This is a genomic window from Geobacillus sp. B4113_201601 (assembly GCF_001587475.1).
In the GTDB taxonomy this organism is placed as follows: domain Bacteria; phylum Bacillota; class Bacilli; order Bacillales; family Anoxybacillaceae; genus Geobacillus; species Geobacillus icigianus.
The window spans coordinates 1-55,942 of sequence record NZ_LQYX01000004.1 but is presented as its reverse complement, the minus strand read 5'-3'; the positions used below and the strand labels follow the sequence as shown (position 1 = coordinate 55,942).

General features: G+C 51.3%; 55 protein-coding genes, 3 tRNA genes and 5 pseudogenes. 47 read left to right on the top strand and 16 right to left on the bottom strand.

Features of this window, described 5'->3' with window-relative positions; all coding sequences use genetic code 11:
- Positions 1 to 101: 101 nt before the first annotated feature.
- From B4113_RS00920 to B4113_RS00875, 9 genes and pseudogenes are all read left to right on the top strand, one after another.
- Complete coding sequence (locus B4113_RS00920; protein WP_033844920.1) at positions 102 to 665, top strand: thioredoxin family protein; 564 nt, start codon at positions 102 to 104, stop codon at positions 663 to 665.
- Between the two features lie 258 nt (positions 666 to 923).
- Positions 924 to 1,313 (top strand): gamma-glutamylcyclotransferase, encoded by a 390-nt coding sequence (locus tag B4113_RS00915; RefSeq protein WP_033843897.1) that lies wholly within the window; start codon positions 924 to 926, stop codon positions 1,311 to 1,313.
- A gap of 225 nt (positions 1,314 to 1,538) precedes the next feature.
- Positions 1,539 to 2,897 carry a type I glutamate--ammonia ligase gene (gene glnA / locus B4113_RS00910; protein WP_033843896.1) on the top strand — a complete coding sequence of 453 codons (1,359 nt, stop codon included), beginning with the start codon at positions 1,539 to 1,541 and terminating at the stop codon, positions 2,895 to 2,897.
- Between the two features lie 467 nt (positions 2,898 to 3,364).
- Complete coding sequence (locus tag B4113_RS00905; protein ID WP_033843895.1) at positions 3,365 to 4,249, top strand: sulfite exporter TauE/SafE family protein; 885 nt, start codon at positions 3,365 to 3,367, stop codon at positions 4,247 to 4,249.
- A gap of 5 nt (positions 4,250 to 4,254) precedes the next feature.
- Positions 4,255 to 4,584 (top strand): annotated as a pseudogene (locus B4113_RS00900) (MBL fold metallo-hydrolase); the annotation flags it as partial.
- 519 nt (positions 4,585 to 5,103) lie between these two features.
- A complete protein-coding gene (locus B4113_RS00890) occupies positions 5,104 to 5,409 on the top strand; it encodes a transporter suffix domain-containing protein (protein WP_033022624.1) in 306 nt (101 codons plus the stop codon).
- A gap of 15 nt (positions 5,410 to 5,424) precedes the next feature.
- Positions 5,425 to 6,216, top strand: coding sequence for an SGNH/GDSL hydrolase family protein (locus B4113_RS00885; RefSeq protein ID WP_033843890.1), 792 nt, complete (start codon positions 5,425 to 5,427; stop codon positions 6,214 to 6,216).
- Positions 6,216 to 7,130 (top strand): ABC transporter ATP-binding protein, encoded by a 915-nt coding sequence (locus B4113_RS00880; protein ID WP_061912098.1) that lies wholly within the window; start codon positions 6,216 to 6,218, stop codon positions 7,128 to 7,130. Before B4113_RS00885 ends, B4113_RS00880 begins: the two co-directional genes overlap by 1 nt.
- On the top strand, positions 7,123 to 8,103 hold the full coding sequence (locus tag B4113_RS00875) for an ABC transporter permease (RefSeq protein ID WP_033843887.1): 981 nt from the start codon (positions 7,123 to 7,125) through the stop codon (positions 8,101 to 8,103). Before B4113_RS00880 ends, B4113_RS00875 begins: the two co-directional genes overlap by 8 nt.
- A gap of 144 nt (positions 8,104 to 8,247) precedes the next feature.
- On the opposite strand, the gene B4113_RS00870 is transcribed toward B4113_RS00875, so the two are convergent.
- Both B4113_RS00870 and B4113_RS00865 read right to left on the bottom strand, forming a co-directional pair.
- Positions 8,248 to 8,718 (bottom strand): hypothetical protein, encoded by a 471-nt coding sequence (locus B4113_RS00870; RefSeq protein WP_033843886.1) that lies wholly within the window; start codon positions 8,716 to 8,718, stop codon positions 8,248 to 8,250.
- Between the two features lie 14 nt (positions 8,719 to 8,732).
- Positions 8,733 to 9,497 (bottom strand): hypothetical protein, encoded by a 765-nt coding sequence (locus tag B4113_RS00865; RefSeq protein ID WP_033843884.1) that lies wholly within the window; start codon positions 9,495 to 9,497, stop codon positions 8,733 to 8,735.
- A gap of 263 nt (positions 9,498 to 9,760) precedes the next feature.
- Between B4113_RS00865 and B4113_RS00860 the strand changes: the two genes are divergently transcribed.
- The 4 genes from B4113_RS00860 (at position 9,761) to nfsA (ending at position 11,041) form a co-directional block, all read left to right on the top strand.
- Positions 9,761 to 9,834: transfer RNA gene (locus tag B4113_RS00860), tRNA-Pro, on the top strand.
- Positions 9,835 to 9,843: 9 nt separating this feature from the next.
- A tRNA-Ala gene (locus B4113_RS00855) sits at positions 9,844 to 9,916 on the top strand.
- Positions 9,917 to 9,925: 9 nt separating this feature from the next.
- A tRNA-Ser gene (locus tag B4113_RS00850) sits at positions 9,926 to 10,018 on the top strand.
- A 273-nt stretch (positions 10,019 to 10,291) separates the two neighbouring features.
- Entirely contained in the window at positions 10,292 to 11,041 is a 750-nt protein-coding gene (nfsA, locus tag B4113_RS00845; RefSeq protein WP_031409645.1) for an oxygen-insensitive NADPH nitroreductase, read from the top strand.
- Between the two features lie 371 nt (positions 11,042 to 11,412).
- On the opposite strand, the gene B4113_RS00840 is transcribed toward nfsA, so the two are convergent.
- Positions 11,413 to 12,003, bottom strand: coding sequence for a TetR/AcrR family transcriptional regulator (locus B4113_RS00840; protein ID WP_061912097.1), 591 nt, complete (start codon positions 12,001 to 12,003; stop codon positions 11,413 to 11,415).
- An 86-nt stretch (positions 12,004 to 12,089) separates the two neighbouring features.
- Between B4113_RS00840 and B4113_RS00835 the strand changes: the two genes are divergently transcribed.
- The 7 genes and pseudogenes from B4113_RS00835 to B4113_RS00805 form a co-directional block, all read left to right on the top strand.
- The gene (locus B4113_RS00835) at positions 12,090 to 12,653 is read left to right on the top strand and encodes a hypothetical protein (RefSeq protein ID WP_061912096.1); all 564 of its coding nucleotides are present in this window, start codon (positions 12,090 to 12,092) and stop codon (positions 12,651 to 12,653) included.
- A gap of 539 nt (positions 12,654 to 13,192) precedes the next feature.
- A pseudogene (locus B4113_RS20220) lies at positions 13,193 to 13,483 on the top strand (acyl-CoA dehydrogenase family protein); the annotation flags it as partial.
- Between the two features lie 35 nt (positions 13,484 to 13,518).
- Positions 13,519 to 14,283: a 3-oxoacyl-ACP reductase FabG gene (gene fabG, locus B4113_RS00825; protein ID WP_061912094.1), complete on the top strand. Its 765-nt coding sequence runs from the start codon at positions 13,519 to 13,521 to the stop codon at positions 14,281 to 14,283.
- Between the two features lie 18 nt (positions 14,284 to 14,301).
- Positions 14,302 to 14,751 (top strand): MaoC family dehydratase N-terminal domain-containing protein, encoded by a 450-nt coding sequence (locus B4113_RS00820; protein WP_061912093.1) that lies wholly within the window; start codon positions 14,302 to 14,304, stop codon positions 14,749 to 14,751.
- Complete coding sequence (locus B4113_RS00815) at positions 14,748 to 15,152, top strand: MaoC family dehydratase (protein ID WP_061912092.1); 405 nt, start codon at positions 14,748 to 14,750, stop codon at positions 15,150 to 15,152. The genes B4113_RS00820 and B4113_RS00815 overlap by 4 nt, the downstream gene beginning before the upstream one ends.
- A 95-nt stretch (positions 15,153 to 15,247) precedes the next feature.
- Positions 15,248 to 15,874 (top strand): ATP-binding cassette domain-containing protein, encoded by a 627-nt coding sequence (locus B4113_RS00810; RefSeq protein WP_235597935.1) that lies wholly within the window; start codon positions 15,248 to 15,250, stop codon positions 15,872 to 15,874.
- 34 nt (positions 15,875 to 15,908) lie between these two features.
- Positions 15,909 to 16,193 (top strand): annotated as a pseudogene (locus tag B4113_RS00805) (ethanolamine utilization protein EutJ); the annotation flags it as partial.
- 181 nt (positions 16,194 to 16,374) lie between these two features.
- Here B4113_RS00805 and B4113_RS00800 read toward each other — a convergent pair.
- Positions 16,375 to 16,818 (bottom strand): OsmC family protein, encoded by a 444-nt coding sequence (locus B4113_RS00800; RefSeq protein WP_061912090.1) that lies wholly within the window; start codon positions 16,816 to 16,818, stop codon positions 16,375 to 16,377.
- 293 nt (positions 16,819 to 17,111) lie between these two features.
- Between B4113_RS00800 and B4113_RS00795 the strand changes: the two genes are divergently transcribed.
- Entirely contained in the window at positions 17,112 to 18,113 is a 1,002-nt protein-coding gene (locus B4113_RS00795; protein ID WP_061912089.1) for a multidrug resistance efflux transporter family protein, read from the top strand.
- Positions 18,110 to 18,367, top strand: a complete 258-nt coding sequence (locus B4113_RS00790) for a hypothetical protein (RefSeq protein WP_061912088.1) — start codon at positions 18,110 to 18,112, stop codon at positions 18,365 to 18,367. Before B4113_RS00795 ends, B4113_RS00790 begins: the two co-directional genes overlap by 4 nt.
- A 107-nt stretch (positions 18,368 to 18,474) precedes the next feature.
- On the opposite strand, the gene B4113_RS00785 is transcribed toward B4113_RS00790, so the two are convergent.
- On the bottom strand, positions 18,475 to 18,978 hold the full coding sequence (locus tag B4113_RS00785; RefSeq protein ID WP_061912087.1) for a QueT transporter family protein: 504 nt from the start codon (positions 18,976 to 18,978) through the stop codon (positions 18,475 to 18,477).
- 72 nt (positions 18,979 to 19,050) lie between these two features.
- Here B4113_RS00785 and chrA point away from each other — a divergent pair.
- From chrA to B4113_RS00760, 6 genes and pseudogenes are all read left to right on the top strand, one after another.
- A pseudogene (gene chrA, locus B4113_RS00780) lies at positions 19,051 to 20,252 on the top strand (chromate efflux transporter).
- 304 nt (positions 20,253 to 20,556) lie between these two features.
- Positions 20,557 to 20,991, top strand: a complete 435-nt coding sequence (locus tag B4113_RS00775; protein WP_061912086.1) for a DMT family transporter — start codon at positions 20,557 to 20,559, stop codon at positions 20,989 to 20,991.
- 93 nt (positions 20,992 to 21,084) lie between these two features.
- Positions 21,085 to 23,214 carry a YhgE/Pip domain-containing protein gene (locus B4113_RS00770; RefSeq protein ID WP_061912085.1) on the top strand — a complete coding sequence of 710 codons (2,130 nt, stop codon included), beginning with the start codon at positions 21,085 to 21,087 and terminating at the stop codon, positions 23,212 to 23,214.
- A gap of 156 nt (positions 23,215 to 23,370) precedes the next feature.
- On the top strand, positions 23,371 to 23,535 hold the full coding sequence (locus B4113_RS19995; protein WP_201028598.1) for a hypothetical protein: 165 nt from the start codon (positions 23,371 to 23,373) through the stop codon (positions 23,533 to 23,535).
- 14 nt (positions 23,536 to 23,549) lie between these two features.
- On the top strand, positions 23,550 to 24,668 hold the full coding sequence (locus tag B4113_RS00765; RefSeq protein ID WP_061912104.1) for a nitric oxide synthase oxygenase: 1,119 nt from the start codon (positions 23,550 to 23,552) through the stop codon (positions 24,666 to 24,668).
- Entirely contained in the window at positions 24,665 to 25,450 is a 786-nt protein-coding gene (locus B4113_RS00760) for an ABC transporter ATP-binding protein (RefSeq protein ID WP_061912084.1), read from the top strand. Before B4113_RS00765 ends, B4113_RS00760 begins: the two co-directional genes overlap by 4 nt.
- Positions 25,451 to 25,732: 282 nt before the next feature.
- Here the strand turns inward: B4113_RS00760 and B4113_RS00755 are convergent, their stop codons facing one another.
- From B4113_RS00755 to B4113_RS00745, 3 genes are all read right to left on the bottom strand, one after another.
- The gene (locus B4113_RS00755) at positions 25,733 to 26,578 is read right to left on the bottom strand and encodes a serine/threonine-protein kinase (protein WP_061912083.1); all 846 of its coding nucleotides are present in this window, start codon (positions 26,576 to 26,578) and stop codon (positions 25,733 to 25,735) included.
- Positions 26,578 to 26,775: a hypothetical protein gene (locus B4113_RS00750; protein ID WP_033022588.1), complete on the bottom strand. Its 198-nt coding sequence runs from the start codon at positions 26,773 to 26,775 to the stop codon at positions 26,578 to 26,580. Before B4113_RS00750 ends, B4113_RS00755 begins: the two co-directional genes overlap by 1 nt.
- Before the next feature lie 269 nt (positions 26,776 to 27,044).
- Positions 27,045 to 29,135, bottom strand: a complete 2,091-nt coding sequence (locus tag B4113_RS00745) for a DNA topoisomerase III (RefSeq protein ID WP_061912082.1) — start codon at positions 29,133 to 29,135, stop codon at positions 27,045 to 27,047.
- 198 nt (positions 29,136 to 29,333) lie between these two features.
- Here B4113_RS00745 and B4113_RS00740 point away from each other — a divergent pair, with 198 nt between their 5' ends.
- Genes B4113_RS00740 through B4113_RS00730 form a run of 4 tightly spaced genes read left to right on the top strand, consistent with a single transcriptional unit; the run spans position 29,334 to position 32,244 of the window.
- A complete protein-coding gene (locus tag B4113_RS00740; RefSeq protein WP_033843879.1) occupies positions 29,334 to 30,707 on the top strand; it encodes a cell wall metabolism sensor histidine kinase WalK in 1,374 nt (457 codons plus the stop codon).
- A 2-nt stretch (positions 30,708 to 30,709) separates the two neighbouring features.
- Positions 30,710 to 31,390: a response regulator transcription factor gene (locus B4113_RS00735; protein WP_033844918.1), complete on the top strand. Its 681-nt coding sequence runs from the start codon at positions 30,710 to 30,712 to the stop codon at positions 31,388 to 31,390.
- Positions 31,391 to 31,421: 31 nt separating this feature from the next.
- Positions 31,422 to 31,628 carry a hypothetical protein gene (locus B4113_RS19990; protein WP_172418429.1) on the top strand — a complete coding sequence of 69 codons (207 nt, stop codon included), beginning with the start codon at positions 31,422 to 31,424 and terminating at the stop codon, positions 31,626 to 31,628.
- Between the two features lie 49 nt (positions 31,629 to 31,677).
- A complete protein-coding gene (locus B4113_RS00730; RefSeq protein ID WP_033843878.1) occupies positions 31,678 to 32,244 on the top strand; it encodes a YdhK family protein in 567 nt (188 codons plus the stop codon).
- A gap of 480 nt (positions 32,245 to 32,724) precedes the next feature.
- Here B4113_RS00730 and B4113_RS00725 read toward each other — a convergent pair whose 3' ends face one another.
- Positions 32,725 to 34,098 carry an amino acid permease gene (locus B4113_RS00725; protein WP_061912081.1) on the bottom strand — a complete coding sequence of 458 codons (1,374 nt, stop codon included), beginning with the start codon at positions 34,096 to 34,098 and terminating at the stop codon, positions 32,725 to 32,727.
- 214 nt (positions 34,099 to 34,312) lie between these two features.
- On the opposite strand from B4113_RS00725, the gene B4113_RS00720 reads away from it, so the two are divergent.
- From B4113_RS00720 to B4113_RS20905, 3 genes are all read left to right on the top strand, one after another.
- A complete protein-coding gene (locus B4113_RS00720) occupies positions 34,313 to 34,795 on the top strand; it encodes a PH domain-containing protein (protein ID WP_061912080.1) in 483 nt (160 codons plus the stop codon).
- The gene (locus tag B4113_RS00715) at positions 34,785 to 36,233 is read left to right on the top strand and encodes a PH domain-containing protein (RefSeq protein ID WP_061912079.1); all 1,449 of its coding nucleotides are present in this window, start codon (positions 34,785 to 34,787) and stop codon (positions 36,231 to 36,233) included. The genes B4113_RS00720 and B4113_RS00715 overlap by 11 nt, the downstream gene beginning before the upstream one ends.
- A 369-nt stretch (positions 36,234 to 36,602) precedes the next feature.
- Positions 36,603 to 36,728, top strand: coding sequence for a hypothetical protein (locus tag B4113_RS20905; RefSeq protein WP_255358688.1), 126 nt, complete (start codon positions 36,603 to 36,605; stop codon positions 36,726 to 36,728).
- 52 nt (positions 36,729 to 36,780) lie between these two features.
- On the opposite strand, the gene B4113_RS00710 is transcribed toward B4113_RS20905, so the two are convergent.
- A complete protein-coding gene (locus B4113_RS00710) occupies positions 36,781 to 38,637 on the bottom strand; it encodes a hypothetical protein (protein ID WP_061912078.1) in 1,857 nt (618 codons plus the stop codon).
- Positions 38,638 to 38,835: 198 nt separating this feature from the next.
- Between B4113_RS00710 and B4113_RS00705 the strand changes: the two genes are divergently transcribed.
- Positions 38,836 to 39,474 (top strand): hypothetical protein, encoded by a 639-nt coding sequence (locus B4113_RS00705; protein ID WP_033022575.1) that lies wholly within the window; start codon positions 38,836 to 38,838, stop codon positions 39,472 to 39,474.
- A 169-nt stretch (positions 39,475 to 39,643) separates the two neighbouring features.
- Positions 39,644 to 40,219 carry a hypothetical protein gene (locus B4113_RS00700; protein WP_061912077.1) on the top strand — a complete coding sequence of 192 codons (576 nt, stop codon included), beginning with the start codon at positions 39,644 to 39,646 and terminating at the stop codon, positions 40,217 to 40,219.
- A gap of 226 nt (positions 40,220 to 40,445) precedes the next feature.
- On the opposite strand, the gene B4113_RS00695 is transcribed toward B4113_RS00700, so the two are convergent.
- A complete protein-coding gene (locus B4113_RS00695) occupies positions 40,446 to 40,928 on the bottom strand; it encodes a hypothetical protein (protein ID WP_033022565.1) in 483 nt (160 codons plus the stop codon).
- Positions 40,929 to 41,326: 398 nt separating this feature from the next.
- Here B4113_RS00695 and uvsE point away from each other — a divergent pair, with 398 nt between their 5' ends.
- The 3 genes from uvsE to B4113_RS00680 all read left to right on the top strand — a co-directional run bounded on the left by uvsE (position 41,327) and on the right by B4113_RS00680 (position 45,499).
- The gene (gene uvsE / locus B4113_RS00690) at positions 41,327 to 42,292 is read left to right on the top strand and encodes a UV DNA damage repair endonuclease UvsE (protein WP_061912076.1); all 966 of its coding nucleotides are present in this window, start codon (positions 41,327 to 41,329) and stop codon (positions 42,290 to 42,292) included.
- A 378-nt stretch (positions 42,293 to 42,670) separates the two neighbouring features.
- Entirely contained in the window at positions 42,671 to 44,881 is a 2,211-nt protein-coding gene (gene katG / locus B4113_RS00685; protein WP_061912075.1) for a catalase/peroxidase HPI, read from the top strand.
- A gap of 192 nt (positions 44,882 to 45,073) precedes the next feature.
- Positions 45,074 to 45,499, top strand: coding sequence for an NUDIX hydrolase (locus B4113_RS00680; protein ID WP_061912074.1), 426 nt, complete (start codon positions 45,074 to 45,076; stop codon positions 45,497 to 45,499).
- 41 nt (positions 45,500 to 45,540) lie between these two features.
- Here B4113_RS00680 and B4113_RS00675 read toward each other — a convergent pair whose 3' ends face one another.
- Positions 45,541 to 46,311, bottom strand: coding sequence for an ABC transporter permease (locus B4113_RS00675; protein WP_061912073.1), 771 nt, complete (start codon positions 46,309 to 46,311; stop codon positions 45,541 to 45,543).
- A gap of 156 nt (positions 46,312 to 46,467) precedes the next feature.
- Entirely contained in the window at positions 46,468 to 47,208 is a 741-nt protein-coding gene (locus B4113_RS00670) for an ABC transporter ATP-binding protein (protein ID WP_061912072.1), read from the bottom strand.
- A 278-nt stretch (positions 47,209 to 47,486) separates the two neighbouring features.
- On the opposite strand from B4113_RS00670, the gene B4113_RS18345 reads away from it, so the two are divergent.
- Positions 47,487 to 47,804, top strand: a complete 318-nt coding sequence (locus B4113_RS18345) for a TipAS antibiotic-recognition domain-containing protein (protein ID WP_255358689.1) — start codon at positions 47,487 to 47,489, stop codon at positions 47,802 to 47,804.
- 45 nt (positions 47,805 to 47,849) lie between these two features.
- Here the strand turns inward: B4113_RS18345 and B4113_RS00660 are convergent, their stop codons facing one another.
- Together B4113_RS00660 and B4113_RS00655 are read right to left on the bottom strand one after the other, a co-directional pair.
- On the bottom strand, positions 47,850 to 48,920 hold the full coding sequence (locus tag B4113_RS00660) for a hypothetical protein (protein WP_061912071.1): 1,071 nt from the start codon (positions 48,918 to 48,920) through the stop codon (positions 47,850 to 47,852).
- An 84-nt stretch (positions 48,921 to 49,004) separates the two neighbouring features.
- A complete protein-coding gene (locus tag B4113_RS00655) occupies positions 49,005 to 49,454 on the bottom strand; it encodes a MarR family winged helix-turn-helix transcriptional regulator (RefSeq protein WP_061912070.1) in 450 nt (149 codons plus the stop codon).
- A 183-nt stretch (positions 49,455 to 49,637) separates the two neighbouring features.
- Between B4113_RS00655 and B4113_RS00650 the strand changes: the two genes are divergently transcribed.
- From B4113_RS00650 to B4113_RS00630, 6 genes are all read left to right on the top strand, one after another.
- Positions 49,638 to 50,060, top strand: coding sequence for an NUDIX domain-containing protein (locus B4113_RS00650; RefSeq protein ID WP_061912069.1), 423 nt, complete (start codon positions 49,638 to 49,640; stop codon positions 50,058 to 50,060).
- Positions 50,061 to 50,142: 82 nt separating this feature from the next.
- A complete protein-coding gene (locus B4113_RS00645) occupies positions 50,143 to 50,391 on the top strand; it encodes a hypothetical protein (protein WP_235597934.1) in 249 nt (82 codons plus the stop codon).
- Complete coding sequence (locus tag B4113_RS00640; protein ID WP_061912068.1) at positions 50,388 to 50,960, top strand: Uma2 family endonuclease; 573 nt, start codon at positions 50,388 to 50,390, stop codon at positions 50,958 to 50,960. The genes B4113_RS00645 and B4113_RS00640 overlap by 4 nt, the downstream gene beginning before the upstream one ends.
- A 343-nt stretch (positions 50,961 to 51,303) precedes the next feature.
- On the top strand, positions 51,304 to 51,444 hold the full coding sequence (locus B4113_RS18340; protein WP_082799275.1) for a YrzI family small protein: 141 nt from the start codon (positions 51,304 to 51,306) through the stop codon (positions 51,442 to 51,444).
- 125 nt (positions 51,445 to 51,569) lie between these two features.
- Positions 51,570 to 53,330 carry an ABC transporter ATP-binding protein gene (locus B4113_RS00635; protein WP_061912067.1) on the top strand — a complete coding sequence of 587 codons (1,761 nt, stop codon included), beginning with the start codon at positions 51,570 to 51,572 and terminating at the stop codon, positions 53,328 to 53,330.
- On the top strand, positions 53,327 to 55,345 hold the full coding sequence (locus tag B4113_RS00630; RefSeq protein ID WP_061912066.1) for an ABC transporter ATP-binding protein: 2,019 nt from the start codon (positions 53,327 to 53,329) through the stop codon (positions 55,343 to 55,345). Before B4113_RS00635 ends, B4113_RS00630 begins: the two co-directional genes overlap by 4 nt.
- Positions 55,346 to 55,522: 177 nt before the next feature.
- Here B4113_RS00630 and B4113_RS00625 read toward each other — a convergent pair.
- Positions 55,523 to 55,942 (bottom strand): annotated as a pseudogene (locus tag B4113_RS00625) (IS701 family transposase); the annotation flags it as partial.

The window sequence follows — 55,942 nt, the reverse complement described above, 5'->3', positions numbered from 1 at the left end:
GTCAGAAACCGATCCTGCCGGGCCACCAAGCGATGAAAGATGCATGCTGAGCGGTTCTTTGGTATAATGAGGAAGAAAACAGGAGAGAGAGGGTGGTCATCATGCCAGCTGTCGAGTCGAACATGTTCCCGCTCGGCAAACAAGCGCCGCCGTTCGCCTTGACCAACGTCGTTGACGGCCGGCTTGTCCGCCTAGATGACGTCAAGTCGGATGTGGCGACCGTCATTATGTTTATTTGTAACCATTGTCCGTTTGTCAAACATGTCCAGCACGAGCTTGTCCGCCTAGCCAACGATTATATGCCCAAAGGGGTGTCGTTTGTCGCCATCAATTCGAACGATGTTGAACAATATCCGGACGACTCGCCGGAAAACATGAAAAAGGTGGCCGAAGAACTCGGCTATCCGTTCCCGTATTTATACGATGAGACGCAGGAAGTGGCAAGAGCGTACGATGCGGCTTGCACGCCCGATTTTTACATTTTTGATCGCGAACTGAAATGCGTCTACCGCGGCCAGCTTGATGATTCGCGTCCAAGCAACGGCATTCCGGTGACCGGGGAATCGATTCGTGCCGCGCTGGACGCTTTGTTGGCGGGTCGTCCGGTGCCGGAACACCAAAAGCCGAGCATCGGCTGCAGCATTAAATGGAAACCATCGTCGTAAAAAATGATTGACATTTCATACTCAAACAGATATGCTAAGAAAAGCACCATTCGTTCGTTACGAAATTGTCACCGCCGTGTCGTTGCTCAGCGGATGCAGCCGACACGGCTTTTTTGCGCCACCAATCGCTCAACAAATTCACACTGGCGCCGCCACGGAGCGGCAAGGATGGATGAGAGGTAGGGCTTCCATTGTTTTTGTTTCATCCTTTGAGTTTTCATAATCATTATTATGTAAACAAAAGGGAGGGGCGAGAAGATGGCGGAACGACGATATCGGGTGTTTGTGTACGGAACACTGCTGACGGGTGAGGACAATCACCCTATCGCGGCGCCGTACGTTCGCGACGTACGCCCAGGAAAAGTCAAGGGCCGTTTATACAACGTCGGGTTGTACCCCGCGCTTGTGCTCGGAGAAGAGGGGGAAGTGGAGGGGGAATGGCTGACGGTGACGGAAGAGGGGCTCAAGGCGATGGATGAGCTTGAAGACTACGGGGAAGGACGGGACGACAATGAATACGAACGAGTATGGGTTCGCGATGTCTGTCAACCGCTCGAAGGATATGTGTACGTTTATCGGCCGGAAAAAGCGGTCGGTTTGCCGCTCATCCCGTCCGGATCATGGCGACACCGCAAGGAGAACATGTAACATTGATGGCGGATGACAAAGGACAGCTTGCAGGAAACATCGTTTCGCAAGCTGTTTCGTTTTTGTATAAACATCCGCGTTTTCGCACTTTGTTTTGTAAACGGTTCCAAAAACCGTTATAAAAATACAGAAAAATTAATGAAAAAAGGGTTGCCAAACGGCGGCTCTTTTTCTATAATAAAAGCATGTTAGAAAAATAAACGTACGAATGTGAGGTAATGTAACATGTCGAATTTGTTCGTTTCCTCTACACAAACGGGGCTGTTGGAGCAAATCAAAGAAACGATCCAACAAAAAAATGTAGAGCTGCTTCATTTGCAGTTCGTCGACATTGAAGGGATTTTAAAGCATGTCACCGTCACGGCCGAGCAGCTTGATGACGTCGTCGGTGGAAAAATCATGTTCGATGGTTCGTCGATCAAAGGATTTTCACCGATCAATCGTTCTGACTTGTACTTGTTGCCGGATTTGAATACGTTCGCGGTGTTGCCGTGGACGGTGGAAGAAGGTTATGCAGAAGCGCGCTTCCTTTGCTCGGTGACCAACCCGGACGGCACGCTGTTTGAAGGCGATCCGCGCAACGTGCTGAAAAAAACGGTTGAGCGGGCGGCGGAAAAAGGATACACGATTTCGGTCGGCCCGGAGCTCGAATTTTTCTTGTTCAAAGCGGATGAACACGGCAACCCGACGCTTGAACTTCATGACAACGGCGGCTATTTTGAACCGTCCCCGAAAGATTTAGGGGAACGCGTTCGCCTTGAAATTTACCGCGCCTTAAAAGCGATGGGCTTTACGATCGAAGCGTCGCACCATGAGGTGGCGGAAGGCCAGCATGAAATCAACTTCAAATACGCGGACGCGCTCGGGGCGGCCGATAACGCGACGACATACAAATGGGTCGTTAAAACGATCGCCGGCAAATTCGGCCTTCACGCGACGTTCATGCCGAAGCCGGTGTTCGGTATCAACGGTTCGGGGATGCATGTCAACATTTCTCTCTTCAAAGACGGAGAAAACGCGTTCTTTGACCCGAACGATGCCAATCAGTTGTCAGCTACAGCGTACCAATTTATCGCCGGTTTGTTAAAAAACGTCAAACATTTTGCGGCTGTGACCAACCCGCTTGTCAATTCGTACAAACGGCTGGTGCCGGGGTATGAGGCGCCTTGCTATATCGCGTGGTCGGCTTCCAACCGTTCGGCGCTCATTCGCATTCCAGCGAAGCGCGGCATGGCGACGCGCGTTGAGCTGCGCTGCCCAGATCCGTCAGCCAACCCGTACTTGGCTTACGCCATCATCGCAGCGGCTGGCCTTGACGGCGTGGAAAAAGGGTTGACGCCTCCAGCGGCGATTGACGAAGACATTTTCCATATGTCAGAAGAACGCCGCGCGGTGCTTGGCATCGACAACTTGCCGGAAAACTTAGGCGCTGCCATCGCGGCGTTCGAAGACGGCGAAATCGGCCGTGCGACGCTCGGCGAGCATGTATTCCATGAATACGTGGCGATGAAAAAAGACGAATGGAACAGCTACCGCACGGCGGTTCATGCGTGGGAAATCGAACGATACCAAGGAAAGTTTTAAGCGGATGATGGAGCGGCAGGCCGCCATCCGGTGAAGCGGTCGCGGTGGCGGCCTCGTTGTCAAAGGTGCTCTGGGCAAAGCGCAGAGCGCCTTTTTTCGTTCGATGCGGCTTCGGTCTGAGGATTGCTGTTATGTTTTTTTTGTTCACAACGGATGGTAGGTTCGTCACCACAATATGGACTTGACAGACCCCGCCTCCCTTTTGTATTTCGTTGTGATTCGGTCAAGTTCATCACCATAATATGGACTTGACAGACGGTTTACTTCACCGGACAAGTGTATACAAAACATGATTTGTTTTCTCTTCTTTCTTGGAAGCATAAAATCGAGTCCGGCTTTTGATGGAGAGCCGGATGATGGGGAGGGAATGAATTGTTTTATTTTTGTAAAAATCATAGTTGACAACTATGAATAGTTGGATTTAAATATAAGTAACATGCTTAACTATAGTAAACGGAGGGAGAATCATGAAAAAATTGATTGTGTTTCTGTTTGTAGGATTGATTGCTCAGCTCATTGACGGATCGCTCGGGATGGCGTACGGCGTCACTTCAACGACGCTTTTGCTGACGTTCGGCATCGCCCCGGCCGTCGCTTCAGCGTCCGTCCATTTGGCGGAAGTGGCGACGACGGCGGCGTCCGGTATTTCCCATTGGAAATTTGGCAACGTCGACCGCGCCATGGTGGTGAAGCTGATTATTCCCGGATCGGTCGGCGCGTTTGTCGGTGCTTGCTTTTTAAGCAACTTGCCGGGAGATTTGATCAAACCGTACGTTTCATTGTTTTTATTGGTGCTTGGCTTTTACATTATTTATCGATTCTTGGTATTGAACGGCCGCGCCCCATCGGCTTCGGGAAAACAATGGTCGAACAAACAGCTCGTCCCGCTCGGTTTGGTAGCCGGGTTTCTTGACGCCACTGGGGGAGGGGGCTGGGGGCCGATTGCGACGCCGGTGCTGCTCGCGAATCGGACCATGGAGGCGCGCAAGGTCGTTGGCACCGTCGATACGTCCGAATTTGCCGTTGCGCTCTCGGCGACGATCGGATTTGCGATTTCTCTCGGCTGGGAGCAGGTCAACTGGTATTGGGTGCTAACGCTGATGGCGGGGGGGATCATCGCCGCGCCGATTGCCGCTTGGCTTGTGCGCAAACTGCCGTCCCATTTGCTTGGGGTGCTAGTTGGCGGTCTCATCATTTTGACGAATGTCCGCACGCTTCTGCACGCTTGGGAGGCGCCAGCATCCGTGTATCCGACCGTTTATAGTCTCATCGTGATCGGCTGGGCAGCGGCGGTGATCTTGGCTGTACGGAATGGACGGAAAGGAGTGGCGAGCAAGGAGATGGCTTCCTAACCGAGCTGCTTCTTCAGCATTGCCCAAACGCCACGGTCGTCGTCCATCCGAAAGGGAAGCGGCATTTAGTCGACCCATCGCGTCTCATCGCCGGAGCGAAGGCGGTGTACGGCGCCCAATTTGATGCGCTCTTTGCTCCGATTGTTCCGGTGCCGGAAGAACGGGTGATCGTGAAGGAGGATGGAGAGACGCTCGCACTGAGCGCCGAGCGGACGCTTACCTTTTATGATACGCCGGGGCATGCGAACCACCACTTTTCGATTTATGATTCATACAGCGGTGGGGTGTTCACCGGTGATACGATCGGCGTTTTTTATCCGCAGCTGCAAGAGGCGGTTCGGCTAGAACGTTGGTAAAAAACAGCCGTTTGCCTTGGACGATGATCGAACGTATGAACGATGTAACAAGTTTTTTTCTACTTAGGAAACGATTCCGAGAAGCGATTGCGCGAGTAAATCATGGGGGAATGACCCAAAAGGCGATCTCCTCTCAAGAAAGACACAGCATATAGTGTGGAGAGGGGGTTTAGTATCTATCCTGAAAACACCTGAATTCCAAAATGAGTAAAGTTACAGCATTCAACATAAGGACATTTTCATCCTTCCGATGGTGATAAAAATGTTTTGTCATGGAAGTCTATATATAGCGATGAGAGAGGGTGTTCCGATCCTTTGGGAACACCCTCTTCTTCGATTCTGCCCTATGCTGCGGGCGGACGGCGTTGAAGCGAGCTCTCCTTTTCGCCGGCGCGCATGGGAAGCCAAGCGAACCGTTTTGGAAAACAAGGATAAATATGTTAGAGTGGAAATACGTGAGTGTTTGCTTTTGGCATTCAGGCAAAAGGGGGCGAAAGAGTGAAGCGAAAGCCGTCCGCTAGGCAGCGCATCGGTGTCGGACTGATCATCGCCTCGTTCGTTGTTTGGGTCGTTCCGCCGATCGCTCCATTTTTACCGTTTTCCGCTTCCGTCAAAGCATGGGCGGTGACGAGCGCCGTTGTGCTCGCCGAGATGTTGTTTTGGGCCGGAGCATGGCTGGTGGGAAAGGAAGCGGCGGCAAAGCTGAGGAAGTACTGGAATCCAAAACGTTGGCGAATGAAACGGCGGCCGGAGCAAACTAACGATGCTGAAACCGATGGTGAAAGGCAGCGACAAAGCAAATGAAATGAGGTGAATGGTATGCGACTGGGCGTTGTGGGGCTTGTGATTGCGGCTGCCGCTATGTCAGCAGCGCTTTGGCTTGGCGGGCTCGTGTTGGCCGTGCAAGACCAGCTCGCTCCCCCCTCTAAGCCCCCGGGGCAAACGCAGCCTTCGGTCCACGGGGCAAAGAAGGGCGATGGTGATATCGATATCGTCGCTTTAGGCGACTCGTTGACGCGGGGGACGGGCGATGAAAGCGGCAAAGGGTATGTCGGCTATATGGTCGATGAGCTGCGAAAGCAGACGGAGGCGCCGATTCGCGTTACGAACTTGGCGGTTCGTGGCCTGCGCTCCGATGGCTTGCTTCGCCAGCTCGGCCAACCTGAGATTCAGCGGCAAATCGCCATGGCCGATCTGATCGTCATGACGATCGGCGGCAACGATCTGTTTCGGGGCGGGGAAGCGCTTCGGCTGAATGAAAAAGAGCTGAACGCGGCAAAACGGCAGTATGCGGCGAACCTAGACCGCATTTTTGCCATGCTTCGGCGCTTCAACACCGATGCCGTCATTTTGGCGATCGGCTTATACAACCCGTTCAGCGATTTCGGCGATGCCAAACGCACGTCCGCCGTCGTCCGCGACTGGAATTTTGTCGCGGCGGAAGTGGCGGCCCGCTATCCGAACGTCGTCGCGGTGCCGACGTTTGATTTGTTTGCTTTGCACGTCAACGACTATTTGTACAGCGATCATTTCCACCCAAACCAAGAAGGATACAAACGAATCGGAGAGCGTGTCGCTTCGCTGATTACGCTGACGGAGGAGAATCGCTGATGATGAAACCGGTGACACTAGCGGTCCATGAACTGCGGAAAACGATCCGCGGCAAAGAAATTATCCGAGGCGTTTCGTTTGCTTTGCACGAAGGGGAAGTGTTCGGTTTTTTAGGGCCGAACGGCGCGGGCAAAACGACGACGATCCGCATGCTCGTTGGGCTCATTCGCCCGACGTCGGGGACGGTGATGATTGGCGGGTATGATCTTCACCGCCAGTTTACCGAGGCGATCCGCCAAATCGGCTGCATCGTCGAAAATCCGGAAATGTACCCGTACTTAACCGGATGGGAAAACCTTGAACATTTCGCCCGTATGATGCCGGGAATCGGCGCCGATCGAATCATGGAAGTGGCGAAGCTCGTTGGGCTCGAGCAGCGCATTCACGACCGGGTAAGCGCGTATTCGCTCGGCATGCGGCAGCGGCTTGGCATAGCGCAAGCGCTGCTCGGGAAGCCGAAGGTGCTTATTTTGGATGAGCCGACCAACGGCCTTGATCCGGCCGGCATTCGTGAAATGCGCGCCTTCATCCGCTTTTTGGCGGAAACGGAAGGGCTTAGTGTTCTCGTCTCTTCGCATTTGTTAAGCGAAATTCAGCTCATGTGCGATCGCGTCGCTATTATGGCGAAAGGGCGCCTGCTAGCTGTTGATACAGTCGAGCGGCTGTTAAACGAACAGGCGCGCGTCGTCTGGAAAGCGGCTCCGCTCGATCGGGCGCAGGCGCTGCTCGCTGAGGAGACGGAGGTGCTGCGGGCGGATGAAGAGGGGATTATCACGCCGTATGAACCGGCCAAGCTCGCTGCTTGGAACGCCAAGCTCGTCCGTGCCGGCGTGGCGGTTGCTCACATTGAACCGCGGTTGCCGACGCTCGAAGATTTATTTATCGAGCTGACAGGGGGCGAAACGATTGAGTAAGCTTGTGTACAATGAAATGTTGAAAATCGTCCGCAAAAAGCGGCTATGGGTGATCGCCGCCATTGTGGCGGTGCTCGTCGCCTTGTTTACATATGCTCAATATCGGGAGACGGAAGAGTTGAGAAAACGGCTCGGCACGACCGACTGGCGGACGCAGCTGCAGCAGCAAATCGTCGACTTGCAAAATCGCCTCCAGTCGCCGAGCATGTCCGAGGAGTGGCGCAAATATTTACAAATCCGCCTCAAGCAGCAACAGTATTACTTAGAGCACAACGTGAATCCGTCCGCCCCGGGGGCGCCGACGTTTATGCGCACGTTTATCGAAAACGCCATCGACTTGTTTTTGCCGCTGCTCGTCATGGTGGTGGCGGCCGATCTTGTCTCCTCGGAGGCGAGCGCCGGAACGATCAAGCTGCTTCTCGTCCGGCCGGTGAAACGGTGGAAAGTGCTGCTTAGCAAATATATCGCTTTGCTGCTGTCCGTGTCGTTTATTATGCTGACAACAGCGGTGCTGTCGTATGCCATCTCCGGCCTTGTATTCGGGTATGGCGGCTTTCATTTGCCGTTGTTGACCGGTTTTGTTTCCCAAGGCGAGGACTTGAATACGGATAACGTGCATATGATTCCGCAATGGAAATACATTTTGATGGAGTTGGGGTTAGCCGCGTTTGTCAGCACGGTCGTCGGCACGTTGACATTGATGCTTTCCGTTCTGTTTCGGAGCACAGCGGCGGTGATGGGAGTGATGCTGGCGGCTCTCATTTCGGGCGCCATTTTGTCGAACATGGTGTCGTCATGGCAGTCCGCAAAGTATTTGTTTATGGTCAATTTGCGGCTCACCGATTACTTGAAAGGCGCCGCTCCTCCGATTGAAGGAATGACGCTCGGCTTTTCCATGACGGTGCTGGCCGTGTGGGGACTTATGGCTCTCGCTGTCGCTTTTGTTGTCTTTGCACGGCGCGACGTGTATTAAAAGGTTGCACCTCGATGGGAGCGGTGAATTTTCTAAAACGGGAAAGGTAGGCCGCCGGCATCGGGCGGACCAAAACGGGAAGGCGTGATACGTCGACAAAGCGAGGCGCGCTAGCATCCCATGTTGCGTGCGGCATGGCGACTGTCATTGGCGCGTTCTCTTTTCATCGTCGATGCCGGCGAGGCCGAGCGCATGATGATTCCATAACAGCCGCTCGATCATCGGCCACTGCGTTTCATCACAGCGGATGAGGAGAACGATTTCCGCGCGCCTGTTCGTTTGGCGGCGCGCCGTGTTTCGGTTGAGCCCCCATTTCAACAGCAGGCCGAGCGAGATGCCGACCACCGCCCCGATCACCCCCCAAATGATCGGTCCCCATGTTAATACATAGCCGTAAATCGAACCAAGTAGCATGAAACAAGTCCCGAAAATCGCCGCTAGATCGAGAAAGCTCAAGCCGTCCGCGCGGTGGATCGTATCTAACAGCTGCGGCGGCTCCGGGCGGCCGTCAAGCGGAACGGCGAACAGATGGTGTGGGGGAACTCCTTTTTCGCGCAAAGCGGAAATCACCAGCTCGACGAACAAATGGTTTTCAAAAGTGGCAACGACAATCATAGAAAGCCTCCTGATCAAATAGGCCATCGAAATGGTTTTGGTTGGCAGCGGCGGCGCAAATAGTTGGACAGCTCTTTTTCAAACAGCTTGTTGTATTCGACGGCTGAAACGTACGCATCGTAGAAGACAAACGAATAAATGGAAGGCAAATACAGCGCCCATTGCATATTCACGATGCGCACCGCCTCATCAAAGCGGCCGGTGAGCGTATAAATGATCGCTTCGGGCAAGCGGGCAAAATAGGAAACGATAATGGTAAAGCCGAACAGAAACAAACCAGCAATCACCTTATGAACGTACAAATGGCCGAGGCCGGGGGCGAGCACCGACCAAGCGAGCGCTAGCCACGGCTTACGTTTGTCCAAGTAATTGATGTCCCATCCCCCCATTCGCAGCGGGGGAATGGGTGCGTCTTCCCGGTCAGCGAGCAAATACAGCTTGTTCATGTCAACGGCGCCGCGATAGCTGTCCCAGATTCCGTATATGTAAATGGCGACATAAAACATCAGCCATCGCTCATCAAGAACGGCTTTGGCCTTTTCGAAATCGCCGAGGAGCGAGTACAATATTCCGGCGTTGACGTGCGCTTTTGTATTGATAAACAGCTCCCAAACGATTAAAATAAAAGCCGTGGCGTAACGGTGCAGCATCAAATTGCCGAATCCGGGAAACGAAAAGGAAAAAAAGGCGACGACAAGCGGATGGCGCAAATGGAGGTTGGTGGTGGTAAACTGCGACAAATATGCTCGTTTGCGCCGCGCCGGCGGGATGAATTTCATGGGCTCTCCCCCTTTTCCGCGAACATGTCGTGCAGCAAGCGGTCGTTTTCGTCCCTAGGTGGAGGGGAAACCGTTGACCATGGAACGTTTCCGCGCTGCGTCCGATCGCCGTTTTTTTTAGTATAGGAAAAAAAGGGTGGCCGCTATGCAACAGGCGGTGGAAAACCCGTCAAGCCCGGGCGGTGGGGGAAAATGATAAAAAATCATTGACTTTCTTGCGAGGTTCATATAAAATAAAAATTGTCGCAAGGGTAAGCAATCAACGGGAAGTAGCTCAGCTTGGTAGAGCACACGGTTCGGGTCCGTGAGGTCGCAGGTTCAAATCCTGTCTTCCCGATCCTTGCTTGGGGCCTTAGCTCAGCTGGGAGAGCGCCTGCCCCGCACGCAGGAGGTCATCGGTTCGAATCCGATAGGCTCCATTTTCGTACGGAGGAATACCCAAGTCTGGCTGAAGGGGGCGGTTTCGAAAACCGCTAGGGGTGTCACAGCCCGCGGGGGTTCGAATCCCTCTTCCTCCGCCATTGTACATAGGAACGTCAACCTGCCGATTTCCGGCAGGTTTTTGTTTTGCGCTCTTTGCCACAAGGTGTGCTTGACTGTTTCAAAACATGCCATACTTCCTTTCCGTGAAAATGCCGAACTGTCGCGAGATTTTCATGTCTGGGTGGAGGGCCGATCACCGCCCATGGATCTTTTCCGTGAAAATGCAGGACTGACGTGTTTTCGGCTCTCTCTTTTTTGGTATGATAATCATCGATGGCAAGCTACTCATTGCACAGGAGGGTGTGTACAAGATGAATCCCGTTATCGAAACGATTTTGCAACATCGTTCGATCCGTCGCTTCGAAGATCGGCCGCTCACGGATGAACAAATTCGCACGATCGTTGAATGCGCCCAAGCGGCGTCGACGTCAAGCTACATTCAGGCGTACTCGATCATTGGGGTGAAAGATCCGGAGAAAAAACGGAAGCTCGCCGAGCTTTCGGGAAATCAGTCTTATGTCGAGCACAACGGCCATTTCTTTGTCTTTTGCGCCGATTTTCACCGCCATGAACTCATCGGGGAGCTTGAAGGAAAAGACGTGATCCCGTCGCTTGAGAGCACGGAAAAGTTTATGGTGGCGCTCATCGATACCGCGTTAGCGGCGCAAAACGCCGCCATTGCCGCCGAGTCGATGGGGCTTGGCATCTGCTATATCGGCGGATTGCGCAACAACTTGCCGGACGTGTGTGCGCTCTTAAACGTACCGAAACGAGTCATTCCGCTGTTTGGCCTTGCCGTCGGTTATCCGGCGCAAACGCCGGACCGCAAGCCGCGGCTGCCGTTTGCGCACGTTTATCATGAGGACGAATACAACCAAGATCGCGCTCCGTTCCTCGAACAGTTGCAGCGCTACAATGACACGGTTTCGGCGTATTATGAGCAGCGGACAAACGGACGCCGCCGCGATACATGGACGGGGCAGATGGCCGATATGCTGAGCCGCTCGGTCCGGATGTACATGAAAGAATTTGTCGAGGGGAAAGGGTTTAATTTACGGTAGTGGACTAGCTCAGCTTAATGAGGGAAAGAGGCATCTGTTGCTGAAGAGACGAGGAGCCATGCTCATAGATAGGTGAAGAATCTATTGTTGATGTTTATCGACGTCGGCTTGATCATCCCGGTCATGCCGACGTTTATTCCGCAGTTGGAATGATCGGGAGGGGGACTTTCAGCCTGCTTGTCGCTGTTTTTTCTTTTCCCACGGCTGGCCAAATAGCCGATGCGTAACACTTATGTATGGATGTTTTGGCAAGAGTAACCTGAGTCGGTGCTCCATCGAAGAGAAAGCGGCAAGATCACCTGTCTTTTGTTTGTCGTCGTTTGACGGTTGCCGTTTTGTTAAGGACCAAAATAAGCTACGCTCCATTTGTCTTAACGGCAAATGGAGCGTAAGTGATATTCGATAATTTCTTCGATTTTTGAAGGAGATAGCTTGCCAGATTGCATGATGCCGTGCATCGCTAAGCCGTCAACCAATGCGTATAGGCGCTCTGTTTCCAACTCAATCGACACATCAGACCTTAACAGCCCGAGATCGCGCAACAGTTCAAGCATCCTTTTCATGGCCGTTCGCAACTGATGGTATATTTGTTCGCTCAGTGGTTGGAGCGCGGGATCCCAAAGTGCCCTTTGTGTAAAAACAAGCCACACCTCCATTTCTTTTTTTGTTTCATCGGTTAACGGCAGAAGTTCAAGGAGACAACGCTTGACTCCTTCAAGGGGCGGGATGGAGGGAGGGATGGCCTCAACCCGCTCCCGCACCCGTTCAGAGACAAGTCTCATCGAAAAGGCTAACAACTCGGATTGAGAAGTAAAATAATAGCGCAGCGCCCCGGCAGACATTCCTGCCTCTTTAGCGATATTTCGCACGGTTGCTTTTTCAATCCCGTCCCGCATGATCACGGTCCATGTCGCTTCTGCAATTCGTTTCCTCTGCTTTTCGTGATCGACTATTTTGGGCATATATCCAGTGTAACACAGTTGTTTTTTTAATACAATTGTGTTACTATTTTTTTTGATACAAATGTGTTAAAAAGGAGGCGGTCCATATCATTGGTTGGCTGATTATCGCATGTGAAGTGCTGTTTTGGGTGTTCGTCATATCGGGATTGTTCACGCGTTATGTGTTAAAATGGAAAATGACCAGTGTATGCCTTTTTTTATGCACCATTTTGGCAGATCTTATTTTACTAGTTGTGTCGGTTGTAGACTTAGCGCACGGGCAGACAGCGAAGTTATCTCATTCATTGGCAGCTGTTTATATCGCTGTATCCGTTGTGTATGGACGTCGCATGATCCAATGGGCAGATCATCAGTTTGTTCACCTTTTTTTGAAAATGCCTAGGCCGAAAAAATCTCTTCTCTTCGGAAAGGAGCATGCCAAGCACGAACGCCTAGGGTGGTATCGTCACCTGAGGGCTTGGGCGATCGGTCAAGCGATTTTGTTGGCTATGGTTTGGTTCGTAGGCGATATGTCGAAAGCGAAAGAACTGTTGATGATGGCAGGCCGTTGGACGTTGGTTTTGGTGGTTGATTTTGTCTGGAGTTTCAGCTATACCGTATGGCCGCGAAAAGAACCGAAGGAGATACTGGCCAAACCAAGAAATTGGTAGAGAAAGGGAGAGGAATGCCGTGAGTTTGATCGAGCGATTGGCGCAATGGATTCGCGAGGCGAAGACGATTGCCGTATAGACGCAACATAGAGAGGCTGAAGCAGCCAGTACGTATATAGCGAAGAAAGAGGGGTCCCGATCTTTTAGGGACCACCTCGGCTGAAAAGCGAAGCCTCTTGATTTACAACCCTTGCGCCAACGGGGAACGTTTTCTCGTTGGACAAAAAGCGCAAAAAGTATTGTACTTTTCAGAACATTTGAATATAATAGAGGTAACATACCAACCGGTTGGTATTTTAAGTGGGTGGAGCAGGGCGGAAAGGCGAACAGAAAACGGAGGGGATTCACGATGCATTTGCGCTTAACCGATGAGCAGCGCATGGTGCAAAAAGCGATTCGCAAATTTGTCGAGAAGGAGCTGATCCCGCTCGAAAACGAAGTGCTGCGCAACGAGCGGGAAGGAAAGCCGGGGCTTGCGCCAGAAAAATTAAAAGAGCTGCAATTCAAGGCGAAGGAAAGAGCTGCAATTCAAGGCGAAGGAAGCGGCGAAATGGCTCGTGTTGAACACGGCGTTTACGCTCGATCAAGGGGAGGACAACCGCCATTTGGCTTCGATGGCGAAGCTGTTTGGCGCCAACATGGGCAATCGCGTCATCGACCGCGTCATACAAATTCACAGCGGCATGGGCTATACGAAAGAGCTGTCGATCGAGCGCTGGTATCGTGAGGCGAGATTATGGCGCATCTATGACGGCACGGATGAAATCCAACGCCTCATTATCGCCCGCAACTTAATCAAAGGACACGTCAAACTCGGGCAGTTTCTCTAAAAAATGAAAGCGTTACCGAAAAGGAGGAGAAAAAAATGAGCCAACGATTTGCGGGAAGAGTGGCATTTGTAACCGGGGGGAGCCGCGGCATCGGCAAGGCGGTTGTCACCCGCTTTGCGGAAGAGGGGGCCAAGGTGGCGTTCATCGACTTAAACGCCGAAGCGCTTGAAGCGACGGCCGCCGAGCTGCGGGAAAAAGGGTATGACGTTTACGCCAAAGTGGCGAGCGTCACCGACCGCGAACATGTGGAAACAACGATGCAAGAGGTCGTCGACCGATTCGGCTCGCTCGATATTCTCGTCAACAACGCCGGCGTCATCCGCGACAACTTGCTGTTTAAAATGACCGACGACGACTGGCAAACCGTCATGGACGTCCATTTGAAAGGGGCGTTTTACTGCGCGCGCGCCGCGCAAAAATATATGGTTGAAAAAGGATACGGGCGCATCATCAACATTTCATCGACCTCAGCGCTCGGCAACCGCGGCCAAGCGAACTATTCGGCGGCGAAAGCCGGCATTCAAGGGTTTACAAAAACGCTGGCGATTGAGCTTGGCAAATTTGGTATCACGACGAACGCCGTCGCTCCAGGGTTTATTGAAACCGATATGACGAAAGCAACCGCTGAGCGGCTCGGCATTTCGTTTGAGCAGCTCATTCAGGCAAGCGTCGCCACCATCCCGGTCGGACGCAGCGGCCGCCCGGAAGATATCGCCAACGCGGTCGCATTTTTCGCCGATGAGCGATCGTCGTTTGTCAACGGCCAAGTGCTGTATGTCGCCGGCGGCCCGAAATGTTGAAGGCGAGGAGGGCGGACGATGTACCAAGGAGAGATCGGCAAACGGTCGAAGAAAATCAAAAACGTCGTCGAACGCGGCGCGGTGAAAAAATTTGCCGAAGCGATCGGCGATCCGAATCCGATATATTGGGATGAAGAAACAGGAAAACGGTCGCGCTACGGGCGCAATATCGCCCCGCCGACGTTTCCGCGCGTGTTTGACTACGGCGTCATTGAAGGACTGAAGCTGCCGGCAAAAGGGCTCATTCACGGCGAGCAGCGCTTCCATTACGAGCGTCCGCTGTTTGTCGGCGAAGAGCTGTACTGCTACGCCGAAGTAAAAGATTACTATGAAAAGCAAAGCAGCATGGGACAGCTCGGCTTTTTAGTGATCGCCAACAACGGCGAAGACGCAGAAGGGAATCTTGTTTTCACATCAACTTCGACCATCATCATCAATGAAGCGGTAAGAAAGGCGATGAGCATATGACGACGATTCGCGAATGGCAAGTGGGGCAATCGCTTCCCGAAGTGATGCTTCCGCCGGTATCCCGGCTTGATTTGATTAAATATGCCGGCGCCTCCGGCGATTACAACCCGATCCATACGATTGATGAAGAGGCGAAAAAAGCCGGGCTACCCGGCATTATCGCCCACGGCATGTGGACGATGGGAAATTTGGCAAAGCTGTTTACGCCGTACTACGAAGAAGGGTTTGTCCAAGATTATTTCGTTCGCTTTCAATCGATGGTATTTTTAAACGATGTCGTCACATTGACAGCGACGGTCAAAGAAAAGGATGAGAAAACGATCCGCTTTGCGGTCGCCGCCGTCAATCAACACGGGAAGGATGTCGTCAAAGGCGAACTAGTTTTTGCGCTGTATGAGTGAGGGTCTTTCCGACGGAGGGTCTTTCCACTGAATGAGGTGGGGGCCCGCTTCCCAAGCCGCGGGACGGAGCGGCTGAAAAAGGAGGGGGAATGGCGATGAAACGAGAGGCCGTCATTGTGTCCGCTGTCAGGACGGCGATCGCCCGTCAAGGAGGCGCCTTGGCGACACTGCCGGCGCACGTGTATGGCGCGGAAGTCATCAAAGAGGCGATGCGGCGGGCCGACATTGGACCGGAGCTGGTCGATGATGTCATCATCGGCCACCGGCTGTGCACCTCGTCCAACGTGGTGGATGCGATTTTGCGCACAAAGCGGCATCGCCGCGAGGAGCAGGCAGGCAAAGAAAAAGCGATGGCGATGCTTGATTTCGTCGGTTTAACCGATATGGCGGACCGTCTCGTCGACAATCTGTCGCAAGAACAGAAGAAGCGGGTGGCGTTTGCGCTCGCTTTGGCGACCGACCCCGAGCTTGTGTTGCTTGATGAGCCGGCCGCTGGCGTCAACCTTGATGAGACGGAAGGATTAGGAGAATTGATCGTCAAAATGGTTCAAGGTGGTTTGATTGTTTGCCTCATTGAACACAAAATGTCAATGATCATGAAAATCGCTGACCGCATTATGGTGCACAATTACGGCGAAAAAATTGCTGAAGGAACGCCAAAAGAAGTGCAAAACAACGAGGCGGTCATTCAAGCCTATTTGGGAGGGAGCGCCGTTGCTTGAAATCGTCAACGTATCGGTCCGCTACGAAATATTGCATTTGCCGAACGAAACAGCGGTGAACGCCAAACGCCTTGTGCAAGAGCATCATACGCCGATCATTTTCACCCCGCACAGCGGCGGCGTCATGGCGCTGCAAGTGTTCAACCCAACGCACAATCTCATCATCGCGGCGTATACGAGCGAGCCGAAAATTACCCAAACGGGCAACAAGCTGACCGTCCGCATTCCGCCGCGCTATGACGGCTACATCCCGACGTTTACCAATTATGCTATGAAGAATTTCGGCAAGAAACTCGCCGCCTTGCCGACAATCCAACAATAATCAGCGATGCAGATTGACAAGCAGAGGAATCCGATCATCGGGATTTCCATGGAACTGCTCTTTGCATGAGCCCTGAAACGCGCATCCCGTAGATGGAGCGGCATACAGATAAGCCATACAGAGGCTGTCTGGAAAGATCATCACGAGACTTTTCCAGACAGCCTTTTCCATTTCCACATTATGACGTTTTTTGACTCATTATAGGTACTGTGGGTACGCCTCTTAGGGTGTCTTTGACCGGGCAGACACGTTCAACGTGTTCCATCAAGGCTTGGACGTTTTTTGGATCGGAAGGAGAGTCAATATCAATATGGTAGCGAATTTCTAAGAATCCAGGCCGAACGTCCGCTTTCTCCATAAAGCCATCGGGATCTAAATCCCCTTCTACGTGTACTTGGACTCCTTTCAGTTCGACCCCGTGATGGCTGGCAAACAGAGAGACCAGTACATTGATGCAACCGCCCAGTGCAGCTAGGACCAGCTCTACGGGATTCGGTCCCTGATCAGTGCCTCCCAAGGCTGGGGGTTCGTCAATGATGACTTGCTTGCCGTTAATGTCAGCCACTGAGCGTACTCCTTCGCCAGACCATTTGACATCAGAGGAAAAGGTGAGTTTAGGCATAAAAAACCTCCTAGACAAATAGGAATAGTGGATAAATTAAGAATAATACATAAATATCTATTTGACAAGTAAGAATTAAAGAAAATGGAGGTGACAGAAAGAAGAATGAATACAGTGTTGATCGGATTGTCGCTCGATGCAACCATGTTCGGTTGGTTTTCCTCTTCATATTGATCTAAAAAAACTATGTTCTAAATAATCAATAAAACAAATAGAAAAATTGCTAATAATACGATAAAATAAAGTCATTCCGCCACCTAACGAATACGATCAAACAAGGAGAGAGACCAGCGATGCGGGAAATAACCATCGGTCTTGTCGCTTCGTTCTTTTTTGCCGTCACGTTCATCTTGAATCGATCTATGGAGCTGGCCGGTGGCAGCTGGCTGTGGAGTTCGTCGCTTCGCTTTTTCTTTATGGCGCCGCTGCTGTTTGTCATCGTTCTGTTCCGCCGCAACATTCGCCCGGTTTGGCAGGACATGAAGCGCCATCCGCGGGTGTGGATCACATGGGGGACGGTCGGATTCGGCTTGTTTTACGCGCCGCTCACCTACGCGGCCGCCTATGGGCCGGGGTGGCTTGTGGCCGGGACATGGCAGTGCACGATTGTGGCTGGTGTTCTGCTTAGCCCGTTGTTTACGAAAACTATCGAAACGCCAAACGGAACGATGTCCGTACGCCGTCCGATTGAAAAACGGGCGCTTTTCATTTCGCTTTTCATTTTGTTCGGCGTCGTTCTCATCCAGTTCCAGCAAGCCGGTCGCCTGACATGGAGCGAAATGGTACTAGGGGTTTTTCCGGTGTTGGTTGCCGCGTTTGCGTATCCGCTTGGCAATCGGAAAATGATCGAACATTGCGCCGGGCGCCTTGATGCGTTTCAACGCGTATGTGGGATGACGATGGCCAGTCTGCCGTTTTGGCTGGTGGTCGCGTTGATGGGCTGGATGACATCAGGGGCGCCGTCGGCGGGGCAAACAATGCAGTCGTTCATCGTGGCTATGAGTTCCGGGGTCATCGCGACGACATTGTTTTTTATCGCTACCGATCGGGCCAAAGGGAACGAGCGAAAACTGGCCGCTGTGGAAGCGACGCAGTCCGCGGAAGTCATGTTTGCCGTCATCGGTGAAGTACTGTTCTTGTCCACTCCGCTTCCAAACGGATGGGCGGTCGTTGGTTTGGCTGTCATCATCATCGGGATTTGCTGGCATAGCTTCGAATCGACAAGGACAGTGAAACGTCCGGCGCTCCCCATTTCAACAGCGCGGCGCCTCGATCGGGAGGGGGGAGAACCGTGAGAATCATCGTATGCGTTCTGCTTGTCTGCCAGACGCTTATCATCTACGCTTGGATCAGCGATTGGCGCCAACTTGTCACCCCGGCCGGCCTTTTTATGTGGGTGGGCGGAATGGCGGTCGGCCTTGCTGTTCTTCGGGTGGGGCGGGGCCTACCGCCAAGATGGCGGAGGGCGCTGAAGATCACGACGGCGGGAATCATCTTGCTTGCTGTGATGTCGCTGATCATTGAATGGGCTGTCCGTTCGATGCCGTAGTCAAAATGGATATGGAAAGCCCGTACGGTTGATCAAGACTTCCCCTGTGGGCCTACAGGAAATGCGCCTTTAGAATGGAGCGAGCCCCCTAAGGCGCAAGGGGGCGGCTAACGGTTTTGATGGGAGGAATTGAACAGCTCCGGCGCCAAGCGGCGGCCAACAGCGTACATGATCGGCGCGCCGAGCGCCATAACGACAAATTCGCCGATGGCCGTCGTCAGCCATGTGAGCCAAAACGGAAGACCGAGCGCGAGCTTTAATTCGAGGGCGATGAGGCCCATCGTGACGGTAAACGACAATGTATTGACCGCCATGCGCGCCCAAACGTTCTTGACATAGCGCATGGAAACGATCGTGATCAGAAGCGCCAGCACCGACTGGCCGACGCCGAATACGAGATCATACGCAACAATTGGCGAGAAAAATAAATTGGCGAAAAAGACACCAAGCACGATGCCAATGGCGTATGTTGGGCGAAATACGACGAGGTGGTTCAATAGTTCCGATACGCGAAACTGAATGTTCGTAAAGCCAAATGGCTGAATGAGCGCCGTCACCGCGATATACACGGCGGCGATCAAACCGTTGGTCGCCATCGTTCGAACGTTCATCATCTTCTCTCCTCTCGTGAATGATGATATGATTGTAGCATGACTATCTCGTAAACGAAAGGAGCAGGATCCATGACTGAAAAGGATCAACGGGCAGGAGACCGACGCGGCTCCGTCTTCGAGGTCGGGATCACGACGCTCCGCCTTGGCTTGACGTCGTTTGGCGGTCCGGTGGCCCATCTTGGCTATTTTTATGAAGAGTACGTGAAACGAAAAAAATGGATCGACGACAAAACGTACGCCGATCTCGTCGCCCTTTGCCAATTTCTCCCCGGCCCGGCCAGCAGCCAGATCGGCATCGGCATCGGGCTGATGCGCGCCGGCCTCTGGAGGGCGCTGGCCGCTTGGCTTGGGTTTACATTGCCGTCGGCGGTTGCGCTTAGTTTGGTTGCCGTCTGGCTGCAACATGCTTCTTTGGGAGAGGCGGGCTGGATGCACGGCTTGCTGTTGGCGGCTGTCGCGGTCGTCGCGCAGGCGGTATGGGAGATGGCGCGCAAATTCGCTGCCGGCCGCTTGGAGGCCACGCTTGCGGTCGCAGCGGCGATCGCTGCGCTTCTCATGCCGGGGCATGGAGCCAAGTGGCGGTGATCGCTATCGCCGGAGCCATCGGCGCGGTCGGACGGCGCCAAACCGTCACGCCGTCTTCCGTAGGCATCACGCCTTTCATTCGCCGTTCCACCGGTTTTCTGTTGCTTTCCTTATTTGCTGTGCTGCTTATCGCGCTGCCGCTTGCCCGCGCTTGGATTCATTCACCGCTTTGGGCGCTGTTTGACAGCTTTTACCGCGCCGGGGCGCTCGTGTTTGGCGGCGGGCATGTCGTGCTGCCGCTTTTGGAAGCGGAAGTGGTGCCGCAAGGGTGGGTCACGGCCAGCCAGTTTTTAGCCGGCTACAGCGCCGCGCAAGCCGTTCCAGGGCCGCTGTTTACCTTGGCTGCGTACATCGGCATGGCTGCGTTCGGCTGGAAAGGCGCGCTTGTCGCCACCATCGGCATTTTCCTCCCTTCATTTTTGCTTGTGCTCGGCGCGTTTCCGTTTTGGCACTGGCTTCGCCATCAGCCGCGCTTCCAAGCGGCGCTCGCCGGCATTAACGCCGCTGTCGTCGGGATTTTGCTTGCGGCGCTGTATGATCCGATTTGGACAAAGGCGGTGAACGAGCCGGCTGATTTTACCTTTGCCCTCAGCGCCTTTCTGTTGCTTGCGGTCTGGAAGTGGCCAGCGTGGGCGGTTGTTCTCGTTTCCTTCGTCGGTGGCTGGCTTCGCGCGCTGTTCGGTTGATGGGGAGCGGCTAACGGACAGAGGGCGGTGGTTGCGCTTCAGAGCCGATTCTCTATCGATCCACGTTCACTCGCTGACTTTCGAAGCCTGACAAAGGCTCGTGCGCTCGTCCCTGCCTCATGGACGATGATGGAAAACGAAAAGCCGATGCCACAACGTTTCCTAACGGGGCGACAAGACGGGGAAGCGGCCGGCTCCTTTTCATCGCTTTTTTCGCTCCCAGTTCGGCAAAGAGGAAGAGCGTATTTGGTTTGATTGGATCTATGTTCAGCAAAGAGCATAGAGAAAAAGGGGGAAAAGACGGATGAAGTGGTTGTGGATGACGATGGCGCTAGCGGCTGGGATGGCCGTCTCCGTACAGGCGGGGGTGAACGGCGGCCTTGGCAGGCGGGTCGGGGTGCTTGAAGGGGCGTTCGTTTCGTTTTTCATCGGAACGATCGTCTTATTTTTCGTGCAGTTGTTTTTCGGAAAAGGCGAGCTCATCGCCATGTTTTCCGTGCCGAAATGGCAGTTGATGGGCGGCATTCTTGGCGCCTTTTACGTGTTTGTCATGGTGCTCATCGTTCCGAAACTTGGCGTTGCCAATTCATTGGTGGCCGTGATCGCCGGACAGCTCGTGATGAGTTCGCTTGTTGACCATTTTGGGTTGTTCGGCGGACAGCGCATCCCGTTTGACCTGACGCGCTTTGCCGCCATGGGGTTTCTGTTTTTGGCGCTGTGGCTTTTTTTTCGTAAATGAACAGCAGGATGGGCTAGGTAGGTTTCATTTTCCCATGATCCGCTCATACTAACAACAGCATGATCGACTGAAAAGAAAAGGAAGCGGATCAAAGTGAAACAAGCATGGCGCATTTATGTGAACGATTTGAAACATCTCACGACCAACTGGGTCGCCGCCATCTTGGCTCTCGGTCTGATCGTTCTCCCATCGCTTTACGCTTGGATCAACGTAGAGGCTTCGATCGACCCTTACGCTCATACTGCGTATTTACCGGTCGGTGTAGTGAACGAAGACCGCGGGGCGGAGCTCGCCGGTCGCCGGTTTCACGCTGGCGATGAGATCATCCGTACCTTAAAAACGAACCATCAGTTAGGGTGGCGATTTGTTACGCGGAAACGAGGAATGGAAGGCGTCCGCAGAGGAGCGTACTTTGCGACGATCATCATTCCAGCTGATTTCTCCGCCAAATTGGCAACCGTAGTCGAAGAGCGTCCGCAGAGGGCGGTGATTTACTATTATGAAAATGACAAACAAAACGCTATCGCCCCCAAAATCACCGAACGCGGAGCAAGCACGTTGTCAGCGCAAGTCAGCGATGAATTTGCAAGAGTGGTGAACACCGCGTTGTTTTCCTTGTTCCGCCAAGCGGGAGTGACGCTGGAACAGCAGCTTCCCGCCATTCGCCGCGTTGAGGCGCTCGTTTTTCGTCTCGAACGTGAATTGCCGGTGATTGAGCGCCAATTGGAAGCTTTGGATCGCGATGTAAGGGAGGCGAGAGCATTGATTCGTACAGGGCGCGAGCTTCTGCCGGACGCCAAAATCGCGGTGCAATACGGTTTCGAATGGATGAACCACATTGAGAAGATGTTCACGCAAGTCCGGTCTTCTTTTTCCTTATGGGAAAAGCCGGTGGAAATGACGGTTCAGACGCTCCGCTCCTTTCCTCTTTCCTTTGCCGAACAGACGACGCAGCTTCCCGATACGCCGGAAACGCGGGCGCGCTGGGCAACTCTTGTCGAACAGGCTGCCACAGACGCCGACTCGTTGGTTCAGCGGTTGCGTCGAATATTGCGAACGTGGGAGGGGGCTGTCGAGCCTTCTTCGCTGCAACTTGTCGAGCGCGCCGTGAGCCGTATCGAGCGGACATTGGCATCGGTTCAAGAAACTGCCCGACTAGTGAGACATCATCCGACAGATGCGGAAGGACAAATCGATGAGCTGCGTCAACAACTCCATTCATTGGACGCGCAGGCGCAGCAACTTGATCAAGCCTATCGCCAACGGTTGTTGCCGCTATTGCGAGCGAAATGGAATCAAGCGGAGAAGCAAGTGCATCAGGCGAAGCAAACTCTCCTCCGCATGAATCAAGAGTTAGATGAAGCGAAGCAATGGTTGGCAACGACCGACCGTGATTTGGCGGCCGCCCAGCAAGCGCTGAAGACTGCCCGCGCTCAATATCCCTTTCTTTCCCGGCAAGTTCGCGAGCTGGCCGCTTTTCTCTCAAAAACAAAAAGTGAAACGAATATCGATGAACTGATTCGCCTGTTGAAACAAGATCCTCGGGCGAAAGGAGCGTTTTTAACCCATCCGGTTGATGTGCAGACGTTCCGCTTGTTCCCGTTGCCGAACTACGGTTCAGGCATGAACCCATTTTACACGGTGCTGGCCATATGGGTAGGGTGTTTGTTGCTTGTTTCCGTCTTGTCGACCGAACCTTCTTCGTTTTCGGAAGCGCATGAGCGGGAAAGATATGTCGGACGGCTGTTGACATTTTGGACGTTGAATGCTTTGCAGGCGATGGTCGTCACAGCGGGATCGGCGTTTGTCTTGCCGAATATTTTCGTCCGTGAACCAGGATGGTTCATGGCGTTTGGTCTTTTGTGCGGCTTTGTCTTTATGGCGGTAGTTTTTTCGCTTGTCTCCTTGTTCGGAAATGTTGGAAAAGCGATAGCGATCGTGCTGCTCGTCTTGCAAATTGCCGGGGCGGGAGGCACGTATCCGGTTGAGCTCGTCCCTCCGTTCTTTCAACGGCTCACCCCTTGGCTGCCGTTTACTTATGCCATCGATTTTATGCGCGAGGCAGTCGGTGGGATCGTATGGGAAAATGTCGAGCATGATGTCAAGCGGCTTCTCCTATTTGCCGTCGCCGCGCTTTTGGCTGGACTTTTACTGAAAGGGCCATTAGGTCCATGGATGCGCGCGCTAAAGGAAAAAGCCGTTCGAAGCGGGCTGTTTCATTGAAAATTTTTGTTCCTTTCTTTTGAAAGCATCTGCTACAATAGAGGGGGAGAGCGTTGCTCCATTCTCAGTTGCCCCGCGGGAGCGACAGCTTGCAGCAATAGTATGGCTGTCGCACGATGGAAGGGCGTTCGACGCGGGGGAAAAGGGGAGAGAATCATGTTGATCCATCGACTGCTCGGTTTCGCGCTCATTTTTTTTGCCATTTCGATGTTGGTTGAGCAAATGTGGTGGGTCGGGGGCATTTGTCTCCTCATTGGCATCGGAATGACCGCGAAGAGTTTCGGTTATGGAAAATGGAGGAAGAAGAAGCATACATGGTAAACAGCGAGAAGAATATGCATCAACGAAAGTGGAGACAGCATGATGGGCCATTGATAAAAAAAGCGGAACAGTTTATTACGGCAAGCTATCGGGAGCTTGGAAAAAGTGAGAAAGAAATGAAGCGGCGGTTGAACGAAATCCGTTGGGAAGTGGAACAAACCGGCACATATAGCCATACGTACGAAGAGTTAAGCTACGGGGCTAAGATGGCTTGGCGGCATAGCAATCGCTGCATCGGTCGCCTGTTTTGGCAATCGCTCCATGTCATTGATGCGAGAGAGGCAGCGACTGTTGACGAGGTGTTTTCTTATCTGTTCCATCATATTGAGTTTGCGACCAATGGGGGGAAAATCCGGCCAGCGATCACGATCTTTCGTCCAAATGGGGAAGTGCGCATCTGGAATCACCAACTGATTCGGTATGCCGGTTATGAAACTGAAGAAGGGATGATCGGCGACCCATCTTCCCTCACTTTCACTCGCGCCTGTGAACAGCTTGGGTGGAAGGGGGAAAAGACGCCTTTTGACGTGCTGCCTTTGGTGATCCAAGTAGGCGGCCAACAGCCTGTTTGGACACCGATTCCGAAAGAATTGGTGCTGGAGGTGCCAATCGAACACCCAGAGTTTCCGTGGTTTCGCGATCTGCAGCTAAAATGGTACGCCGTCCCGATGATTTCAGATATGTGTCTAGAAATTGGCGGCATTAGCTATATGGCCGCACCGTTTAACGGGTGGTACATGGGCACGGAAATTGGCGCCCGCAATTTTGCCGATGACAATCGCTACAACATGCTTCCGAAAGTGGCCTCTTGCATGGGGCTTGACACCAGCTCGAACGCATCATTATGGAAAGATAAGGCGTTGGTCGAATTGAATATCGCTGTTTTATATTCCTACAAAAAGGCGGGCATCAGCATCGTTGATCATCATACCGCCGCGCGCCAATTTCAGTTGTTTGAACAGCAAGAAAACGCAGCCGGGCGCCATGTCACCGGCGACTGGACATGGCTGATTCCGCCATTGTCTCCGGCGACAACGCACATTTTTCATCGGTCGTATGACAACACGACCATGTTGCCCAACTTTTTCGATCAAGATCGTCCATATGAACCACAAAGGGGAGAGGGACAATGACCGTCATCATCCGCATGCGCAACGTGTCATGGATGCGGGGGACGCGCGCGATTTTGCATGAAATCGATTGGGAAATGAAAGAAGGCGAGCAATGGGCGATTCTTGGCCTCAATGGCTCCGGGAAAACATCGCTTCTTAACATCGTCACAGGCTATCAATACCCGACGCGCGGGGAAGTGGAAGTATTAGGGTATCGATTTGGACAGGCGAGTCTGCCGGAGTTGCGACGGCATATTGGGTTTGTCAGCAGCTCGCTCCTTGATCAATTTCACGACACGCTGCAGACCGAGACGGTTGAAGATGTCATCCTCAGCGGCACGTTTGCGACGATTGGTTTGTATGATGCTGTCACCGATCACGAGCGGGCGAAAGTGGAATCGTTCATGGAAGCGTTCCGTTTGCAAGCGGTCAGGGGAAAACCATACGGGACGCTTTCCCAAGGGGAAAAGCGGAAAGCATTGATCGCTCGAGCGTTGATGGCGAACCCGAAGCTGCTTATTTTGGACGAGCCGACCGTTGGCCTTGACTTATTGGCGCGGGAAGACATTTTATCCTTGATGACGCAAATCACCGCCCGGTCGTGCCACGTGTTATACGTCACCCATTATATTGAAGAAATTGTCGAATCGATCACCCATGTGCTGCTTTTGCAGGACGGGCGCATCGCCGCCGCGGGACGAAAAGAGGACGTATTAACCAATGAACGGCTTTCCGAAGCGTTTCGTCTTCCGATTCGTGTTCATTGGGAACACGGCCGGCCGTGGGTATCGCTGGGACGTTGAAGATGGATGGACTACTGGCTCCCTAAGGTGCGAAGACCATATCAGGAGCCCCTCCAACCATAAAAATGCGAAAAGCATGTAACAACCATCTAGTTACCTGCACGATCATCCAGTTTTTCCTTGCCGGAAGAGTTGATGGAAAGATGGACGGAAATGTTTCGAATGGTGTTTTTCTTTAATGGGATGAGGCCGCTTTGTTCCCGCTGCTTCCATTGCTGAACATTGTGTCGGTACAATTGATCCGATACATTCAACGTGTCAATGTTTCGCTTGATCCCCCATTCATATGCTTGTTGGATTTCCTGCTTTGACCGTTTGCGCCTGGCTGCGCTCAGCCAATAGCTGCCTGACATCCATCATCAGCTCGTTGATGTGATCATACGGCGCATCCAGCTGCAACATTTTCCGCAAGATCGCCCGAGCTTTCGGAGACAGATCCAGCTCTTCCTCCCAGCTTTTTTCCTCCTCGCTCGTCGGTTCGTAAGCCGAATATAACAAGAATAAGGTGAAATGCCCCAGTGCATAAAAATCGCTTCGCGGATGCGGTTCGCGCCGCAGCCGCTTTTCAAGCGGATCGTCGTCGCGCCATTCCGCTGATTCGCCGATATAGCACGCCAAGCCAAAGTCAATGACAAAGACGGTTCCTTGCCGCCAAATGATGTTCGGAATGCGCAAATCGCGATGGACGATGCCCAAAGCGTGAATGAACCGTACAACGTCAAGCACATCAAGCAACAATCGAAACGCGGTTCGTTCCGTGTACGTGACCCCGCGGTGAAAAATGTGATCTTCCACCGTCTCCCCGTCGATATACTCCATCACGAGGTAGGGCTGTCCGCGTTCCACAAATCGGTCATGCAGCATCGGAATTTGCGGGTGGCGCAAGCGCGCGAGCATTTCGGCTTCGCGCTGAAGCAGGCGGCGGCCGTCTTCCCCTTTTGTCCGCCGCGCCTGTTTGATGACGACAAGGCGCCCAGTGTCATGATCGCGCCCTTTGTAGGCGATGCCGTAGCTGCCCATCCCGAGCTCTTCGATCACTTCATAGCGGCGGTGAACGATCTCACCGCTTCGATGCGGCCGGTCAAACCAGCGGGCGACGAGCGGGTGGCGTTCCATGAATCGCTTCATCAGCTGCCGAAGAAGCTCGAGAAGAAACTGCCGCTATGATGCTTCTTTTTGTAATGGTGATGACCGTACTGGGACGGGTGCTGGTGCGAATGATATTTCGGGCCGTAATGGTGGTAATCGCTGCTGCTATAATGCTTTTTATAGTGCGACGAGTGATGATGCTGGCCCAACAACGCTTTGAACAACTTCTTTAACATCATGATCGCTCCTTTACAGTAGGTTTTACTTATATATACGGAACCGCAAAAAGAAAGTTTCGGTTGCCGATCGCTCATTCATCCGCCCGCGTTGTGAGAGAGGGAGGCCAATCCGCTTCAGTAGGCAAATCCATCGAACCGCAGCAGCGATGCTCCGCGCCATTCGTTTTCGAATAAGAACCGCCAGCGTTGGTGCGGCTGGCGGTTCGTTCGGCGCTGATGTTTTTTCCACCACGTCTTTCGGCAGGGAGGCAAATGGTTTTTCGCGCTTATTCTTTGTTTTCAAGCGCCTGCTTGAGCAATTCTCCGAGATTGGTGCCAAACGATTCGTTCGTTGCGCTGTATTTTTTGAGCAGCGCCCGTTCCGTTCCTTTCGTGGTGGTGCGTTTCGTTTCTTCCGCTTTTTCCACGACGTTGCACGGGCGGCATTGGAAATAGAGCCCGGCTTTCCCTTCGTGCATTTCCATGCGCCGATGGCATTGTGGGCAGCGGCGGTTCGAGAGCTTCGGGTCGCGCCTCCGCCGGTAGCGGCATGATAAATTCGAGCAGACGAGCATCCGCCCGTCTTTCGTTTTCCGCTCTTTTAAGAGCGCGCCGCATTCCGGGCAAGTGAGCTGGGTAAGGTTCGGCGCTTTGTATACGCGCTCGCTCTGCTTGATTTCGGCGACAAGCTGCTCCGTCTGCCGGCGGATGTGGGCCAAAAACTGTTTCGGATTCCCTTTTCCGCGGGCGATGGCCTCGAGTTCCCGCTCCCAGCGGGCGGTCAACTCCGGCGATTTCAGTTCCTCATGGACGAGCTCGATCAGTTGTTTTCCTTTTTTCGTCGGATAAAAGCGGCCGTCTTTCCGCTCGACGACTTCCGTTTCGACGAGCCGCTCGATGATGTCCGCTCTTGTCGCCGGCGTGCCGAGCCCGTATTTCTCCATTTGCGCGAGCAAGTCGGCCTCCGAGTAACGGGACGGCGGTTCGGTGAACGATCGTTCCATCTCAAGCTGCACCGGTGCGAGCGTTTGGCCTTCCGATAGATGGAATGGTGTCGGTTTCACTTCTGTTTCTTCCTTGCCAAGAACGGTTCGAAACCCTGCGTTGACGACCGCTGTTTCCCGGGCGACAAACGTCTCGCCGGCGATTTCGAAAGTGGCGGTTGTCGTTTCATATTCATACGGCGGGTAAAAGAGCGCCAAAAAGCGGCGGGCGATCATGTCATACAGCTTGCGCTCATCGGCCGACAGCTTCCCGAGGTCGAGCCGTTCATCGGTCGGAATGATGGCGTGGTGGTCCGTCACTTTGTCATCTTGAAACACCCGATGGGCCGCTTTGACCTTGCCCTTGGCAAGCAGCGGAGCAATGATGTCCTCATACCCTGATTTCATCGCCGAAAGCCGCTCTGTCATCGTCGATGCCATGTCGCTTGGCAAATAACGAGAATCGGTGCGCGGATACGTGACGAGCTTGTGCTGTTCATACAGCCGCTGCAACACCGAGAGCGTCTTTTTCGCCGAAAAGCCAAACCGCTTGTTCGCCTCCCGCTGCAGCTCAGTCAAGTCATATGGCAGCGGGGCCGGTTCGCTTTTCCGTTTCCGCTTGACCGATGTGACGCGCGCCGGCTGGCCGTTGAGACGAGCCATCAGCCCGTTGGCCTCGTCTTGATCAAACAGCCGCTTCCCGCCGTGCCGTTCCCATGTCGCCGTAACCGAACCGATGCGGGCATGAATCGTCCAATACGGAACGGGCACAAACGATTGAATCTCCCGCTCGCGTTCGATGATCATCGCCAGCGTCGGCGTTTGCACGCGCCCGGCCGAGAGCGGGTCGTTGTATTTCGTTGTTAGGGCGCGCGTCACGTTCAACCCGATCAGCCAGTCGGCTTCGGCGCGGCAGACGGCTGATTCATACAGGCGGTCAAACTGCGCCCCGGGCTTTAACTGGCGAAACCCGTCGCGGATGGCTTGATCGGTTTGCGACGAAATCCATAAACGCCAAATCGGCTTCGTCCAGCCGATTTTTTGCAAAATCCAGCGCGCGACCAGCTCTCCTTCGCGGCCGGCGTCGGTCGCAATAATGCAATCTTTCACATCGCGGCGTTTGGCCAAATGTTCAATGGCGCGAAACTGGTAGCTCGTTTGCCGGATCACTTTCAAGCCCATTTGTTTCGGAATAATCGGCAAATCCTCGAGCCGCCACGTTTCGTATTTCCGGTCATAGTCTTCTGGCATTTTGAGTTCGACCAAATGCCCAAGCGCCCACGTGACGATGTAGCGCGGTCCTTCCATATACGATTTATGCGTTTCTTTGCAGCCGAGCACGCGGGCAATGTCGCGGGCGACGCTCGGCTTTTCCGCTAACACGAGCGATTTCATAAAAAAACTCCTTTCTGTCGTCTCCCACTGAGTGCGGTCTGTTTATTAGTATAATGGAAGAAAGAAAAAGACGCATCCGCTAGGCTTGGTTCCTAACGAAACGATGTGGCAAGCTTGTCCATACTTTCTGCACATGTTCAAGGTAAAATAGAAAAGGTGAAACGACCATGCCGTTTTGATCGATAAGGAGAGAATCACGTGCGAAAGCTTTCTTGGAAACTTGGCCTGCTGTTTTTTGCCTTTGTTTTGGCCGTGGAACTGGTGCTGTTCATTTCCCTCTATGCGACGCTTGTTCACGCGCGCATCGAGGAAGAATTCGCGCAGCTTCTGGCGCGGGGAAACAGCCATCGCAATGTGCTGGAAAAAAATTACGATCGCACAACGGTTGAGCATGTTGTTATGATGGAGTCCGAAGCTGAAACCGATGTCGTCATTACCGATGCTAGACGCCACATTGTATCTGCGTCTAGCGGCATCGTCCCGTTTGCGAGGCAACTGATTCCGTTGACTTACGGGCGCTCCATTCCCCGCGAAGGCATGATGGTCGAAACCGATTGGAAGCGGGCGTCTCATATCGCCGCTGTCAGCCCGATTCAAATCAAGGGCGAAACAAGAGGATATGTGTATATGTTTCAAGACACTCGCTCGATTCGGACGATGGTATATAAACTGAAGCATCATTTTGTTGTCGTCGGTGTGCTGTCCGTGGCGATTACGATGATGACGATCGCCTTTTTCTCCCGCGCCATCACGATGCCGCTTCTTCGCATGAAGCGGGCGACCGAAGCGCTCAGCCGAGGCGATTTTTCCGTGCGCGTCGAAGTGAAAGGAGACGATGAGCTGGCGCAGTTAGGCAAAGCCATTCAAACGCTGGCGAACGATTTAGCGTATTTGAAACAAGAACGGAGCGAATTTTTAGCGAGCATCTCCCATGAATTGCGCACGCCGCTGACGTATGTGAAAGGGTACGCGGACATCGCTAGACGGCCGCACCTTGCCGAGGACGAGCGAATCAAATACGCGACGATCATTTATGAAGAGGCGGAAAAGATCGAAAAAATGGTGAAAGACTTGTTTGAACTAGCTAAACTCGAGCGGCACTCGTTCCAGATCGAAACGCAACCGACCGATCTTTGTTTATTTTTTGCCAAACTATGCGAAAAGCTGCGCCCGGCGTTTCAGGAAAAATCGCTGTCGCTTGTGTGTCAGTGCCCCGGTTCGGTCACAGCGGAGATCGACCAGGAGCGGTTTGAGCAAGTGATGATCAACGTGCTCGACAACGCGCGGAAATACGCGTTTCCTGGCACAACGGTGGAGATTGCCGTCTATCCGCAAAAACGCGAGGTCGTCGTGGCCGTTTCCGATCAAGGGGTCGGCATCCCGCCGGAAGACGTGCCCCGGATTTTCGAGCGGTTTTATCGGGTTGATAAATCGCGATCGCGGACAAGCGGCGGGACCGGACTCGGTTTGGCCATTGCCAAAGAAATCGTCGAGGCGCACGGGGGAACGATCGCCGCTCGAAGTGAACAAGGAAAAGGAACGACCATCCTCATGACGCTGCCGGAGGGATGACGATGTATACGTTGTTGTTGGTCGATGATGAAGAGCGGATGCTGGATTTATTGGAATTGTATTTAGCGCCGAACGGCTACCGCTGCGTGAAGCGGCGTTCGGGCGCGGAAGCTATTGACTATTTGCGGCATCATCACGCCGATTTGGTGCTGCTCGATGTGATGATGCCAGAACTCGACGGATGGGAAACGTGTCGCCGCATCCGCTCATTTTCCGATGTTCCGATCATGATGGTCACCGCCCGCGACGAGCCGACCGATATTGTCCAAGGATTGAAAATCGGAGCGGACGATTATGTGACGAAACCATTTCATGAAGCGGAGTTGCTTGCACGCATTGAAGCGGTGCTGCGCCGTACAGCCGGCAACTATTCCGCCATTCGCGCGGCCGGGCTTGTGTGGGATGAACAAGAACATACGGTTCGCTACGGAGAAACACCGATTGCGCTGACACCGAAAGAGTTTGCCATTTTAGGGCTGTTGTTAACACACCCGAATCAAGTGTTCAGCCGCGGGCAAATCATTGCATCGCTATGGGGTTATCTCGCTGACACAGAAGAAAGAACCGTTGACTCCCACATGAAAAACATTCGGGAAAAATTGCGTAAAGCGGGGTTCCCCGCGGACGACTATTTGCAGACGGTGTGGGGCGTTGGCTACAAATGGAACGGGCACAAGTCATAACCATTTTCGAAAAGAGAGGCGTTTGGGGCAAATGGAAGAACGGATGATTGAGTTTCTTCAAGCATACGGCGAAGCGGCGTACTTCTTGAGTCTAGCCTGTAATGTGACGATCAGTGTGCTCGAGGTCGTCCCAAGCGCCTTTTTGACTGCCGCCAAATTGACCGTTTTTCGGGTTTTGGCCCGGTTTTTGGACCGTGCACGGCCGCCGCTTTTTGCCCAATCAAGACCATCTCCATAAAATCTGCACAAATGTCGGGTATGCTAACAAGGCAAGGAGGGTGAAAACGATGAAAAAATTAAAAATGTTGCTAGGGACCACTTCGGTTATGGCAGCGCTCTTGTTATCCGCCTGCACCGGTGCAGACGACAACCAAATGTCAAAAGAAAATACGGCTTCTCACACCGGTCATGAGGGAATGAACCACTCGGGTTCAGGAGAGGTGCCGGCTGGATTGAAGGAAGCGAAACAGCCAGCCTATCCGGTTGGAAGCAAAGTCATCATTCACTCCGACCATATGCCAGGGATGAACGGGGCGGAAGCGACTGTTTCCGGGGCGTTTAACACGACTGTCTATACCGTGACGTATACGCCAACAACAGGTGGTCCTCCGATCAAGAATCATAAATGGGTCATTCACGAAGAAATCGAAAATGCCGGTGACAACAAGTTCCAGCCGGGAGACGAAGTCGTCTTGAGTGCCGACCATATGGAGGGGATGAAAGGCGCGAAAGCCGTCATCGACTCCGTCCAACAAACGACGGTGTATATGGTCGATTACATCGATACAAAGACCGGCGAACAAGTGACCAACCATAAATGGGTGACCGAAGATGAACTGTCGCCGGCGAAATAAGGAATCGACCTTGGCGTCATCCGCACAAGCAAGGGGTTCCGAAGCGGCGAGACGCCCCTTTTCCATGATTCGGTGCACCAACATTGTCCATTGCACGGCAGGGAGGGCCTTAGGGGCATCCCTGTTGTTTTTTATGGGCATCAAGGTAGAATGACATCAAGCGTCTTTTCGATGGCAGAAAGTGTGAGCGAGAAAATCCTCCTCTTTCGGAGGAGGAGAATATGAATAGGGAGAGAAAAACGATGAAATGGTTTTGGCTGGGGGCACGGTTGTTTTGCCTCGGTTGGTTCGTATACGGGGCCGCGGTCAGTTTGTATCGTTTATGGGCCGAGCGGCGAGTGGATGAGCAGGCGCTGATTTTGGCGTTTGGCATGGCGGTCGTTGGTTGGCATGGGAGAAATGGCGGGAGACCAGCGGGGAACGATAAGAGAACAGGCGCCGGCCATAACGGCACAAGCACCTGTTTTCCCGCACTCGTATTCAGGACGATTGTTCATTGGTGTTTTGTTCCGACCGCCGGCTTTGCTTTTCTTTGCTCGCCCCATATATCGACAGAACCGCCAAGATCACAAGGCAAAGAACCGATCCGATTCGATGATCGCGCTGAAATAAAAAGCTCACCCAAATCGCGCCGAGCGACACGACGGCGATGATTGTCGTGTACGGAAATGCTTTGACGCAAAAAAACGGATTCGTGTCGTAATGCGGCCGCAGTTTCAGTTGGGCCGCGCCGATCATCATCCAGACGATCAGCACCGTAAACCCAGGAATCGCCATCAACTCGCCGATGATCCGCCCCGGCGCCAAGTACGCGCCAACGACTCCTAACGCGATGCAGACGGCGACCATTCCCATCCCGTAAAGCGGAACCCCGTGTCGCGTCGTCCGCAACAAGCGGCGGCTCGCTTCTCCTTGCTCAGCCATCGAAAAGAGCAAGCGAGACGTCGCGTACACCCCCGTATTGGCCGCCGATAAGACGGCCACAAGCAAAACAGCGTTCATCACATGGGCGGCGCCTGGAATGCCGGTGGCCTCGAGCACTTGGACGAACGGGCTGTTTTCCGCTGATACGGCGTTCCATGGCATGATGCCGCAAATGATGGCGATCGGCAGCACATAAAAGCCGATGACCCGCCATATCGTCGTTTGGATCACCCGCGGCAGCACCCGGTCGGCGTCTTTCATCTCCGTCACCGCTACGCCGATCAGCTCGGCTCCGCCGTATGAAAACATGACGACAAGCAAGGCGCTGATCATGCCGACGATCCCATGCGGAAACCAGTCGTCGTACGTCGCATAACGGCTCCATGGGTTTCCGTCCGCTCCTTCAATCACGCCGAACCACATGCCGGCCCCAAGCAAGATGAACACAGCTAGCGCCGCCACTTTCAACCCGGCGAGCCAAAATTCTGCTTCCCCATAGTAGCGAACCGGAAACAAGTTCAGCGCGATGATAAACAGCGCGCAGCTAAGAGCGAGCAGCCAAAGCGGCACCGCCGGCATCCAATAGCGCAAAAAACTGCCTGCCGCCAGCAGCTCGACGACCGTGACCAACGTCCAGTTCGCCCAATACAGCCACCCGACGAGAAACGACCAGCGAAAGCCGAATGCCCGGCGGATCAAATGTTGAACGTTTTCGCCCGGATAGGCGATGGCCATCTCCGCTAAGGCGGCCATAATGAGAAACAACAGCGCGCCGCCGAGAAGATACGTAAGAACAACGCTCGGTCCGGCCATGTGAATCGTATCAGAGCTCCCTTTGAAAATGCCCGTGCCGATCATGCCGCCGAGCGCCATTAGCTGCACATGGCGGGGCAACAGCCCTTTTTGCAATGAGGGGCGGGAATGGTTCATACAGACACAACCTTTCTGACACAAAGCTCATTCTATGATGCGCTTTTTTACTTTGCTGCTTTTTTGCTTTTATGTAGTTAAGTAAAAAAGATAGTTTTAGAATATAATAGTTTTGTTTTTCTGTCAATGGTTCGCGAAAAAACACGTCGTCAATGTGGAAATGTTTTGTTATACTGGAAACAGGCTTTGAACTTGCGAAAAGGAGATTGGTAAGATGCTTGGCAACAGCGGTAAACTGATTTCGGAAAAAGCCATCACCGTGTGGCGGTGGACCGGAGCGTTGGGGGCATTGGTTTCCGGCGCCGTCATTGTTGGAATGGCGTGGATACTGGCGCGCTTTCATGCCCCAAAATGGTGTTTGGGGATGTTAGCCGGCATCTGGTTGATTGAAGTGGTCTTAGGGGTGGGATGGGTGCCTGTGCTTCGCCAGCGCCGTTGGCGTTACGCCATTCGCGAAGAAGAAATCGACATCGAGCGCGGGGTCTGGTCGACGAAGCGAACGCTTATTCCGATGACCCGTGTTCAGTATGTCGATGTGCGGCAAGGCCCGCTCCTGAAGCGGTATGGACTGGCTTCCATCGCTGTGTTTACGGCCGCGGCTGCTCATGAGATTCCCGCGCTGCCGGCGGACGAAGCCGAACAGCTTTGCCGTTTGATCGCCGAGTGGGCGAAGGTGGCGGATGACAATGACGCGTAAAACAAAACGCCGCCTCCATCCGATTGCCATTATGGCCGGGGTGGGAAAAGAATTGAAAAATATGATTGCTCCTCTTCTTGTCATCGTGGTAGCCGGCAGTCGCCATGGGTTTTCGTGGAACGATATTCTTGTGTCGTTGGCCGCCCTCATCTATACGCTCGTCATGGGCGTTCTTTCTTGGGTTCGTTTTACATATGAGTGGGATGACCGTTGCTTGGTCGTTGAAGAAGGCGTGTTTGTCCGCAAAAAACGTTCCATTCCGTTGGAGCGCATTCACGGAATTTCCATAACGGAAGGAATCTGGCAGCGCATCGCTGGAGTGGTTCAAGTACACGTAGAAACGCCGGGGAATGTTCCGGGAGAAGCAGAGGTCATTCTTCGCGCCATCGCCCGAAAAGAAGCTCGCGCTCTGCAACAATGCGTGGAACGAGCGAAAAACAGGAATGGACACGTCAATGAGCTGGAAACAGCCGCCCATCGCCCGCCGTCCCCGTTGTTTACGTTAACGATGAAAGAAATTTGGATCGCCTCATTGACAAGCGGCGGGGCGCTCGGCGTGGTCGCCGCTTTATGTGCGTTTTTGTCGCAATTTAGCGACTTTATTCCTTATGAGGCGCTTGTCCGTGATATTCAGTCAACATGGAACGGACACGGACGGTGGTATATTGCTTTATTGATCTTGTCAATTCTCTTGGCCGCCTATGGGGTAGCCATCGTGCAAAATATGATCCGGTACGCTTCGTTTGTCGTGCGGAAACAAGAAGATACCATTGTGATTGCTCGCGGATGGTTGGAACGAAAAGCAGTGTCTGTCCCTGTTGACCGCGTCCAAGGTGTCGTCATTCATGAGAGTTGGCTGCGACGTTTTTTCGGATACGCCTCTGTATCCATTATTCATGCCGGCGGGGCGCTTGATGGCGGACCATCAGGGGAAGTCGTTCTTTGTCCGCTGGTCAAAAAGCATCGCATCGTACCGATTGTTCAGGCTTGTTTGCCCGAGTATCGCCTCGATGTGCCACTTTCGCCGCTCCCTCGGCGGGCAAAAAGCCGCTACATGCTTCGCCCGCTTTATTGGTTGACGATTCCAGTTGGAATGGTCGCGTATATGGAGCGTCCGTGGGGAGCGGTCCTGTTGCTTGTGCTGCCGCTCGCCGCATGGATCGGGGCGCGGCGCTACCGAGCCGCCGGCTGGGCGCTTTCTTCGAAGCAGCTGTCTCTCCGCAACGGCTGGTTTCGGCGAACGACCGTGCATTTGTTCAAGCGCCACGTCCAATCGTTGGAAATCGAAACGACATGGTGGCAACGAAAAAAACAGTTGGCGACGATCTCGGCTTCCGTCATGCCGATCGGCACCTACTCCCGTGTCGTGGATGTGGATGAAGAAGATGCCGCTTCGATCTATCGCTGGCTGCAAAGGGAAAGGGGCAACGAAACGTAATGAAAGCCTTTCTTCATGCGTTCATTTTTGCGTTTGGGCCCATTTTGCGGCAGCGTGCATTTTTCGTATCACGGGTTTGCTTTGAGGGGTTGTTTGGCCGCCTTGATGGCAGCGGGGAGGGCTGCGGTGGATGAACCGGATTTCCACGCTCGTAATCTGGGGAGTGGCCGGATACATGCTCGTTGGGTTGTTTCACGGCTAGGCTCCTGCGGTCTGCATGATGTTTCCTTTGCATGGCTGGCAGAGGAAACTGTGAACATTCTAACCTCCTAAACCGCCCCTGTTGGGCGCCAAAAGACTTTCCGCTTGTAGAAAAAGGGGCTGTTTCTCGAGAACAAACGATCTGGTACAGAAAAAAGGGGGAAGGACATGGCAACAGAACATGAATTCCGCCGACGGATCATCGAAAAGTTCCATGGGCAGCGCGATCTGCCCTCCACCCGGGGACGAAAATCACCGCTCGCCGGCGTGGGGTTTTTACAAAAAGAAGATTGATGTTTTGCGGCAAAGTTGAAGAGGCGGGGAGTGTCCCAGCCTCTCATCTTAACTATTGCAATATTTTAGCCTTTTTGAGCAAGGATAAAAGGCGCCATTTGTTACTTTTGTTGTCTTCTTCATTTAGCTGTTCGTTCTCGTCAGTGATACTCTCCTGTCGAGCCGTTTCGATGTTAGGGAGAGGATGACTTGGGAGAAGAGAATCGGCGCTTGTATGGGCGAGCTCAACTGACTCTTGTGCTGAAAAAGCGGATGCATGCACGCTATTGGGATTAGGTTCCGGTTGAGCAATAGGATCGGCCGATTGATTTGGCCATAGGTTGGACTCATTTTGCTTGTTTTTGAATCCTTCCTGTGATTCGACTTCTTGATGGTGTGCCTGTCTCGCTTCCGGTTGTGTCTGGATAGTTGCAATGTTTTTTTCTGCTTGGTTTTCGTTTTCTTCATTATTGATTCGGAGTCTGACGCTGGCGGGTTTCCAGTCATCCGGCCGCCCTTCTTCCCATTCCGATGAATCCTCCTCTTGGATCATTACATCGTTGAGTTCCCAGACAGACTCGATCCCATTCTGATCATCGATGAAAAAGTAACGGGCCAAATATTCATGAAGTGTATCGATGGATGACGCTGCTAAGATGGCTGGATTGGAAGACTTGTCATCATCCTCTTCCGACGGTTTCTGCCGAGAGGGCTGGCGATGGTGATGAGAAGGATGGGATTCAATTCGTACTCGTTTAATCTGACTCGATTTCTGAGGGGATAGATGGGCCGTTGGCGGATGGAGTAAATGATGCTCTTTCTTTTTTGTAGGTGAGACAACGATTTGTTGTTTCGTTTCATCAATGAATTGCTGCAATTTTAAAAAACTGTTGGCTGTTGACATAGAATTGTCTGCATTCTTTCTAACGTCTGTCTGTTTCTGAGAGTCAGACGTTTTCATTGGTTTCTCATCACAGGGTGCTTCATGTTGGGACATAAGCAAGTGCACCGCTTGTGATAACAAAGCCTTTAATTCATCCATTTCTTTGTCCGAAGACTCTTTGATATTCAGGCTCCATTGTTCTGTAAGATCGGAAATTTGTTTGGATAGGTGGTCAATTTCCTTTGAGAAGCGGGAGGTCTTTTCTAGAATGGATTCCAGTTCAACTTCTTGATTTAAAATATGTTTTTGTAACACCAGAAGGTCTTTTTGCTTCTCTCGCGCCAGTTCAGACAACTTTTCCTCGATGCTTTGCAGTTTCTTGATTAATGTGCACACTTCCTCTTTTAGTTCATCTGTTTCCCGTTTTTGCGTGAACCAAGCTTTTTTTAGTTCTTCAACGTCTCGCCAAATTTTATCGTTATTTTCTTTCAAAAAACCGTAATCTGTTTCCATCGTCTCGATCCTTTCTATGCAAGATGTAAATGATTGTAAGGTGGATTGGAACGAAAGACATTCCTCTACCCATGAGCGTTGGGCAGAGAGTTCATGTTCAAGCGACCGCCGTTGTTCCTCCATGCTGGTTTTTTCCTTTTCCCATTCGGCTTGTTTTTGCCTCAACACTTCTGCCTCTGCCATTAAAGATTCCATTTTTTGTTCATAAGCTTGGGCCTGTTTATGCAAGTGCACTTTCTCTTCTCTTAATTGTCCCACTTCATCGCGCAATGAGCGGTTTTCTTGCTCCAGTCTTTCCAACGCGGTTGAGAGCCGTTCGATCTCAGCGTTTTGCATGGATAGTGCATCCTGATAATACTGGCATTTCTCGTTCAGCTGGTTATTTTCCATTATGAGCTGGTTGATTTGCTCGTTCAGGCGGTCAAGTTGTTGATTCGATCCTAGTGAAGCGAGCAGGGCTTTGTATTTTCTGAGTTCAGATTTTAGGTGGATGATTTTTTGTTCTAATTGAACGGTTTTATCCTCTCTGCCCATCCCTTCACCCCCTTCCTTCTTCTGTTTTTTGGGAAAAACGCCCGTTCCTTAATCAATTATATGCAAAACAGCTCTAATGATGACATAATGTCTTTTGGGTAATAATTTAATAAATGGGCTATAATACCATAACGATATTTATTTAGAAACATACTATAGAGTAGCCTGAAAAAATGAATGAAAGGAAGGTTATTGTGTATGCCCATTAATTTAGAGCAATTTGCTCAACAATTTGATCGCGAATGTATCCAAGTTTGTAAGGTATACGACTGGACGACACACGTCGTGCAACTCACTCAAGATATTACCTTTACTTTCCCAGCTGGTTCGCTGACGGGTATTACTGTCTCTCAGGTGAACTGTTCCTTAACCCTCTTAGAATGTACAGAAGATGCTCCACGACGCGATATTGAGTGCGTGGTGGGGGATCAACCGGTCACATTGCAGGTGGTTACATTAAGCAAAACCATTCAAGTTGTTTTAGAAGTGGTGGGAACCAATGCAGTTGGCACTCAAGTCACGGTGTTAAGCAACCCGGCATTGATCACAACCAGCGAAGAAGTAATTCTTTGTGCTCCAGAAGGCACAACGGTGTGTTGCAATGCTACGCAAAATACATTTAATATTTGCCGTGTCGGTGCCTTTACCCAAAATGGAGATACCATCACAGCCACTATTTCAGTAAGAATTTGCCAAAGTATTGTAGTGACCTTTGAAGTCATTTTAGAAGTGGCCGCAAGATTCTGCCAGCCTCGTCCGGAAATCATCTGCGAAGAAGAATGTCCTGTGGATGTCTTCCCGCCGCAATGCCCAGCTGTCTTTCCAACGATGATGTAAACAGATGGTTTCTTTTGTCCCACAAAAAAGAGGAGATCACTCCTCTTTTTTTATACATATAACATTAATAAAAGGATCGTTACACACAAAAAGTTTCATGCTCCATTTTTGCTCTCCATTTAGACATGAGAATAGGCAGTGTACACATTGATGGAAAAGGGGGAATAAGATGAGCAGTGTAGCGGAAATGGAAAGTAAAATCCAGGCCATCGAGAAGGAGCTCCATCTTGTCAAACAAACGTTAAAAGAGATGAAAAATTTGCCTCAACAGAACAAGCATGATGGAATTCAAGCCATTTGTTATTTCACGTATTCATTATTGCTTCCGAAAGCAAAGGGACATAAAGGGACGGTCGCGGCGAACTTCATCATTCGCAATATGGGTTCGAACCCGTTGGACCATCCTTTCATCTGCTTACGGGTCACCCCAAAGGAACGCATCGCTTTGTCAGCAAAATTAGGGGAAGGGATTCAGTATGACCAACGTATTAATCCGTTAGTAATGGAATCGTGGAACTATATGAGTGAACAGGCGGAGCAAATGGTGGAAGAGAAAGGGGAGTTTTGGTTAAAGCCGACTCGAGCATCACGAATTGAACCGGGGCAAAGCCTTTCATTTTCTAATTTCCAATTCCAACTCGAAATGGGGGAAGGACCAATGACCTACAAAATGGAAGGCTTCTTCTTCTGCCAACAGTTTCCCCAAGGGGTTCGAGCATTGAATCATATTATCATTCATCTTTGACTTGCTCCATCTTACACGGCAGGGCCGATTTGGCTGCCTTGATTGATTCGTGTTCCATAAATTGTTCGGAGCAATAAAGCAAAATCAAGGGGCTGACCCAAAAGGTCGCCTTCTTTCAAGACAGGCACAACATACCGTGTATCGTGCGGCGGAAGCAGTCAGTACGTATATATAGCGACGAAAGAGGGCGTCCCGGTCCTTTTGGGACACCCTCCTTTTTAATTCGTTATGCGTTTCTGACGACAAGAGCATTCAAGGCGCGAGTTTCAGCTGTGATGCTGCTTAACAAAGTCGATAGAATTGCACCGTTCGTTTCAATAACAATACGATACACATGCGTGCCCACGCCTGGTGTATCAACCCATGTCAAGTTCGGGAACAGCGTCGTGTTGGCGGCAGCTGTTAATACAGGAAGCAGAGATTCGACATCAAGCGATGCAATAGGCGTAAAGGCTCCCCCGTTCGTTGAACGTTCTAAGCGATAGGTGATGCCTGTCAAGGTTACGCCTGCTATGATAGCTAATACGGCCAATTCCAATTCAACCATCGAATCAAGTTTGACACGATCACCGCTGAGGGTCGTAATGGGCTGCAAACGAAGCACTTCTGTGACGGCTGTTCCTGTTAAGGGGATGGTAACGGGCAGATCCGTTGAGGACTGCGTAAAAAACAACTGCGGGAATAATCCACCATTGCACACACAAACCATTCATCTATCATCCTTTCCCAATAGTTTATATTTGGTACTAATGTATTAAATGATCATTTGTAGAAAAATGATTCGGATGAATAACTATTTTTCGACGAATTTCATGTAAATTGGGATAATAACCAATTAGAAGAGAAGATGATAGGCGGATCTTCAGGAGAAGAGGATTGACAGACACCTTCTTAATCATGATGTGCTTTCCTTCAATATTCAATGCGCTCTCATCGCTTTTGTATGGTTTGATTTATCTTATTGAATTGGGCTTAGAATAGCTTGTATGATTGCCCTTGTCCATGTGTCATTGGTCGACTCTTGAAAAAAGGGGGCGTTCATAAACAGCGCTCAGGTCGGGTATACTAACCAGCGGCAATCGATGGATAGAACGGAGGAACATTGTTATGACCGTTGTCCGGCTCGGCTATGCCGCTATGAGCGTGCATGTCCCTCATTGCTCTCCCTCTCAAACGATGACCGCGGCGCAGTTTCGCGCCATTCGCGATCGCGAGGCAGCGATTCGCAAGCTTGAGCGGATCGCCATCTCCAATGTCGAAAACTGCCTTCGCTTGCTCAAACATAACAAGGCGCATGACATCCGCTTTTTCCGCCTCAGCTCGCGGCTTATTCCGCTTGCCAATCATCCAGAGCTAGACGGGTGGGATTATCTCGCTCCCATCCGTGAAGCGTTGCGATCGATCGCGCTGTTTTTGCGTGAGTATCCGATGCGGCTTGATTTCCACCCCGAGCATTTTGTTGTGCTCAATTCCCCTGATGCCGATGTGTTCCGCGCTTCATTGCGCACGCTGCATCTGCATCGAGAACTGTTGCGCGGAATGGGGATTGACGCAGAACACCGCTGCGTGCTCCACCTTGGCGGCGGGTATGGCGACAAAGAAAAGGCGTTGGAGCAGCTGATCCATAATTGGGCGTACATCCCCATCTCGTTGCAGCGAATGATCATGTTTGAAAATGATGATACGGTGTTTACGCTGCGCGATGCTCTCTATGCATGCGAAAAACTCGGCGTGCCGCTCGTTTTTGATTTGCACCACCATCTCGCCAATCACGACGAAGAAGACTGGCGGCCAGACTGGGAACGGATCGTGGCGACATGGCGCCACTCGCCGCTGCCGATGAAAATGCATCTCTCAAGCCCAAAGAGCGACAGACAGTTCCGCGCCCATCACGATTTTGTCGATGCTGAGATGTTCATCCGCTTTTTGCGGGAAATCAAAGGCACCGTCCGGCAGCTTGACTGCATGATTGAAGCGAAACAAAAAGATGAGGCGTTGTTTCAGCTTGTGCGCGACCTCAAGCGCTATGATGAAATTGAGTGGATGGACGGAGCGAGCTTTTATGTGAAGTGACAGGGATCGTGACGATCATCATCCAGACCGCGAGCCATACGCACTTTTGTCAATACTTAAATTTCCTTTATTGAGAATGGTTCATCTTCATGGAATGGGATGGTGTGGTCAAATATATATAAATTGAAATTTTGTTTTACATCCCGCTGATTACTCGACTCGTTCTATCATAATGAACTTGTACTTAGATGAAACGCGCAACGAAAAATCGGAAAATCCTTATTGCAACTTATATAGAAAGATTTTATACTAAAAAATACTTTTTACACTTTACTATTAAATATTAATTTATTATAATTTTAATGTAATAGTAATTATCAATATCGGTTGCCAAAACAACCGTGAGGAAGACAATTTGAACAGGAAGGGGAAGAGAAGATGGAACATCAACACCCACAACAAGCTTCAAAATGCCCATACCACGGGAGCATCACCAATCAATCTTCCAATCGGACAACGAACAAAGACTGGTGGCCGAATCAGCTGAATGTAAGCATTCTTCACCAGCATGACCGGAAGACGAACCCTCATGATGAAGATTTTGATTACGCGCAAGAATTTGCAAAGCTGGACTACTGGGCGTTAAAAGAAGATTTGCGGAAACTGATGACCGAAAGCCAAGACTGGTGGCCGGCCGACTATGGCCATTACGGGCCGTTAATGATCCGCATGGCTTGGCATTCGGCAGGGACGTATCGCATCGGCGACGGCCGCGGCGGCGCGTCGACAGGCACGCAGCGTTTTGCGCCGTTAAACAGCTGGCCGGACAACGCCAACTTGGATAAAGCGCGCCGGCTGTTATGGCCGATCAAAAAGAAATACGGAAACAAAATCTCTTGGGCTGATTTGTTCATTTTGGCGGGCAATGTCGCCATTGAATCGATGGGTGGAAAAACGATCGGGTTTGGCGGCGGCCGCGTTGACGTCTGGCATCCAGAAGAAGACGTGTATTGGGGATCGGAAAAAGAGTGGCTCGCCTCTGAACGCTATTCCGGCGATCGCGAGCTCGAAAACCCGCTCGCCGCGGTGCAAATGGGGTTAATCTACGTCAACCCAGAAGGGCCGGACGGCAAGCCGGATCCGAAAGCAGCGGCGCGCGATATCCGCGAGACGTTCCGCCGCATGGGGATGAACGATGAAGAAACGGTCGCCTTGATCGCCGGCGGTCATACGTTCGGAAAAGCGCACGGCGCCGGCCCGGCCACGCACGTCGGTCCTGAGCCGGAAGCCGCCCCGATTGAAGCGCAAGGGCTGGGATGGATCAGCTCTTACGGAAAAGGGAAAGGGAGCGATGCAATCACAAGCGGCATTGAAGGCGCTTGGACGCCGACGCCAACCCAGTGGGATATGTCGTACTTTGACATGCTGTTTGGCTATGACTGGTGGCTGACGAAAAGCCCGGCCGGAGCTTGGCAATGGATGGCGGTCGACCCGGATGAAAACGACTTGGCCCCGGATGCCGAGAACCCGTCGAAAAAAGTGCCGACGATGATGATGACGACCGATTTGGCGCTGCGGTTTGACCCGGAATACGAAAAAATCGCCCGCCGGTTCCACCAAAACCCGGAAGAATTCGCCGAGGCGTTCGCCCGGGCGTGGTTCAAGCTCACCCATAGAGATATGGGGCCGAAAACGAGATATCTCGGTCCGGAAGTTCCGGAAGAAGACTTCATTTGGCAAGACCCGATTCCAGAAGTCGATTACGAACTGACGGAAGCGGAAATCGAAGAAATCAAAGCGAAAATTTTGAACTCCGGGCTGACCGTCAGCGAGTTGGTCAAAACGGCTTGGGCCTCAGCCAGCACGTTCCGCCATTCCGACAAGCGCGGCGGAGCCAACGGCGCCCGCATCCGTCTCGCCCCACAAAAAGACTGGGAAGTGAACGAACCGGAGCGGCTCGCCAACGTGCTGTCCGTCTACGAGGACATCCAACGTGAACTGCCGAAAAAAGTAAGCATCGCCGACTTGATCGTCCTTGGTGGCAGCGCTGCGGTCGAAAAAGCGGCCCGCGACGCTGGTTTTGATGTCAAAGTGCCATTTTTCCCTGGCCGCGGCGATGCGACGCAAGAACAAACGGACGTCGAAAGCTTTGCCGTATTAGAACCGTTTGCGGACGGCTTCCGCAACTATCAAAAGCAAGAATACAGCGTCCCGCCGGAAGAACTGCTCATCGACAAAGCGCAGCTCCTTGGGCTGACGGGTCCAGAAATGACGGTCTTAATTGGCGGCTTGCGCGTGTTGGGCGCGAACTATCGCGATTTGCCCCACGGCGTGTTTACCGACCGCATCGGGGTGCTGACCAACGACTTCTTCGTCAACCTGTTGGATATGGACTATGAATGGGTGCCGACCGACGGCGGCATTTACGAAATCCGCGACCGGAAAACCGGCCAAGTGCGGTGGACAGCGACCCGGGTCGATCTCATTTTCGGATCGAACTCCATCCTCCGCTCTTACGCCGAATTTTACGCTCAAGACGACAACCAAGAAAAATTCGTCCGCGATTTCATCAACGCGTGGGTGAAAATCATGAACGCCGACCGCTTCGATCTGGTGAAAAAAGCAAGAGAATCAGTCGCCACTCGCTAATGAAAACAAGGCAGGGGGAGAGGATTCCCTCTGCCTTGTTTTTGCGGCATACAAAACCGCTCGATCGGCAGCGCCGCTCTCCCGACCGGAAAAACCGATGGGGGAAGGGCTGGAGGAAATATGGTGAAATATGATAAAATGATACGAATGAGTCGATCAAAACGATCATCGATATAGGGGGGACAGCCTTTTATGAAGATACGCCAATGTTCTAGAGCCGTGATCATCAATGAACGGAATGAAATTCTTCTTCAGCGATTTGAATTTCGCGATGTGGTAGGAAACAAGGTGTTATGGGTGACTCCAGGGGGAGGGATTGAAGAAAATGAGACCCCGGCGGAAGCGTTAAAAAGAGAGTTATACGAAGAACTAGGCATTGTTGTCGACCTTGTCGGCGAACCCCTATTTCAACTCGATGTATGGATCGATGGGAAACAAGGTCCTTTTGTTAGTCGAGAGATTTATTACAAAATCACGATTCCATCGGATACGAGATTATCGTTCGAAAATATGACGAAAGACGAAAAGGATGCATGGCAACAGGTAAAATGGTGGAGCAAGGAAGAATTGCAGAGCATCGATGATTTTGCGCCGCGTGAGATATTGAATTACATATAAGAACCGATCAGCTGTGGGGGCCGCTTCAACCTGTCTTTTCGTTATACGTAGCTTCCTATTTTTCCGTTCTTCCTCGCCCAGTTCCATTGTTGTCTTAAGACGAATGAGCCGATGGCGAGCCACAATAGCGAGACGCCGAACGCGGGAAAGAACGCGCGCCATCCTGCGCTCATTCCTTGTACAGCCCAAGAAAGAGGAGAAAGGGCGTTGAGAATATGAAAGGCGGCTGGTAATCGATTCGAAGATAGAAAAAACCCGGAGAAGATTAATAAATAGTAAAGAAGCACTTCAGTAACGGCCCCGACTTGCTTTAAGCGGAGTGACAGTCCTAAAATGAACACGCCGATCCCCGTCATGCCGATGAGACTCACTCCACCAAATACGACGATTTCCGTTACGATGGACAATGCTCCCGAAACAATTTCGGAAAATCCAATGATCAAGGCGGCACAAAGGAAAAAAAGCGCCACCCATGCGAACGACAACGCGACTTCCGCGACCACCACGCCGATCAAAATTTGCCATGGAGGAGTCTTCGTTGAAAGCACTTGCTCTGCGGTGCCGAGATACGCTTCTTCGATTGCGCTGTTGCCAAGCTTTGCGATCAAATGAGCGCTTAAGTACCAAAGGCTGAAACCGGCTAGCTTGACCGCCGCCTCTTTTCCCGTCTGGATGGGGCTTGCGTACAGCGTACCGAAAAAAAAGACAAATTTAATAATCAGCCCAACAGTAAAATCGAACCAATATCGGCGATACTCTGCTCTTTTTTTCAAAAACGACGCCGATACAACACGAAAAATTTGCCGGAGCAATCAACCCACCTCCCTAGACGACATGGCGGATTTGCCGAATCAAAGAAGACTTGATTTTGTAAGGTTTGTCTATTTTTGTTTGGTTGTCAATGGATGTTCGTGAATTTGCGCATCGACAGTATCTGAAAAACAATACTGCAAAGCGGCCTCCATTATTCAATCACCAACCTCTTGGGAGAATTGATAGGAACGAATCGCCGCTAAAAAATGAGTTTCCAAGTCAGCTGGAGTTGAAAAATGTTCCTTTGTTCCCCGCCAAATGATGGTTCCATCTTTGATAAATACAAATTGATTTCCAACGGCGTGGGCAAACGGAATGTCGTGGGTCGTAATGAGGACGGCGTTCCACCAGTTGTGTTTTTCCGTCAACAGCGCTCGAATATGATGCTGCGACTCAACATCAAGGCCAAGAGTCGGTTCATCAAGGAACAAAAACGGCGCTCCTTTCATTAAGGCGATCGCAAACGCCAATTTTTGTTTCATCCCTCGCGAAAGGGATTGGGCCAGACGATCCGCGTAGGGGGTCAGATTCAACATGGCCATGATTTGTTCGGCCCGTCGCTTCGCTTCGTAACGGCTCCGCTTGTTTAGCAAACCAAAATACAAGAGATTGTCAAAAACATTTAAATATGAATAGGAGTTGTCGGCTTCTTCAAACACGACCGCAATCGACTCGCGCGCCCCATTCGGATTGCGGACAACATCCACCCCATTTACGTAAATACGGCCGCTGTCCGGTGCAGTAAGCCCGATGATGCACTTTATTAAGGTCGTCTTCCCAGCCCCATTTGGCCCTAAAAGAATGAGCCGATCTCCGTTATTCAGCTCGAGAGAGAGATCGCGCAACACGTGGCGATGAGGCGGATAGATTTTGTTGACATTTTGCACGACGATCATCTTTACCCAATCCTTTCAACTGAATAAACGAAAAGGTCTTTAGTAGCCTGTCTCTGCGTGGAGCTATACAAAGCTTGATTTTCCGTTTTTGGTTATAATTATAAAATAAAAAAGAAGAATGTAAATATTGAAAAATGATCACCTCTATCTGCGTGAGCAATGAATCCACTAAAGGGGGCGGTGGTTTCGTCCAAAATCGTGATGTTCCATTTGTTTCTCAGTTAAAATAGTCGGGCGAACTCAACCTTCTTTTTTGGCGAGATGCCGCTGATTTGCTCGTGGCAGCCGTTTCCGAAGCAGATATGATGGCGATGGATCGAGAATGGGTTCGTCTGACAAAAAAGGCTAAGCAGTTGGCGGGTACGCCTGTGGATCATCCAGAGGTAGAAGCATTGATGGAACAGTATATGAATGCCACATTGACCTTTGTTGGTCCTGATACGATGCAAATGCTCGGGCGACTAGAACAAGTGGAAGAGATGGTTCGGGAGGCGGAAACATGCAATTGGATGCCATCTCCTTTTACAAAAGAAGAAGAACAATGGCTCCATCAAGCTATGGAGCACTACATGGTCAAAAAAGGACTGATTGAATAAAAGGTAACAACATCGGCCCGCCACGATTCAGCTGGGCCGATTCTGTTATTTCCCCTGAAGCACCCGCTTCCAATTTTCTGACACCGTCTCATAAAATCCGTGCGCATCATCGACTGTCACATATAGTTTTCGCACCGTGTTTTTCCGCCCCAACAGCCCGATTACTTCCACCGGCTGCCGCAAGCGGATTTCCAGTTTCGGCTCTTCGTCAAAAAAGCCTAATAGCGCAACCGAATAGGCATCGGTTTCTTTCTTTCGCTTTGGTTTTTGGGTCACGTCCCATGTGATCTCTTCTATATTGGCGTACTCCAGCTCTACAAAGCTGCGGATTCCTAATTGGATATGGATTCGGTCAGGCGCCAGAATAATCGGAGACAGCGTAATCGCCCGATAGTCGGCGATCAGAACGAGCAGGAAATACACATCAAAAAACGTCACTATCCAAGCGGCTACTTCGCTCCACTGCATGACGAGCCAATGAACGCCGACGATTTCGATGAGCATCGCATGCACGAGCATCAAAAAGACACCGAAATATTCCGTTTTCTTATGATAGCTGTAAGTTGGATACGGCAGCGGCAGATGACGCCTTTTTTTGCGATACGTTAAGTAATACAACGCGGCGATCTCTGTGATCATGATCCGAAGCAAAAAGACAGGGCGCCTGAACACCGCTTCAATGGCATGGGTATAAGTGCTTAAAAAATAGAAATGTTTCGTTTTCTTAACGCGAAAGGTGCGAATAAAGGCTCTGAGGTTTCGGATGATAGACCAAGCGATCCATAATTCGATTACAATGAACAAACTTTCAATGACGAAAAAAACGTATTTGATAAAATGGTATTGTTCACGAAGCGGAGGGGGAATGATCACATACACGATTATTAGCCCAAATGCGGCTACGCTAACGCACGCTTTCCATGAACGCTTGATCCGACCGATCGTCATTCGATAAACAACGGCTAAATACAGCGGAAAAACGATGGTAAGCGACAATAAAACAGACGTATGTTCTAAAGCATGACCATGTTTTCGCACCGCTAGATAAAGAGCAGACGGAGCGAACAGAGACGCCGCTATAAACTGCATATAACGACTGTTTCGTATTCGATTCATCAGATTCCTCTCCCTTATTAGTTTAATAAAATTAATTATTAAATAAACTTAAATATTCGACAGACCTTCCCCAATGGAGAAGGGTTACGACCGATGCGCCTCTATGATGATGGTATAGAGCTTATCGTTAATTTCTTTCAGCTTTTCCAAATCATCACGCTGAAGTTTTCCATAATATTTTTCCATTAAGCGCAATTCGACTTCGCCCATTTTGTCATGATATGTTTGACCCGCTTGATCTAAACGGACGATGATTTCACGGCGGTCGGTTGGATTGATGTCTCGACGAACATACGCTTTTTCCTCCAGCTTTCGAACGAGCTGGCTGGCGGCGCTTGGAGTTATGGAAAAGAACTGGGCGATTTCGTTGATCGTCATGGTTTGATGCCTCAATATCTCCAGCAGCATCACTTGCCTTTGGGTTAGCTCTTGATACTCAGTGCTGAGCATGGCGCGAATCTCTTGCAATAAAAACGCGGTCACCGCATCGTTTTTTTCTTTAATGGCCTGATACAATGCTTTTAAATCGTCCATCGGACATCCCTTTCTTGATGATAAGTCTACCTATATTATAAACCATTTTAAATATTTAAGTAAAATTAAATTTTAACATAGGGTGAAGAAACGGAGCCGTCCTTTCTGTTTTTTCTTGATCTGTTCAATTCAACCATATAGAGTATTGTGTAGAGGGCAAAATCTAGAAGAAGGGGACTGCAGATGGAACATCGAAAGAACATCGTTGTCGTTTTGAAAGGGTTGATCTTACATAAAGGGACCGTGCTAATCGTCCAGCGCGCGCCTCATGATGAAGTGGGCGGCGGAACATGGGAGCTGGTCGGAGGGGGGATGCGCTTTGGTGAGGAGTTAGAAGCTGCGCTCATTCGTGAAATTGAAGAAGAAGTTGGGTTGACGGTGACGGTGGAGAAAGTTTTATACGCTGCGACGTTCCAAACCCATCCGACGCGGCAAGTCGTCATCTTGACGTATTTATGCACAAGCGAGCAGCACGAGGTCATCCTTTCGAAAGAACATATCCACTATTGCTGGGCGACAAAGGATGAAGCGCGTCAACTGCTGCCTCCGGCGATTGTATACGATTTTGAAAAAAACGGCGTGTTTTCGTTAGCGGAATGGAGGTAAAGAATGCTTCAGAAAAAATGGATTGGGGGTCGCTCGTTCGCTCGCGTTGCTTGCGGCCTTTGTTAGTGAGGTCTTTTTCTTCGTGAAATCTTTAGCGGCCAAAAGCGATTCGCATAAAAGCATGGAGCGGATTGAAGAGAAGTTTCCATCTATCGAAAAACAGATAACAAAGGCAAAAGAAGGCAGTTCTCAAAAAACATTAAATGAGTGTCGTTTAACTGCGCTAAAACTCGCAATCGAATCTTTGGAGAATCGTCGCGTTACAGTTAGCGAAATTGGCTCATTTACGGTATATAATTATAAAAAACGAAATGGAGTGAAGGAGCGATGACGACTCCGGAGTTTTCAAATCACAACTATACATATGAAGATTATCTCAAATGGGACGGACAATGGGAATTGATTGATGGCGTGCCATATAGCATGGCTCCTTCTCCTTCGTTTGCTCATCAGTATATGGTTGGTGAGTTGTATGCGGCATTGCGGGATTATTTTCAACAACAACGATGTGTAGTGGTCATGGCCCCATTTGATGTCATATTCGCTTCAAGCCTTGATGACAAATCCGCGAAAAATGTAGTGCAGCCCGATATTTCTGTTATTTGTAACCGAGAGAAAATAACAGAAAAGGGATGCGTGGGAGCCCCTGATTTAATCGTAGAAGTGTTGTCTCCGAGTACGGCGTTAAAAGACCGAAATGAAAAATACAAATTGTATCAACGGTTTGAAGTAAAAGAGTACTGGATGGTTGATCCGTTGCATCGAACCGTGGAGGTGTACGGGTGGCATAACGGAGCATATGAAAAAAGGGAAGTATTTGGAGAACGAGATGTACTCGTTTCTTTTCTGTATCCAGATTTAAAGGTTTGCCTCCATGATGTGTTTCAGCGGTTATTATAAACAACGCGAAGCGTCAGCGTAGATGGTGGGAGTATGTCACAAAGTTTCATAAAAATGATGAGAAATCATTTACAACTTCACCGTTTTTGGATACAATTGACTTCGTAACATGATTTCGGAAGGAGGATGAACAACATGAAAGCAATGATGAAACGAGCAACGCGCACAATGGAACAACGAAAAACGATTCGACCTTCCGAGTCTGTTACGGCCATTTTATCTTAAACAGCACAGCGAATGCCGCGGGAAGGAGATCGTTTTTTCCTGCGGCTTTTTTCGGCTGTTGCGCCGCGGGAACTCCAGGGAACCCGCGGCTTTTATTTATGAAAGGGGGTGAGGGACGATGACGATCCATTTGTTGTTTGTGACCATTACCATCGAGCGACGGACATGGACGATGGAGGAAATCAAACAGGAGCAGCTCATCCGGCAAGTGGAAGAAGAAATGACGGACCGAAAATGCTCCGTTTACCGATGGTTTTAAGCTTGCAATCTACAAATTTAAGGGAGGAAGGCAAAATGGAAATGAGATGGACACCGTTCACATTGCCAGCCGGAGAGATGGAGAGCGGTTAGATGATCACTGAACGATAAAGGAGTTGAGTCCATATGTTTTCGGTATTATGGAAGCTTCGTTCGTTTTTCAAGCAACATTGGAAGCGATATGTCATCGCCATTGTCTTTTTAATGTTGGGGGGCCTGTTCGAAACGATTCCGCCCAAGTTGCTAGGAATCGCGATTGACGATATACATTCGGACGGCTTCACCAAGGAGAAGCTGATCGCATATGTCGGAGGGCTCATAGGGCTGACGGTATTCATTTACGGCGTGAACTATATATGGATGTATCAGCTGTTCGGGGGTGCGTTTTTATTAGAGCGAAGCATGCGTTCCCGCTTGATGAAACATTTACTCAACATGACGCCGACGTTTTATGAAAACAATCGCACTGGCGACTTAATGGCGCGGGCGACGAACGACTTAAAAGCGATCGCCAATACGGCCGGATTCGGTATTTTAACGCTCGTTGATTCAAGCACGTTCATGCTCGTCATTTTATTCACGATGGGCCTGTCGATCAGTTGGAAGCTGACGTTTGCGGCGGTGCTGCCGCTGCCTGTGATGGCGGCAGCGATGAATCTGTACGGAAAACAAATTCACGAACGCTTTACAAAAGCGCAAGATGCGTTTGGCGACATGAACGATTATGTGCTCGAGTCAATTTCGGGCGTGCGCGTCATTCGCGCTTATGTACAGGAAAAAGCGGATGAAGCGAGATTTCACGCGCTGACGGAAGACGTGTATCAAAAAAATATGAAAGTCGCGCAAATCGATTCGCTCTTTGATCCAACGATTAAACTGCTAGTGGGCCTGAGCTATTTAATCGGATTAGGGTACGGGGCATACTTAGTGTTCCATCAAGAAATAACGCTCGGCGAACTCGTTTCGTTCAACGTTTATTTAGGTATGATGATTTGGCCGATGTTTGCCATCGGCGAGCTCATGAACGTGATGCAGCGCGGCAACGCTTCTCTCGATCGCGTGAACGAAACGCTCGCCTACGTTCCGGATGTGCAAAACCATCCCGAGCCGCAATCGGTTAAGATCCCCGAATCGATTGTGTTTGATCAAGTCGGGTTTCGCTATCCGTCATCAAGCGTCCCCAATTTAGCGAACATCTCGTTCACGCTTCGGCGCGGGCAAACGCTCGGCATCGTAGGGCGAACAGGGAGCGGGAAAACGACGCTGGTGAAGCAATTGCTGCGGGAGTATCCGCTAGGGACAGGGCACATTACCGTCTCAGGCGTTCCGCTCGAGCGAATTCCAATGGAACAGGTGCGAGGATGGATTGGCTATGTGCCGCAAGACCATGTGCTATTTTCGAAAACGGTGAAAGAAAATATTGTATTCGGACGCAAAGAGGCGGCCGACGAAGAATTCCAGAAAGCGATTGATTTAGCCGCATTCCGCAACGATATCGAAATGCTTCCTGAAGGGCTCGATACGTTAGTCGGGGAAAGAGGGGTTGCGCTATCAGGAGGGCAAAAGCAGCGGCTTTCGATCGCCCGCGCGCTGCTTATGAATCCGGAAATTTTAATTTTAGACGATGCCTTGTCCGCTGTCGATGCGAAAACGGAAGCGGCGATTATGGAAAACATTCGCCGCGAGCGCCGCGGAAAAACGACGATCATCACGACGCATCGTTTATCGGCGATCGAGCATGCCGATTGGATTCTCGTGCTAGATGACGGAAAAGTGATCGAACAAGGCACGCATGAACAACTCCTCGCCCAAAACGGGTGGTATTACGAGCAATGGATCCGCCAACAAGCCGCAGCGACGATAGAAGAAAGCGGGGTGGGTTTATGAACGTCGGAAAACGGCTATTCGCTTATGCCCTTCACTATAAAAACATGATGGTGTTCGCCTTGTGCATGCTGGCGGTTTCGGTGGCTGCCGAACTGACGGGGCCGTTGATCGCCAAACGAGTGATTGACCAGCATATTTTAGGGATCGAGTCTCCGTGGCACGAAGCTTCGAAAGGAAACCATGCCGTGTTTTATCAAGGGAAATGGTATAAGCGGGAGCGCGATTTTGCACAAGGAGAAGAAAAAGGGAAAGAAGTGCGCATTTTGCAAGTCGGGCGGCATTACTATTTTGTCGATCGCGCTGTCGCCTTGGACGGCAACCGCTCTGTCCAAGACGGCGTCCTCACGATTCGCCGCGGGGACGAGTCGGTCTCATATCCAGCCAAAAAGTTGTCCTTTCGAGAGCTCATGCGTTTTTACGAGCCGGACATTGAGCGTATCGTGTCCTTATTAGGTCTGTACATGGCCCTGCTCGTCGCGGCGACCGCGTTTCAATACGGACAGCACTACTACTTGCAGATGGCGGCGAATCGCATTATTCAAAAAATGCGCAAAGACGTCTTCGCGCACATCCAACGCCTGCCGATTCGCTATTTTGATCGTTTACCGGCCGGGAAAATCGTCGCGCGGGTGACGAACGATACGGAAGCGATTCGCGAGCTCTACGTTACGGTATTGGCGACGTTTTTTACAAGTTGCATCTATATCACCGGTATTTTTATCGCGCTGTTTCTTTTGGATGTTCGTTTGGCGGCCGTCTGCCTCCTCCTCTTGCCGATTTTAGCCGTATGGATGAAGGTGTACCGGAAATACGCGTCGAAATACAATCAAATCATTCGGTCGCGCTTAAGCGACATTCATGCGATGATTAACGAGTCGATTCAAGGAATGACCATCATCCAAGCATTTCGCAGACAAAAGGAAACGGAGCGCGAGTTTGACGAGCTGAACCAAGACTATTTCACCTACCAAAATAAGCTTTTGAGTCTAAATGCACTCACATCGCATAACTTAGTCGGCGTGCTCCGCAACGTAGCATTTGTGGCGCTTATTTGGCATTTCGGGGGCGGTTCTTTAAGCGGCCAAGCCATTTCCATGGGTGTGCTGTACGCGTTTGTAGATTATCTCACCCGCTTGTTCCAGCCGGTGACCGAGATGATGAACCAGTTGGCGAACTTGGAACAATCGCTTGTTGCCGCCCAGCGCGTGTTTGCGCTTCTCGATGAGCCCGGCGATGAGGTGTACGAAGGAGACATGCCGCGCTACAAAGGAAACGTCGTGTTTGAGAACGTGTATTTCGGGTATAAGGACGGCGAATATGTGTTAAAAAACATCTCCTTTACGGTCAAGCAAGGAGAGACGGTGGCGCTCGTCGGGCATACCGGCTCCGGGAAAAGTTCGATCATGAATCTATTGTTCCGTTTTTATGACATTCAAAAAGGGCGCATCCTCATCGATGGAGTCGATATTCAAACGATGCCTAAACAAATGTTGCGCAAGCATATGGGGATCGTTTTGCAAGATCCGTTTTTGTTCACCGGCACGATCGCATCCAATGTGAGTTTGCAAGATCCGCGCATTACCCGCAGCACGATCGAAAAAGCGCTTCGCGACATCGGGGCGGAGCAATGGCTCAAAAGCTTGCCGAACGGTTTTGATGAACCGGTCATTGAAAAAGGAAGCACGCTATCGTCCGGGCAGCGCCAGCTCATTTCGTTCGCCCGCGCCTTGGCATTCGATCCGGCCATTTTAGTGCTCGATGAAGCAACCGCCAACATCGATACGGAAACGGAAGCGGTCATTCAGCAAGCGCTCGATGTGCTCAAAAAAGGGCGCACCACGTTTATCATCGCTCACCGTTTATCGACGATTCGAAATGCCGATCAAATTCTCGTGCTAGACCGCGGCACGATCGTCGAACGAGGCACTCATGACGAACTGATGAACAAGAAAGGCAAATATTATCAAATGTATCAACTGCAACAAGGAGAGAAAGACGCGATCAAAGTGGGTTAATCGAGAGGAAGGAAGCCGTCTTGCGCTTCCTTCCGCAACAGAGCGTATGAAAAAGCTATAAGACAGTTTAGCGTAAGAAGGAATTAAAGCTAACTGAGAAGAATTAAGTACTGTACTGTAGATGAGCATTTTTCATTACAATAATTTCCATACCCTAAGAGACAAACAGGGTACCCCTTAGGCGACATGGAGCTGTTTTTTGATCACATCAATGGGAATATCTTGCTTCGCGGCGCCATAGATGAACTCGACGACGCTGTGCCCTTTCCGAGACCGAAGAAGCTCTAGGCCGGAAGAGAGGTCTTGCTGAGATTCGGCGATGCTGTATACACAGGCTAAGAGCACCACGACCCCATACCGTTTCACCGCCCGAACGTGGCGAACACGGTCCACCTGACTTCAGCTGGTCTTTGGCCTGCCGGAAAACGCATTCGATCGACCAGTGTTGGGCATCGTAACGCAAGATGTCTTCGTCACTCAGCTCCCGGTCGGTGCTCAAGACGACATGGAGATGATCCGGTGTCATCGGTTCATCCGCCTTCCAAGCCAGCAGCACCACCGCGTCATCGAGGCCATGGATCGCTCCCTCGTAGCGAT

What these genes read in the sequence shown, in the direction of transcription:
- B4113_RS00630 (WP_061912066.1), top strand. Translation starts at nt 53,327, where the DNA reads ATGAACGTCGGAAAACGGCTATTCGCTTATGCCCTTCACTATAAAAAC.
- B4113_RS00815 (WP_061912092.1), top strand. Translation starts at nt 14,748, where the DNA reads ATGACGACGATTCGCGAATGGCAAGTGGGGCAATCGCTTCCCGAAGTG.
- katG (WP_061912075.1), top strand. Translation starts at nt 42,671, where the DNA reads ATGGAACATCAACACCCACAACAAGCTTCAAAATGCCCATACCACGGG.
- B4113_RS00760 (WP_061912084.1), top strand. Translation starts at nt 24,665, where the DNA reads ATGACCGTCATCATCCGCATGCGCAACGTGTCATGGATGCGGGGGACG.
- B4113_RS00810 (WP_235597935.1), top strand. Translation starts at nt 15,248, where the DNA reads ATGAAACGAGAGGCCGTCATTGTGTCCGCTGTCAGGACGGCGATCGCC.
- B4113_RS00840 (WP_061912097.1), bottom strand. Translation starts at nt 12,003, where the DNA reads ATGCCCAAAATAGTCGATCACGAAAAGCAGAGGAAACGAATTGCAGAA.
- B4113_RS00755 (WP_061912083.1), bottom strand. Translation starts at nt 26,578, where the DNA reads ATGAAGCGATTCATGGAACGCCACCCGCTCGTCGCCCGCTGGTTTGAC.
- B4113_RS00710 (WP_061912078.1), bottom strand. Translation starts at nt 38,637, where the DNA reads ATGGGCAGAGAGGATAAAACCGTTCAATTAGAACAAAAAATCATCCAC.
- B4113_RS00880 (WP_061912098.1), top strand. Translation starts at nt 6,216, where the DNA reads ATGATGAAACCGGTGACACTAGCGGTCCATGAACTGCGGAAAACGATC.
- fabG (WP_061912094.1), top strand. Translation starts at nt 13,519, where the DNA reads ATGAGCCAACGATTTGCGGGAAGAGTGGCATTTGTAACCGGGGGGAGC.
- B4113_RS00725 (WP_061912081.1), bottom strand. Translation starts at nt 34,098, where the DNA reads ATGAACCATTCCCGCCCCTCATTGCAAAAAGGGCTGTTGCCCCGCCAT.
- B4113_RS00885 (WP_033843890.1), top strand. Translation starts at nt 5,425, where the DNA reads ATGCGACTGGGCGTTGTGGGGCTTGTGATTGCGGCTGCCGCTATGTCA.
- B4113_RS00795 (WP_061912089.1), top strand. Translation starts at nt 17,112, where the DNA reads ATGCGGGAAATAACCATCGGTCTTGTCGCTTCGTTCTTTTTTGCCGTC.
- B4113_RS00800 (WP_061912090.1), bottom strand. Translation starts at nt 16,818, where the DNA reads ATGCCTAAACTCACCTTTTCCTCTGATGTCAAATGGTCTGGCGAAGGA.
- B4113_RS00720 (WP_061912080.1), top strand. Translation starts at nt 34,313, where the DNA reads ATGCTTGGCAACAGCGGTAAACTGATTTCGGAAAAAGCCATCACCGTG.
- B4113_RS00745 (WP_061912082.1), bottom strand. Translation starts at nt 29,135, where the DNA reads ATGAAATCGCTCGTGTTAGCGGAAAAGCCGAGCGTCGCCCGCGACATT.
- B4113_RS00700 (WP_061912077.1), top strand. Translation starts at nt 39,644, where the DNA reads ATGAGCAGTGTAGCGGAAATGGAAAGTAAAATCCAGGCCATCGAGAAG.
- B4113_RS00730 (WP_033843878.1), top strand. Translation starts at nt 31,678, where the DNA reads ATGAAAAAATTAAAAATGTTGCTAGGGACCACTTCGGTTATGGCAGCG.
- B4113_RS00865 (WP_033843884.1), bottom strand. Translation starts at nt 9,497, where the DNA reads ATGAAATTCATCCCGCCGGCGCGGCGCAAACGAGCATATTTGTCGCAG.
- B4113_RS00750 (WP_033022588.1), bottom strand. Translation starts at nt 26,775, where the DNA reads ATGTTAAAGAAGTTGTTCAAAGCGTTGTTGGGCCAGCATCATCACTCG.
- B4113_RS00715 (WP_061912079.1), top strand. Translation starts at nt 34,785, where the DNA reads ATGACGCGTAAAACAAAACGCCGCCTCCATCCGATTGCCATTATGGCC.
- B4113_RS18340 (WP_082799275.1), top strand. Translation starts at nt 51,304, where the DNA reads ATGACGATCCATTTGTTGTTTGTGACCATTACCATCGAGCGACGGACA.
- B4113_RS20905 (WP_255358688.1), top strand. Translation starts at nt 36,603, where the DNA reads ATGGCAACAGAACATGAATTCCGCCGACGGATCATCGAAAAGTTCCAT.
- B4113_RS00635 (WP_061912067.1), top strand. Translation starts at nt 51,570, where the DNA reads ATGTTTTCGGTATTATGGAAGCTTCGTTCGTTTTTCAAGCAACATTGG.
- B4113_RS00680 (WP_061912074.1), top strand. Translation starts at nt 45,074, where the DNA reads ATGAAGATACGCCAATGTTCTAGAGCCGTGATCATCAATGAACGGAAT.
- B4113_RS00820 (WP_061912093.1), top strand. Translation starts at nt 14,302, where the DNA reads ATGTACCAAGGAGAGATCGGCAAACGGTCGAAGAAAATCAAAAACGTC.
- B4113_RS00670 (WP_061912072.1), bottom strand. Translation starts at nt 47,208, where the DNA reads ATGATCGTCGTGCAAAATGTCAACAAAATCTATCCGCCTCATCGCCAC.
- B4113_RS19990 (WP_172418429.1), top strand. Translation starts at nt 31,422, where the DNA reads ATGGAAGAACGGATGATTGAGTTTCTTCAAGCATACGGCGAAGCGGCG.
- B4113_RS00705 (WP_033022575.1), top strand. Translation starts at nt 38,836, where the DNA reads ATGCCCATTAATTTAGAGCAATTTGCTCAACAATTTGATCGCGAATGT.
- B4113_RS00640 (WP_061912068.1), top strand. Translation starts at nt 50,388, where the DNA reads ATGACGACTCCGGAGTTTTCAAATCACAACTATACATATGAAGATTAT.
- B4113_RS00765 (WP_061912104.1), top strand. Translation starts at nt 23,550, where the DNA reads ATGCATCAACGAAAGTGGAGACAGCATGATGGGCCATTGATAAAAAAA.
- B4113_RS00695 (WP_033022565.1), bottom strand. Translation starts at nt 40,928, where the DNA reads ATGGTTTGTGTGTGCAATGGTGGATTATTCCCGCAGTTGTTTTTTACG.
- B4113_RS00735 (WP_033844918.1), top strand. Translation starts at nt 30,710, where the DNA reads ATGTATACGTTGTTGTTGGTCGATGATGAAGAGCGGATGCTGGATTTA.
- B4113_RS00775 (WP_061912086.1), top strand. Translation starts at nt 20,557, where the DNA reads ATGAAGTGGTTGTGGATGACGATGGCGCTAGCGGCTGGGATGGCCGTC.
- nfsA (WP_031409645.1), top strand. Translation starts at nt 10,292, where the DNA reads ATGAATCCCGTTATCGAAACGATTTTGCAACATCGTTCGATCCGTCGC.
- B4113_RS00785 (WP_061912087.1), bottom strand. Translation starts at nt 18,978, where the DNA reads ATGAACGTTCGAACGATGGCGACCAACGGTTTGATCGCCGCCGTGTAT.
- B4113_RS00650 (WP_061912069.1), top strand. Translation starts at nt 49,638, where the DNA reads ATGGAACATCGAAAGAACATCGTTGTCGTTTTGAAAGGGTTGATCTTA.
- B4113_RS00660 (WP_061912071.1), bottom strand. Translation starts at nt 48,920, where the DNA reads ATGAATCGAATACGAAACAGTCGTTATATGCAGTTTATAGCGGCGTCT.
- B4113_RS19995 (WP_201028598.1), top strand. Translation starts at nt 23,371, where the DNA reads ATGTTGATCCATCGACTGCTCGGTTTCGCGCTCATTTTTTTTGCCATT.
- B4113_RS00915 (WP_033843897.1), top strand. Translation starts at nt 924, where the DNA reads ATGGCGGAACGACGATATCGGGTGTTTGTGTACGGAACACTGCTGACG.
- glnA (WP_033843896.1), top strand. Translation starts at nt 1,539, where the DNA reads ATGTCGAATTTGTTCGTTTCCTCTACACAAACGGGGCTGTTGGAGCAA.
- B4113_RS00905 (WP_033843895.1), top strand. Translation starts at nt 3,365, where the DNA reads ATGAAAAAATTGATTGTGTTTCTGTTTGTAGGATTGATTGCTCAGCTC.
- B4113_RS00655 (WP_061912070.1), bottom strand. Translation starts at nt 49,454, where the DNA reads ATGGACGATTTAAAAGCATTGTATCAGGCCATTAAAGAAAAAAACGAT.
- B4113_RS00870 (WP_033843886.1), bottom strand. Translation starts at nt 8,718, where the DNA reads ATGATTGTCGTTGCCACTTTTGAAAACCATTTGTTCGTCGAGCTGGTG.
- B4113_RS00920 (WP_033844920.1), top strand. Translation starts at nt 102, where the DNA reads ATGCCAGCTGTCGAGTCGAACATGTTCCCGCTCGGCAAACAAGCGCCG.
- uvsE (WP_061912076.1), top strand. Translation starts at nt 41,327, where the DNA reads ATGACCGTTGTCCGGCTCGGCTATGCCGCTATGAGCGTGCATGTCCCT.